The 56,062-nt window shown below is 74.2% G+C and carries 45 protein-coding genes, 3 tRNA genes and 2 pseudogenes (1 of these 50 cut by a window edge); 26 read left to right on the top strand and 24 right to left on the bottom strand.

Features of this window, described 5'->3' with window-relative positions; translation table 11 throughout:
• From LPA54_RS42850 to LPA54_RS11105, 3 genes and pseudogenes are all read right to left on the bottom strand, one after another.
• Window positions 1-185: pseudogene (locus LPA54_RS42850) on the bottom strand (hypothetical protein); the annotation flags it as partial.
• Between the two features lie 370 nt (window positions 186-555).
• Window positions 556-628 (bottom strand) — tRNA-Arg (locus LPA54_RS11110).
• A gap of 251 nt (window positions 629-879) precedes the next feature.
• Window positions 880-970, bottom strand: a tRNA-Ser gene (locus tag LPA54_RS11105).
• Window positions 971-1,174: 204 nt separating this feature from the next.
• Between LPA54_RS11105 and LPA54_RS11100 the strand changes: the two genes are divergently transcribed.
• Window positions 1,175-1,621: an SSI family serine proteinase inhibitor gene (locus tag LPA54_RS11100; protein ID WP_228976351.1), complete on the top strand. Its 447-nt coding sequence runs from the start codon at window positions 1,175-1,177 to the stop codon at window positions 1,619-1,621.
• A 157-nt stretch (window positions 1,622-1,778) separates the two neighbouring features.
• Window positions 1,779-5,921, top strand: a complete 4,143-nt coding sequence (locus LPA54_RS11095; RefSeq protein ID WP_228976349.1) for a PAS domain-containing protein — start codon at window positions 1,779-1,781, stop codon at window positions 5,919-5,921.
• 124 nt (window positions 5,922-6,045) lie between these two features.
• On the opposite strand, the gene LPA54_RS11090 is transcribed toward LPA54_RS11095, so the two are convergent.
• The 4 genes from LPA54_RS11090 to LPA54_RS11075 form a co-directional block, all read right to left on the bottom strand.
• Window positions 6,046-7,695: a long-chain fatty acid--CoA ligase gene (locus LPA54_RS11090; RefSeq protein ID WP_228976348.1), complete on the bottom strand. Its 1,650-nt coding sequence runs from the start codon at window positions 7,693-7,695 to the stop codon at window positions 6,046-6,048.
• A 191-nt stretch (window positions 7,696-7,886) separates the two neighbouring features.
• A complete protein-coding gene (locus tag LPA54_RS11085; RefSeq protein WP_228976345.1) occupies window positions 7,887-8,432 on the bottom strand; it encodes a SigE family RNA polymerase sigma factor in 546 nt (181 codons plus the stop codon).
• A gap of 182 nt (window positions 8,433-8,614) precedes the next feature.
• Window positions 8,615-9,394, bottom strand: a complete 780-nt coding sequence (locus tag LPA54_RS11080; protein ID WP_228976343.1) for a DUF817 domain-containing protein — start codon at window positions 9,392-9,394, stop codon at window positions 8,615-8,617.
• Between the two features lie 156 nt (window positions 9,395-9,550).
• The gene (locus LPA54_RS11075; protein ID WP_228976341.1) at window positions 9,551-10,144 is read right to left on the bottom strand and encodes a GNAT family N-acetyltransferase; all 594 of its coding nucleotides are present in this window, start codon (window positions 10,142-10,144) and stop codon (window positions 9,551-9,553) included.
• A 299-nt stretch (window positions 10,145-10,443) separates the two neighbouring features.
• Here LPA54_RS11075 and LPA54_RS11070 point away from each other — a divergent pair, with 299 nt between their 5' ends.
• The gene (locus LPA54_RS11070; protein WP_228976339.1) at window positions 10,444-10,875 is read left to right on the top strand and encodes a hypothetical protein; all 432 of its coding nucleotides are present in this window, start codon (window positions 10,444-10,446) and stop codon (window positions 10,873-10,875) included.
• A gap of 142 nt (window positions 10,876-11,017) precedes the next feature.
• Here the strand turns inward: LPA54_RS11070 and LPA54_RS11065 are convergent, their stop codons facing one another.
• The 4 genes from LPA54_RS11065 to LPA54_RS11050 all read right to left on the bottom strand — a co-directional run bounded on the left by LPA54_RS11065 (window position 11,018) and on the right by LPA54_RS11050 (window position 13,714).
• The gene (locus tag LPA54_RS11065; RefSeq protein ID WP_228976337.1) at window positions 11,018-11,434 is read right to left on the bottom strand and encodes a VOC family protein; all 417 of its coding nucleotides are present in this window, start codon (window positions 11,432-11,434) and stop codon (window positions 11,018-11,020) included.
• Between the two features lie 10 nt (window positions 11,435-11,444).
• Window positions 11,445-11,888: a helix-turn-helix transcriptional regulator gene (locus LPA54_RS11060; RefSeq protein ID WP_228976335.1), complete on the bottom strand. Its 444-nt coding sequence runs from the start codon at window positions 11,886-11,888 to the stop codon at window positions 11,445-11,447.
• A gap of 571 nt (window positions 11,889-12,459) precedes the next feature.
• A tRNA-Ser gene (locus tag LPA54_RS11055) sits at window positions 12,460-12,544 on the bottom strand.
• A gap of 216 nt (window positions 12,545-12,760) precedes the next feature.
• Window positions 12,761-13,714, bottom strand: a complete 954-nt coding sequence (locus LPA54_RS11050; RefSeq protein ID WP_228976333.1) for a GNAT family N-acetyltransferase — start codon at window positions 13,712-13,714, stop codon at window positions 12,761-12,763.
• A gap of 178 nt (window positions 13,715-13,892) precedes the next feature.
• Between LPA54_RS11050 and LPA54_RS11045 the strand changes: the two are divergent.
• From LPA54_RS11045 to LPA54_RS11035, 3 genes and pseudogenes are all read left to right on the top strand, one after another.
• A pseudogene (locus LPA54_RS11045) lies at window positions 13,893-14,258 on the top strand (DUF1622 domain-containing protein); the annotation flags it as partial.
• Between the two features lie 140 nt (window positions 14,259-14,398).
• Window positions 14,399-14,683: a DUF1622 domain-containing protein gene (locus LPA54_RS11040; RefSeq protein ID WP_228976330.1), complete on the top strand. Its 285-nt coding sequence runs from the start codon at window positions 14,399-14,401 to the stop codon at window positions 14,681-14,683.
• 163 nt (window positions 14,684-14,846) lie between these two features.
• Window positions 14,847-15,290: a hypothetical protein gene (locus LPA54_RS11035; protein WP_228976328.1), complete on the top strand. Its 444-nt coding sequence runs from the start codon at window positions 14,847-14,849 to the stop codon at window positions 15,288-15,290.
• Between the two features lie 161 nt (window positions 15,291-15,451).
• On the opposite strand, the gene LPA54_RS11030 is transcribed toward LPA54_RS11035, so the two are convergent.
• Window positions 15,452-17,038 carry a S1C family serine protease gene (locus tag LPA54_RS11030; protein WP_228976327.1) on the bottom strand — a complete coding sequence of 529 codons (1,587 nt, stop codon included), beginning with the start codon at window positions 17,036-17,038 and terminating at the stop codon, window positions 15,452-15,454.
• A 232-nt stretch (window positions 17,039-17,270) separates the two neighbouring features.
• On the opposite strand from LPA54_RS11030, the gene LPA54_RS11025 reads away from it, so the two are divergent.
• The 3 genes from LPA54_RS11025 to LPA54_RS11015 all read left to right on the top strand — a co-directional run bounded on the left by LPA54_RS11025 (window position 17,271) and on the right by LPA54_RS11015 (window position 19,864).
• Entirely contained in the window at window positions 17,271-18,077 is an 807-nt protein-coding gene (locus LPA54_RS11025) for a glycerophosphodiester phosphodiesterase (protein ID WP_228976325.1), read from the top strand.
• 47 nt (window positions 18,078-18,124) lie between these two features.
• Entirely contained in the window at window positions 18,125-18,823 is a 699-nt protein-coding gene (locus LPA54_RS11020; protein WP_228976323.1) for an ATP-binding protein, read from the top strand.
• Window positions 18,824-18,892: 69 nt separating this feature from the next.
• Window positions 18,893-19,864, top strand: a complete 972-nt coding sequence (locus LPA54_RS11015) for a DUF5926 family protein (protein WP_228976321.1) — start codon at window positions 18,893-18,895, stop codon at window positions 19,862-19,864.
• A gap of 218 nt (window positions 19,865-20,082) precedes the next feature.
• On the opposite strand, the gene LPA54_RS11010 is transcribed toward LPA54_RS11015, so the two are convergent.
• Entirely contained in the window at window positions 20,083-20,793 is a 711-nt protein-coding gene (locus tag LPA54_RS11010; RefSeq protein WP_228976319.1) for a hypothetical protein, read from the bottom strand.
• A 196-nt stretch (window positions 20,794-20,989) separates the two neighbouring features.
• Window positions 20,990-21,670, bottom strand: coding sequence for a bifunctional DNA primase/polymerase (locus LPA54_RS11005; protein ID WP_228976317.1), 681 nt, complete (start codon window positions 21,668-21,670; stop codon window positions 20,990-20,992).
• Between the two features lie 557 nt (window positions 21,671-22,227).
• Here LPA54_RS11005 and LPA54_RS11000 point away from each other — a divergent pair.
• On the top strand, window positions 22,228-24,063 hold the full coding sequence (locus LPA54_RS11000) for a PP2C family protein-serine/threonine phosphatase (RefSeq protein WP_228976316.1): 1,836 nt from the start codon (window positions 22,228-22,230) through the stop codon (window positions 24,061-24,063).
• Between the two features lie 189 nt (window positions 24,064-24,252).
• Entirely contained in the window at window positions 24,253-25,716 is a 1,464-nt protein-coding gene (locus tag LPA54_RS10995) for an aminopeptidase P family protein (RefSeq protein ID WP_228976315.1), read from the top strand.
• A gap of 151 nt (window positions 25,717-25,867) precedes the next feature.
• Here the strand turns inward: LPA54_RS10995 and LPA54_RS10990 are convergent, their stop codons facing one another.
• Entirely contained in the window at window positions 25,868-26,314 is a 447-nt protein-coding gene (locus LPA54_RS10990) for an ATP-binding protein (protein ID WP_228976313.1), read from the bottom strand.
• 221 nt (window positions 26,315-26,535) lie between these two features.
• On the opposite strand from LPA54_RS10990, the gene LPA54_RS10985 reads away from it, so the two are divergent.
• The 9 genes from LPA54_RS10985 to LPA54_RS10945 all read left to right on the top strand — a co-directional run bounded on the left by LPA54_RS10985 (window position 26,536) and on the right by LPA54_RS10945 (window position 36,479).
• Window positions 26,536-27,324: a hypothetical protein gene (locus tag LPA54_RS10985; protein ID WP_228976310.1), complete on the top strand. Its 789-nt coding sequence runs from the start codon at window positions 26,536-26,538 to the stop codon at window positions 27,322-27,324.
• A gap of 252 nt (window positions 27,325-27,576) precedes the next feature.
• Window positions 27,577-28,308: a YcnI family protein gene (locus LPA54_RS10980; protein ID WP_228976308.1), complete on the top strand. Its 732-nt coding sequence runs from the start codon at window positions 27,577-27,579 to the stop codon at window positions 28,306-28,308.
• Window positions 28,309-28,352: 44 nt separating this feature from the next.
• On the top strand, window positions 28,353-29,051 hold the full coding sequence (locus tag LPA54_RS10975; RefSeq protein ID WP_228976307.1) for an SCO family protein: 699 nt from the start codon (window positions 28,353-28,355) through the stop codon (window positions 29,049-29,051).
• The gene (locus LPA54_RS10970) at window positions 29,048-29,596 is read left to right on the top strand and encodes a copper chaperone PCu(A)C (RefSeq protein WP_308112833.1); all 549 of its coding nucleotides are present in this window, start codon (window positions 29,048-29,050) and stop codon (window positions 29,594-29,596) included. Before LPA54_RS10975 ends, LPA54_RS10970 begins: the two co-directional genes overlap by 4 nt.
• A 22-nt stretch (window positions 29,597-29,618) precedes the next feature.
• Window positions 29,619-31,571, top strand: a complete 1,953-nt coding sequence (locus LPA54_RS10965) for a FixH family protein (protein WP_228976305.1) — start codon at window positions 29,619-29,621, stop codon at window positions 31,569-31,571.
• An 8-nt stretch (window positions 31,572-31,579) separates the two neighbouring features.
• Window positions 31,580-32,824 carry an iron uptake transporter deferrochelatase/peroxidase subunit gene (gene efeB, locus LPA54_RS10960; RefSeq protein ID WP_228976304.1) on the top strand — a complete coding sequence of 415 codons (1,245 nt, stop codon included), beginning with the start codon at window positions 31,580-31,582 and terminating at the stop codon, window positions 32,822-32,824.
• A 35-nt stretch (window positions 32,825-32,859) separates the two neighbouring features.
• Complete coding sequence (pheA, locus tag LPA54_RS10955; protein WP_228976302.1) at window positions 32,860-33,798, top strand: prephenate dehydratase; 939 nt, start codon at window positions 32,860-32,862, stop codon at window positions 33,796-33,798.
• Window positions 33,799-34,398: 600 nt separating this feature from the next.
• Complete coding sequence (gene serS, locus LPA54_RS10950) at window positions 34,399-35,676, top strand: serine--tRNA ligase (RefSeq protein ID WP_228976300.1); 1,278 nt, start codon at window positions 34,399-34,401, stop codon at window positions 35,674-35,676.
• Window positions 35,673-36,479: an HAD family hydrolase gene (locus tag LPA54_RS10945; RefSeq protein WP_228976298.1), complete on the top strand. Its 807-nt coding sequence runs from the start codon at window positions 35,673-35,675 to the stop codon at window positions 36,477-36,479. The genes serS and LPA54_RS10945 overlap by 4 nt, the downstream gene beginning before the upstream one ends.
• A 497-nt stretch (window positions 36,480-36,976) precedes the next feature.
• Here LPA54_RS10945 and lpdA read toward each other — a convergent pair whose 3' ends face one another.
• The 5 genes from lpdA to LPA54_RS10920 form a co-directional block, all read right to left on the bottom strand.
• Window positions 36,977-38,380, bottom strand: coding sequence for a dihydrolipoyl dehydrogenase (gene lpdA, locus LPA54_RS10940; protein WP_228976296.1), 1,404 nt, complete (start codon window positions 38,378-38,380; stop codon window positions 36,977-36,979).
• Window positions 38,381-38,551: 171 nt separating this feature from the next.
• Entirely contained in the window at window positions 38,552-39,274 is a 723-nt protein-coding gene (locus LPA54_RS10935; RefSeq protein WP_228976295.1) for an ABC transporter permease, read from the bottom strand.
• Between the two features lie 15 nt (window positions 39,275-39,289).
• Complete coding sequence (locus tag LPA54_RS10930; RefSeq protein ID WP_058942038.1) at window positions 39,290-40,201, bottom strand: ABC transporter ATP-binding protein; 912 nt, start codon at window positions 40,199-40,201, stop codon at window positions 39,290-39,292.
• A gap of 49 nt (window positions 40,202-40,250) precedes the next feature.
• A complete protein-coding gene (locus LPA54_RS10925) occupies window positions 40,251-41,129 on the bottom strand; it encodes an ABC transporter permease subunit (protein WP_228976292.1) in 879 nt (292 codons plus the stop codon).
• On the bottom strand, window positions 41,126-42,094 hold the full coding sequence (locus LPA54_RS10920; protein WP_228976362.1) for an ABC transporter ATP-binding protein: 969 nt from the start codon (window positions 42,092-42,094) through the stop codon (window positions 41,126-41,128). Before LPA54_RS10920 ends, LPA54_RS10925 begins: the two co-directional genes overlap by 4 nt.
• Window positions 42,095-42,362: 268 nt before the next feature.
• Here LPA54_RS10920 and LPA54_RS10915 point away from each other — a divergent pair, with 268 nt between their 5' ends.
• From LPA54_RS10915 to LPA54_RS10890, 6 genes are all read left to right on the top strand, one after another.
• The gene (locus tag LPA54_RS10915) at window positions 42,363-43,211 is read left to right on the top strand and encodes a M24 family metallopeptidase (RefSeq protein WP_228976290.1); all 849 of its coding nucleotides are present in this window, start codon (window positions 42,363-42,365) and stop codon (window positions 43,209-43,211) included.
• Window positions 43,208-44,980 carry an SDR family oxidoreductase gene (locus LPA54_RS10910; protein ID WP_228976287.1) on the top strand — a complete coding sequence of 591 codons (1,773 nt, stop codon included), beginning with the start codon at window positions 43,208-43,210 and terminating at the stop codon, window positions 44,978-44,980. The genes LPA54_RS10915 and LPA54_RS10910 overlap by 4 nt, the downstream gene beginning before the upstream one ends.
• A gap of 80 nt (window positions 44,981-45,060) precedes the next feature.
• Window positions 45,061-46,038: a MerR family transcriptional regulator gene (locus LPA54_RS10905; protein ID WP_228976286.1), complete on the top strand. Its 978-nt coding sequence runs from the start codon at window positions 45,061-45,063 to the stop codon at window positions 46,036-46,038.
• 135 nt (window positions 46,039-46,173) lie between these two features.
• A complete protein-coding gene (locus LPA54_RS10900) occupies window positions 46,174-46,716 on the top strand; it encodes an RNA 2'-phosphotransferase (RefSeq protein ID WP_228976284.1) in 543 nt (180 codons plus the stop codon).
• A 162-nt stretch (window positions 46,717-46,878) separates the two neighbouring features.
• Window positions 46,879-47,778 carry an LLM class flavin-dependent oxidoreductase gene (locus tag LPA54_RS10895; RefSeq protein WP_228976282.1) on the top strand — a complete coding sequence of 300 codons (900 nt, stop codon included), beginning with the start codon at window positions 46,879-46,881 and terminating at the stop codon, window positions 47,776-47,778.
• 221 nt (window positions 47,779-47,999) lie between these two features.
• Complete coding sequence (locus LPA54_RS10890) at window positions 48,000-48,824, top strand: Cof-type HAD-IIB family hydrolase (RefSeq protein ID WP_228976361.1); 825 nt, start codon at window positions 48,000-48,002, stop codon at window positions 48,822-48,824.
• Between the two features lie 10 nt (window positions 48,825-48,834).
• On the opposite strand, the gene LPA54_RS10885 is transcribed toward LPA54_RS10890, so the two are convergent.
• The 4 genes from LPA54_RS10885 to LPA54_RS10865 form a co-directional block, all read right to left on the bottom strand.
• On the bottom strand, window positions 48,835-50,028 hold the full coding sequence (locus LPA54_RS10885; protein WP_228976279.1) for a peptidoglycan DD-metalloendopeptidase family protein: 1,194 nt from the start codon (window positions 50,026-50,028) through the stop codon (window positions 48,835-48,837).
• Window positions 50,029-50,289: 261 nt separating this feature from the next.
• On the bottom strand, window positions 50,290-53,955 hold the full coding sequence (cydD, locus tag LPA54_RS10875; RefSeq protein ID WP_228976277.1) for a thiol reductant ABC exporter subunit CydD: 3,666 nt from the start codon (window positions 53,953-53,955) through the stop codon (window positions 50,290-50,292).
• A 25-nt stretch (window positions 53,956-53,980) separates the two neighbouring features.
• Window positions 53,981-54,985 (bottom strand): cytochrome d ubiquinol oxidase subunit II, encoded by a 1,005-nt coding sequence (gene cydB / locus LPA54_RS10870; RefSeq protein ID WP_228976275.1) that lies wholly within the window; start codon window positions 54,983-54,985, stop codon window positions 53,981-53,983.
• Window positions 54,986-55,001: 16 nt separating this feature from the next.
• Window positions 55,002-56,062 carry the 3' portion of a cytochrome ubiquinol oxidase subunit I gene (locus tag LPA54_RS10865; RefSeq protein WP_228976273.1) on the bottom strand. The gene runs 445 nt beyond the window's last position, so the window shows 1,061 of its 1,506 coding nt (coding positions 446-1,506); the start codon falls outside the window, past its right edge — the gene reads right to left on this strand; it ends in the stop codon at window positions 55,002-55,004.

Below are 56,062 nucleotides of genomic sequence, written 5' to 3'. Positions count from 1 at the left end.
GCCGAGCAGGTGCCGGCGATCGCCGGCACCTGCTCGGCCACGGCGCCCGCGACCGTGGCGTCCTCGGCGTTCATCAGCCGCGCGATCTCCGCCGTCGGCAGCCGGTCGACGTCCGCGGGGCCCCGACCGTCTGCCGCCTGGAGGACGACCGTGTGTCGCTCCGGGGACCGGGCGGCGACTGGCACCGGTGGGTAGCGCTGGAGGGTGATCCTCTACTGACCCTCTTCCGCGTGCCTTGGCCGAAGCCAGCCAGCAGCCCAGATGGCGAGCCCATGGATCGGACGGGGCGCGGCCTGCGCCTCATTGCGCTCCGCCGGCCCCGGCCACGCTGCCGGTGCCGGTCCCGGTCCCGGAGCAAGCCGAGGCGACCTCTGCGGAGGCGGTCACGGTGTCTGAGCTGCCGGCTTGGGCGCTCTGAGGGTGGGTGCGTCACGCTCGGTGCGCTCGGTGACCGGCTCAGCGCACCCTGCGGCACTCGCGGATCGCGATGATCCGGAGGTGCACACCCCGGTAACGCAAGAGGCCCGGACTTTTGTCCGGGCCTCTCAGCTGCTGTGCACTCGGCAGGATTCGAACCTGCAACCTTCTGATCCGTAGTCAGATGCTCTATCCGTTAAGCTACGAGTGCCTGCCAGCGATCTTACTCCCTGGCTTTCCTCCCGGGCTTTTCGGCCCGGTCGGCGTTGCGGGAACAACATTACATGACCTGCGCCGGGACGCGAAATCCATTAGGCAAACCGCCCCTGAGCTGGGCAAATCACCCACCAGGAGGCGTCCGGCGGGGTGCCTGGGCGGGGGTGGTGGGGGCAGGGCGAGGCAGAGCACGGCCGGGCCGGGAACGGCGGAAGCCCCGGCCGTGGGGCCGGGGCTTCCTTGGGGCGGAGGCGGAGGGATTTGAACCCTCGATGGGCTTTAAGACCCAAACCGCATTAGCAGTGCGGCGCCATAGACCGGACTAGGCGACGCCTCCAGTGCACCCGTGCTCGCGCGTGAGGTGCGTGCAGATGATGACACAGCCCAGGGCCGCGCCACCAATCGGTGACAACGGTACTAGGCGTCCGGGGCGCAGGGCAAAGGCTTACGGTTGCGCAACGCGGCGGGGAGTGCAGCGTTAGAGGGGTGGGGCCGGGCCCCACCGGTGCCCCTCATGGTTCCCGAGCGTCCTGGAGTACGCATGCTGCGCCGTCTCGTCCTCACCTCCGCCGCCTCCCTCGCCGCCCTCGGTGTCGCCGCCCCCGCCGCCGTGGCCGCGCCGCTGTTCCCGCTGCCGCCGCTGCTCGGCGCCTCCGACTCGCTGACGATCACCGTCGAGCGGTCGGGCAACCCGACGGCGGACGGCACGTTCAAGCTGGAGTGCGACGGTGACCGGGGTACCGGCACCCACCCGCGCGCCCAGCGCGCCTGCGAACGGCTGGCGGAGCTGTCGAAGGACGGCCGCGACCCGTTCAGCCCCGTACCGCAGGACCGGATGTGCACCCAGCAGCACGGGGGCCCCGCCACGGCCCGGATCGAGGGCACCTGGCACGGCCGGCCGGTGGAGGCCGCGTTCGCCCGGACCAACGGCTGCGAGATCGCCCGCTGGGAGAACATGCAGCCGGTCCTGCCGCAGGCGCGGTCGTAACGCCACACCGCGCTCACCAGGTCGAACAGGCCGGGGGCGTACGCCGCGCGCACACAACCTCGCCCAGAGCTCCCCCTCATCCGCCGTCGCGCGTACACCCCCAGCCCTTAGACTCCCTCCCGTAAGCGGCAGTAGGTCAGTGGGAGGAAGCGTCGTCGTGAGCAGCAGGCCATCCCGAGGCGCTGCTCGCCTCGCAGCCATACTCGACGCCTTGCCGGACGGGCTCGTCCTCGTCAACACCAACGGCACGGTCGTCAACGCCAACACCATCGCCCTGGAGATGTTCGAGACGCCCGGGACGGCGCTCGTCGGCCGGGGCCTGCTGGACCTCCTCCCGTCCTTCGACTCCCGGCTCATCCCCGGCTCCATGCGGCGGCCGGAAGCAGCCGATCCGCTCGGGCGGACGAAGCCCACGCGCATGGTGGCCCGCCGGACGGACGGAGACGAGTTCCCCGTCGAGGTCACCAGCGCCGGCCTGGAGGACAGCCGCGAGGCGTACGACGCGTACGGCGGCGGCTACAGCGGCGACGAACTGCTGATGATCGTCGTCCGTGACCTGTCCGGGGCGCTGGACACCGAGGCCGAGCTCGCCCGCTCGCAGCGGCAGACCGAGATGATCCTGCGTGCCGCGTCGGAGGGCGTGGTCGGCACGGACACGGACGGCCGCATCGTCCTGGTCAACCCCGCCGCCGCGCAGATCCTCGGATGGCGCGCCAGCGATCTGGGCGGCCGCGAGCTGCACCCGCTGATGCTCCACTCCCGCGCCGACGGGGAGCCCTTCCCGTACGACGAGTCGCCGCTCGCCGACACGCTGCGGTCCGGACGCAAGCACCGTGTGCGGGGGCAGGTCGTCTGGGCGAAGGACGGGTCCTCCGTGCCGGTGGACCTGACGACCGCGCCCGTGCGCGACGGGGACCAGCTCGTCGGGGCCGTGATGACCTTCGCCGACCGGCGGCCGTACGAGCAGCTCACCGAGGAGCACGCCGCCGAGCTGGCGGCCCTCGCGGAGAAGCACGAGACGGAGGCCGCCTCGCTCGCCGAGCGGCACGCGGCGGAGGTCGCGGCGCTGGAGGAGCGGCTCGCCGAGGCCGACCGGCGGCACGAGCGGCTCACCGCGCGGCACGCCCAGCTGACGGCCGTGCTCGGCGACTCGCTGCGCGGGCCGTTGCTGGAACTGCGCCGCGAACTCGGCACGCTCGCCGCGGACCCGGCCGGGCAGCTGTGGCCCGAGGCCAACCAGATCCTGCACCACCTGGCCGCCGGGTACGCCCGGATGACCACCCTCGTCGACAACGTCCTCGGCTTCCAGCGGCTCGACGTCGGCGCGGAGGAACTGCGCAAGGAGCTGGTGCTGCTCGACGCGGTCGTCGCGAGCGGCATCGAGGGCGCGGTCGAGCTGATCGGCCCCGGGCGGGTGCAGTTCGCCGTGCACGCGCCGCCGATCGAGGCGGAGGTGGACGGCGTACGGCTGTCGACCGCGCTCGCCCACCTGGTCGCGGACGTCGCCGGAGTCGACTCCACGGGCAAGGCGCGGGTGGTGGCCGACGGCGGGTACGCCGACTCGACCATCGTGGTGGCCGCGGCGCAGCGCGGCGACGTCGTCCGCATCGAGGTGCGCGGCCCGTACGCGGGCGGCGACCCGGTCCACGAGCCGATCGTGCGCGGCGTCGTCCGCGCGCACGGCGGCGTCCTGCAGACCCATGACGTGCCCGGGACGGCCGGTGGCGCGTACGTACTGGAGGTGCCGCTCGGCGAGGGCGGCGGAGCCGTTCCCACGGTGGAGCGTGCGGACGCCGCGTCGGCCGGTGCGGAGGCGGCCGGGGACGCGTCAGGCCCGTCAGGTGCGGGCGGGTCAGCCGGGGGCGTGTCGACCGCCGGTGTGGGGGGCGGTGCCGGGGCCGTGGCCGTGCCGGAGGCCGCCGCGGCCGTCGTCCCCGCGCAGGGCACCGGCGGGATCGGGCGGCGGCGGGCGCGGCGCGCCTCGACGGACGCCTTCCTCGACAGCCCGGTACGCGCTGAGGACCCCGTGGCGGCCGGACCCACCGGACGCCGCCGTGCCGCCCCCGGGCCGGGCGCCGGGGACGGCACGGGAGAACAGCAGCTGATCCCCGCCCAGGACGCGGGCGCCGCGGAGCCGACCGGACGCCGTCGCGGGCGGCCCAGCCCCGCCGAGTCCGCCGCGCCCTCCGCCGCCCCGGCCCTCCCGCCCGCCGAGGGGTCGGTCGTCACGGCCGCCGAGTCGGCGCAGGCGCGTCCGGCCGCGCTCGGCGACACCGTCCCGCCGCAGGGCGTCGCCCCGACGGGCGAGGCCGTACCAATGGGCGGGCATCGGCCGCGGCGGGACCCCGCGGAGCAGGGCGGCGGCGTTCCGGCGCTGCCGGCCGGGCCCGTACCGGGTACCGGGGTCGCGCCGGGTACCGGGGTCGCGCCGGCCGGGCGGCGGGCGCGGCGCGCGCTCGCCGCGGGCCAGGACCGCGCGGCGGCGCCCGAGGGGGCGGCCCGTTCCGCGTTCGCCCTGCCGCCCGCCGAGGCGGACCGCGTCCAGCCGCACGCACCGGGACAGGACCAGGGGCACGCCCGGCCGCACGCACCGGGGCAGGACCGGGCGCAGGCGCAGCCGCTGCCGCCGGGGGCCCAGGCGATGCCGGGGGCGCGCACACGGCCGGGCGCACCGGTCGCACCGGTCGATGAAGGGCGTCACGACGCCGTTAGGTCGCTGCCGGGCGCCGACCACACGCCACCTCAGCCGCACCCCCTGCCGATCCCCCCGGGCGCCACCCCCGCGCCCGGCACCCCGCTCGCGCCCGCCCCCACCGCCGTCCCGCCGGGCGGAGTCGTACCCCCCGGGGGACTCGTCCCGCCGGGCGGAGTCGTTCCGCCGGACGGAGTCGTTCCGCCGGTTGGCGGCGTCGGGGTGGGTGCCGACGCGGTAGCGCCGGCCGCCGAGCCCCTCCCCGCCGGGGCCGCCGTACCGCCCGCCCCCGCGGCTCCCGCCGTACCGCCCGGGGCCCCCGCCGCGGCCGGTGACGCCGGAGCCGTACCGCAGGCCCCGACCGGGCGCCGCCGCGCCGTGGCCCCCGGCCCCGCCACCACCCCCGCCGCCGGCACTCCCGCGCCCGGTACGCCCGCCGCCGGTACGCCCGTCGCGCCCCCCGGGGACGCGACCAACTCGACCCAGGGCCGGGCGTTCAGCGTCCGCACCCTCGGCCAGGGCGTGCCGTTCGCCCAGCCTCCGGCCGCCGCGCAACCCCCGGCCGTCGCCCAGCCCCAGACGCCCGCGCAGGGGACCGGTTCCGGGCGGCGCCGCAAGCTGGCCACGCCCCCGGAGGTCGACCCGCAGCCCGCGGCGGACGCGGCCGCTCCGGTGGCGCCCCCCGCGCAGCAGCCCACGGCACCGTCGCCGGCCCCGCAGTCCCCGGCCCAGCAGCGTCTCGCCGCGCCGGCCGCGGAGGGGCGCGCGTACGAGATAGGGGCACCCGACGAGGGCGCGGCCGAGGGCCCCGAACCGCTCGACGGCCCCGGTGGCGCCGTCGAGGTCGCCAACCAGCCGCAGCCGCGCCCCGTCGACGACGAGCTGCCGCCCGAGCCGCTGGACAACCCCCGCCGCCTCCTCGTGTGGCCGGCGCCGGACGTCGCCACGCAGCAGGCGCTGAGCGACCGCGGGTACCGGCCGGTGATCGTGCACTCCCGCGAGGAGGTGGACGCGCAGATCGCGGCGTTCCCGGCGGCGCTGTTCGTCGATCCGCTGACCGGGCCGATCACGCGGACGGCCCTGCAGTCGCTGCGCCAGGCGGCCGTCGCCGCCGAGGTGCCGGTCCTGCTGGCGGCCGGACTCGGGCAGGCGACGCGGGAGGCGGCGTACGGCGCCGACCCGGCCGTACTGCTCAAGGCGCTGGCACCGCGCGACAGCGAGCAGCACCCGTCGCGGGTCCTGCTGATCGAGGAGCAGGACGAGATCGCGCAGGCGCTGGCGACGGCCCTGGAGCGGCGCGGCATGCAGGTGCAGCGGGCCGCCGCGGACACCGACGCGGTCGCGCTCGCCACCCGCCTGCGGCCGAACCTCGTCGTCATGGACCTGATGCAGGTACGGCGCAGGCGGGCCGGGATCATCGACTGGCTGCGCGCCAACGGCCACCTGAACCGCACGCCGCTGGTGGTGTACACCTCGGCGGGGCTGGACGCGGCGGAGCTGCCGAAGCTGGCGTCCGGCGAGACGGTGCTGTTCCTGGCCGAGCGGTCGACGAGCGCCGAGGTGCAGTCGCGGATCGTCGATCTCCTGGCGAAGATCGGCACCAACTGACCGGCACCGGCACGGAGCCCGGGCGAGGCGGATCGCACGCGGCGGAGGGGGGTGGGAGCCGACAGCGGCCCCCACCCCCCTCCTCGACTTTCTCAGCGCTCGCCGTCCGGCCCGCGCGGCCGGGTCAGAGCCGCGTGACGTCCAGCTCGCCCTCCGCGTACTGCTTGCGGATCACCTTCTTGTCGAACTTGCCGACGCTGGTCTTCGGCACCGCCGGGATGATCGCCCAGCGCTCGGGCAGCTGCCACCGCGCGATGCCCGCCTCCGCGAGGAAGGTCCGCAGCGCCTCGTAGTCCGTCTCCGCGCCCTCCTTGAGGACCACCGTCGCGAGCGGGCGCTCGCCCCACCGGTCGTCGGGGACGGCCACGACAGCGGCCTCGGCGACGGCCGGGTGTCCCATCAGGGCGTTCTCCAGCTCGACCGACGAGATCCACTCACCGCCCGACTTGATGACGTCCTTCGCCCGGTCGGTGAGGGTGAGGAAGCCGTCCTGGCTGATGATGCCGACGTCACCCGTCTTGAGCCAGCCGTCCGAGCTGAACTTGTCCGCCGGCCGCAGCGGTTCGCCGGACGAGCCGCCGTAGTAGGCGCCGGCGATCCACGGGCCGCGGACCTCCAGCTCGCCGGCAGACTCGCCGTCCCACGGCAGGATGTCGCCGCCCGGTCCGACGAGGCGGGCCTCGACGCCGGCCGGGAAGCGGCCCTGCGTGATCCGGTACGGCCACTCCTCCTCGGCGGTCAGCCCGGCGGGCGGGAGGGACATCGTGCCGAGGGGGGACGTCTCCGTCATGCCCCAGGCGTGGCAGAGGCGGACGCCGAGCTTGTCGTACGCCTCCATGAGGGAGGGCGGACAGGCGGCGCCGCCGATGGTGACGGAGGCCATGGACGTGAGGTCCCGCGGGTTGGCGGTGACCTCGGCGAGCAGGCCCTGCCAGATGGTCGGCACGGCGGCGGCGTGCGTCGGCCGCTCCTTCTCGATCATCTCGGCGAGCGGGGCCGGCTGGAGGAACCGGTCCGGCATCAGCATGTTCACGCCGGTCATGAAGGTGGCGTGCGGCAGGCCCCAGGCGTTGACGTGGAACTGCGGGACGACGACGAGGGTCGTGTCGCGGTCGGTCAGGCCCATGGACTCGGCCATGTTGACCTGCATCGAGTGCAGGTAGATCGAGCGGTGGGAGTAGACGACGCCCTTGGGGTCGCCCGTGGTGCCGGAGGTGTAGCACATGGCGGCGGCCTGGCGCTCGTCCAGCTCGGGCCAGTCGTAGGTGGTGGGCCGGCCGGCGATCAGTTCGTCGTAGTCGTGGACGCGGGGCGCCGCGCCCTCCAGGACGGAGCGGTCGCCGGCGCCGGAGACGACCACGTGCTCGATGGTCGGCAGGTGCGGCAGGAGCGGCGCCAGGAGGGGGAGGAGGCTGCCGTTGACCAGGACGACCTTGTCGGCCGCGTGGTTGACGATCCATATCAGCTGCTCGGCCGGGAGACGCAGGTTGAGCGTGTGCAGGACGGCGCCCATGGAGGGGATCGCGAGGTACGCCTCGACGTGCTCGCTGTTGTTCCACATGAGGGTCGCCACCCGGTCGTCGCCGGTGACGCCCAACTCGTCGCGCAGGGCGTTGGCCAGCTGCGTGGCCCGGGCACCGGCCTCGGCGAAGCTGCGCCGCTGCGGCTCCGGTCCGCCGGTCCAGGTGGTGATCTGAGACTTGCCGTGGATCGTCATCCCGTGGTGCAGGATGCGGGTCACGGTCAGCGGTACGTCCTGCATGGTGCTGAGCACGGCGTCCTCCCGATGGGCGCTCGCTTCGCGGCAGTGGTGTGGAGATTCTGCGCACATACCAAGCGGTATGTCACTACCTGAAGGTCCGCCGTTCGCCGTTTCACGTGAAACGTCCCGGACGGTCACGCGCCGCCGCCCGCGCGTCGCGCGGTGCCGCCCGTGTCGTGCCGCCGCGCGGGTACCGCTCCGCGTCACCGTACCGGCGCGAGCTCCGGGTCGTCCCGGAGTTTGCCGAGCGCGCGGGAGACCGCGCTCTTGACCGTGCCGACCGAGACTCCGAGCAGCGCCGCCGTCTGCGCCTCGCTGAGGTCCTCGTAGTACCGCAGGACGACCATGGCCCGCTGGCGGTCGGGCAGCCGCATGACCGCGCGCCACATCGCGTCGTGCAGGGCCTGCCGCTCGGCCGGGTCGGGCTCGGGCACGCCGTGCGGCTCGGGCAGCTCGTCGCACGCGAATTCGTCGACCTTGCGCTTGCGCCACTGCGACGTGCGGGTGTTGACCAGGGCGCGACGCACGTAGCCGTCGAGGGCCCGGTGGTCCTCGATGCGCTCCCAGGCGACGAACGTCTTGGTCAGCGCCGTCTGGAGCAGGTCCTCGGCGTCGCTCGGGTTCGCGGTGAGCGACCGGGCGGTGCGCAGCAGGACGGGCCCCCGAGCCCGTACGTACGAGGAGAAGGACGGGTACCCGGTGGCGGCCGTGGAGGCTCCGGCGCAGACGGGGCCAGTAGTCGCGGTCATACGGACCACGCTATGAGCGGCCGCCGCGCGGGGGATCGCCCCCAGGTCCCGAACGCGGGTCCCCCTCAGGTTGTAGGGGTGGTACGGGCCCCACCTCCTGAAGGTGGAGGGGAGGCGGCCACCTGGTCGGGGTTCCCCGGGCGGTGGCGTTACGCCGGGACGCGGGCCGCCGGTCCGTCACCTCAGGCCGCGGCGGGGTCGGCGCCGCTCCGCCGCGTCCGTTCGACCAGGACGAACGTCACGCTGATCAGGAGCGCCCACGCGCCGAACTTCGTCAGGGCGACCGGCTGCCAGCCGTTCAACTGGTGCGGGTAGCTCCAGGCGCCGACGTAGGTGGCGGCGTTCTCGGCGACCCACAGGAAGAAGCCGATCAGGACGAAGGAGAGGCCCAGCGGCATACGGTGGCTGCGCCCGCCGACGGTGTACCGGACCCACGCTCCGGCGGTGACGGCGAGGAGGCCGGCGGCGAGGACCCAGCGGGCGTCGGGGAGCCAGTGGTGGGTGAAGAAGTTGACGTACACGGCGGCCGCGACGGCGGTGGTCGCGGTGGCGCGGTACCCGGACACCCGCAGGTCGAACAGGCGCCAGGCGCGGCAGACGTAGCTGCCGACGGCGGCGTACAGGAAACCGCCGTACAGGGGCACCCCGGCGACCTTCATGATGGCCTCCTCGGGGTAGGTCCAGGAGCCGAGCTGCACCTTGACCAGCTCGAAGAGCAGCCCGATGAGGTGGCAGGCGGCGATGACGGCGGTGTCCCGGGCGGTGTCCCACCCCACCCGGCGGGCGGCGACGGCGAGCAGCACGCCGTACGCCAGGACGAGGTCGTACCGTGCGATCGGGAGCTCCGGCAGCAGCCCGGAGACCGCGATCCCGCCGACGAGCGCGAGGGCGAAGGCGCAGCAGCGGAGCTGGAGCAGCCCGAAGAGCAGGAGCTGGCGCAGGGCGTCGCGGATCGTGTCCATGGCGGGAAGGACGCACGGGGGGACGCGGCGGGTTTCGGGGCGCCGGGCGTGGGGGCGGGTCGCCCGGGACGGGCGTGGGCGCGCGGGGCGATGGGCGCGGACGCGCGGGGCGATGGGCGCGGACGTCCCGGAAGGCCGGGCGGGGGTTCGGGGCGGTCAGAGGCGGGCGGCGAGCCGCGCCTTCGCCTCCGGCCACTCGTCGGCGAGGAGGGAGAAGTACACGCTGTCGCGCCAGGTGCCGTCGGGCCGGCGGCGGTGTCGACGCAGCACGCCCTCCCGGCGGGCACCGAGCCGGGCGATGGCCGCCTGGGAGCGCTGGTTGAGGTGGTCGGTCTTCAGCTGCACGCGGCCCATGCCGAGCTCGTCGAAGGCGTGGGTGAGCAGGAGAAGCTTCGCCTCGGTGTTCACTGCGGTGCGCCAGTAGGCACGGCCGTACCAGGTCCAGCCGATCTCCAGTCGCTCGTCGTCCGCGTCGACGTCCAGGTAGCAGGTCCACCCCACGGCGCGGCCCTCGGCTCGGTGCACCACGGCGAACGGCACGTACTCACCGCGCTCGGCGGCCTCCAGCACCGCGTCGAGCTTCTCGGCGAGCTCCGCCTCGGAGCGCGGCGCGGGCCCGCCCTGCCACCGCCACACCTCCTCGTCCCGCCCCCCGGCGGCGAACAAGTCGCCCAGGTGGTCGGCTGTGAGGGGCTCCAGGCGGACGTGTCGTCCGACCAGGGTGGTGGGCGTGGGGCGCTTGGCAGACATGACGGCAACCTAGCCCACCGCTGCACTAGCTGCAAGCAATTATCGCACTAGTGCAAAATGCCTCCCACCGCCAACCCCAGCACCGGCGGCGGCGACGGCGCACCCGTCCCCTTCGCCCCCTCCCCCGCAATTCCCATCCGGAAGCAATTCGTTGATTCTTCGACTTTCATCGGAACCTCACGGGAGGCTCAAATGCATTGAGCCGCCGCGAGGACTTCGGATAACTTCACGGGGTCAAACCGCGGCCCGTCGCACATCGACCGGACGGAACTCGCGGCACGACGGAAACGGGAGGACAAATGAACAACTTCAAGCGAGCCCTCGGCGTCGGCGGGGCGGTCCTCGCCTGCGTCCTGGCGTCGGCGACCACTGCCCACGCGGCCCCGGTCAAGGGCACCGGCAAGGCGTACTACGGCTGCACCAACACGGTGTACGTGTGGAAGTCCGCAGGGAAGGTCCTGGCCTACGCGCAGCAGGACTGCAAGCAGGCGAAGATCAAGATCATGCGGCCCACGATCGCGCTCTCCGGCAACAACGGGAAACAGTTCGTGACCAACGGCAAGGCGTGCACCAAGGTCAACACCTGCCGCACCCCCACCGTGACGCTCAAGGCGAACAAGGGCTGGACGTACCGCGCGTCCAACGCGGGAACGGGCTCCTTCGCACAGGCCGGAGCGGCCGACTTCTGGTGGCCCACCAACACGGTCGCGCACGCGTCTCTGAAGGGCTGACCCGCACCGCGGACGACGCATGACGAGCGGCCGGCTCCCGAAATCCACTGGATCCCGGGAGCCGGCCGTCACGCGTGCGGAGAATTCATTCGAGAAGAGCCGCGAAGAACCAGGCCGGAGAATGCCGATTACCCGACGGAATTCACTGCTTACGCGACTGGGTGATCCGCACCATGTTCCCCGCCGGGTCGCGGAACGCGCAGTCGCGGACGCCGTAGGGCTGGTCGATCGGCTCCTGGAGCACCTCCCCACCGGCCGCCCGCACCCGCTCGAAGGTGGCGTCGCAGTCCTCCGTGGAGAAGATCACGCCTCGCAGGTGGCCCTTGGCGAGCATCTCCGCCATGGTCCGGCGGTCCGCCGGGGAGGCGTTGGGGTCGGCGAGCGGCGGCTCGAGGACGATCTCCACGCCCGGCTGCCCGGGCGAACCGACGGTCACCCACCGCATGCCCTCGAACGCGACGTCGTTGCGCACTTCCAGCCCGAGGGCGTCCCGGTAGAAGGCGAGCGCCTTGTCGTGGTCGTCGACGGCGATGAAGCACTGGGAAAGCTTGATGTCCATGCCGTCGACGCTACGAGGCGGCGGCGGATCCCGCTTCTCCGTTCCTGACCGGTCCCGGCCCACCGCTCCGCACGGGCCGCGTCCAGACCTTGGCCACGCACGCGGGAACGGCGGCGCCCGTGTCGTGCGGGCGGGCCCGGTACGCACTCGGGGACTCGCCGACCAGCTCGGTGAAGCGCGAACTGAACGACCCGAGCGAGGTGCACCCGACCGCGAAGCAGACGTCCGTCACACTCAGGTCCCCGCGCCGCAGCAGCGCCTTCGCCCGCTCGATGCGCCGGGTCATGAGGTAGCCGTAGGGCGTCTCCCCGTAGGCGGCGCGGAAGCTGCGGGAGAAGTGCCCCGGCGACATGTGGGCGCCGCGCGCCAGCGTCGGGACGTCCAGGGGCCGCGCGTACTCCCGATCCATCACGTCCCGCGCCCGACGCAACCGCACCAGGTCCTCAAGCGTCACACCCTCCACCCTCCCACGCCGCCCGCCACGACGTCCTGCGGTTCCCGGCCTGACGGGTCGGCCACCCCGGAACGTCCGCGCGGCGTAGCAGCACCCCCTGACCGACTCGCCTGGTCAGGGGGCTGCCGCCTGGCGGTGGGTGGGGCACTTCCTCCACGCTCGGAACGCCCGTCTTGCCCGTCCGCGCCTCGTGGCTTCGCCGTGAAGGCGAGCCCGCAGCAGTGGCACGGACTGCCGAGGCGTGGGGCCACGGCGGACGGGATGGGAGCTCGGGTGAGTGGTGGGTTGCGGGCGGGGGCGCACAGGCGAGCCGCTCGGAAGCGCACCCACCGCTCAGATCAGCGGGCGCGAGGGACGACGACGCGTTCGCCATCACGCAACCCTGCCAGGCGGCTCCGGATGACGGGAGGGGCTTCCCGGGCAGGAGCACGAGGTGCAGGACGGTCGCGGGACTTCGTGCCCCACTCGTGCCCGATCGAGCGGGGAACACCGGGAGACGACGGGCGCTCCCGGGTAGCGGCAGCACAGCGGCCCCTGACCGTTCTAGCTGGTCAGGGGCCGCCAACCTGCGCGGTGGGTGTGGGATTTGAACCCACGGTGACTCGCGCCACGACGGTTTTCAAGACCGTTCCCTTAGGCCGCTCGGGCAACCCACCCAGCCACTGCCCGCCCGGGGCAGAGCGGGTACAGCGTACCGGCCCCCGGTCGGTCGCGGGGCGAGCCGGCCGGAGGGTGGCCGAAGCGGGGCGCGCCGACACCGTCGGTGCTCAGGAGATCACCTCGCCGAACGCATGACCGGTGGACACGCAGCACGATGCCCGGACGACCACTCCGCACAGCGCCCGCGGTCGTCGCGGCCCCGGCCGGGTGGCTCACGGGGCCGCCGTTCCCCCGGGCACCGGGCCGGTGGCGGCGGTCGGGCGCGCGGCGGCCTGTCCGTCTCCCGGCCGTCCGGGCGCCTGCGGTCGTACGGCGAAGTCGTACACCGTCCACTCCGTGAGGGGGACGTAGCCGATGCGCTGGTAGAGGGCGTTGCTGGTGGGGTTGGCGGGGTCCGCGAAGAGGACGACGTCCGTCGCGCCCGCGGCCAGCGCGGCCCGGCTCACCTCGACCGTCACGGCGGCCGCGTAGCCGCGGCCCCGGACGTGGGCCGGGGTGTAGACGGGGTCCACCCGGACCATGCCGCCGACCATCGCCGTCGAGCCGGCCATGGAGACCGGGGTGCCGCCCGGGGTCTCCCAGTACGTGAACCGCTTGTCGGCGAAGCGGGAGCCGGGCCAGGAGCCGGCGTCCACGGCGGGCACTTCCCCGACGGCCTCGCAGAACTCGCCGCACCAGCGCACCACGTGCTCGTGGTCCCGCTCGCCCGCAACGCGCCCCGCCCCCTCGGGGCGCCGCTCCGGTGGGGTGAGCGCGCCGAGGCGGTACAGCCGGATCCGCTTGCCGAGCGTCGGTACCGCGCCCGTGTGCCGCTGCCACGCCTCCGCGAAGGCGGTGGCGGTGTCGTGGTCCGCGCTGACGTAGGGGAGGGAGAGCCCCAGGCCGGCGAGCCGGCCGGCCAGGGCGTCGGCCTCCTCGGCGGTGAGCGGGGTGGGGCTCAGGCCGCGGGACGGCAGGCGGTGGAAGGTGGCGCGGACCTCCCCCGCCCGCTCCGACCGGCCGAAGAGGGCGGCCGGGGCGCCGTGCGCGTCCGCCCCGCCCGACCGCAGCTTCTCGGTCACCGTCAGCGGCATGGTGTGCAGGGCGGGCCGTGAGCGCAGGAAGTCCCCGGCTCGGGCGAGGAAGTCGTCGACGTCGTCGGTGAGGTGCCAGTCGTCCGTTCGCATGCTCCATGGTTTCGCACGCCGGCACGCGCGTGCCCGCACGATCCGGTTGGCGGGAGCGGGACTTGGCGGCTGTCCGCTGCGCCGACCGGCCGCCTCGCCCGGCCTCTTGGGCCGTACGGGTGGAGGTGTCGGGCGCGTCGAGGTGGGGGGAGCAGGACCGGGGGGTACGCCGGGGGCTATGACTCTTTCCCTCGACCTGTTGCCCGAGGAGGACCTGCGTGAGGCGATCGGACTGCTGGTGCGGCTGGTCGAGTCGGCCGGTGCGCTGATCATCTTCGTCGGCGCCGCGTGGGCCTTCGCGCAGTTCGTCCTCGGCATGGCGCGCGACCGGGCCCGGACCGGGGCGTTCAACCGGATCCGGCTGCGGCTCGGGCGGTTCCTCGTGCTGGGGCTGGAGTTCCAGCTCGCCGGTGACGTGCTGCGGACCGCGGTCGCGCCGAGCTTCGCCGAGATCGGGCAGTTGGCCGCCATCGCCGCGATCAGGACCGCCCTCAACTACTTCCTGGGGCGGGAGATCGCCCAGGAGCGGGATGAGATCGAACGCGCGGGCGGCGAGGGCGCGGAGGCGGTCGAGGGCGGCCGAACGGCGCCCGCCGGGGCCGGCGGTGGCGCCGGTACGGGGCCCGCCGCGGACGGTGACGGCGGTACGGGCCCCGGGACCGGCGGCGGTCGCCCGGCCGCGCCGTGACGGCGCTGCTGCTCCAGGCGTCCGTCCTCTGCGCGGCCATGGGCCTGCTCGCCTGCCCCCTCGCCTACCGCGCGACCGGGCGGGTGAGGCCGACTCTCGCGGTGCTCCTGGACTTCCTCACCGCCGCGGGGCTGCTCCGCCTCGCCGCCTCGCCCGGGTGGGAGGGCATCGCCACGGCCGCCGCCGTCATCGCCCTGCGCAAGGTCGTCTCCGGCGCGCTCGGCCGGGGAGCCGGCCCGTCGGCCGCCGGACCCCGCCACGGCGGTCACCCGCGCGGGTGAGACGCCCGGCCACCAGAGGGGCGCGCGCGGCGCCCGCTGCCTGCGGGGCGGGCCGCGCGCCCCCGGGGACGGCAGGCGGGCGGCGGCGTCCGTCCCGACGGCGCGCCCCTACCCTCACGCGTGTCCGCACCGCCCGCTGCCAGCAGACGCCCCGGAGGGTCCCATGACCGTTCCCCTGGCCCGTGTCACCCGCAGGGTCCTCGTCGACGGCCGGACGGAGGGGCCCGGCGAGCACGCGGTGTCGTTCCTCGCCGCCGGCGGCTGCGCGGTCCTGTCGGCGCTCGTCTACCTGGGCACGATGACGTACACGCTCTCCCACCACCGGCACTGGGACGTGCCGGCCGCCCTCTTCGTCTCCGTCTCGTTCGCTCTGATCGCGCTGCTGTCGACCGTGCCGCACCTGGTCGGCGAGGCCACCGTGAGCACGGTCGGCGCCTTCCCGCGCGCGCTGATGTGGGGCACCGGCGTCACGCTGGCCGTGCTGCAGGTCGTCGCCGCCGTCATGGGCGACGCGCGGTTCTCGCTGTGCGCCCTCATCGGGACCGTCACCGTGCTGGCCGTCGCCTGCTTCGGCGAGATGGCGGCCTACGCGCTGGCCGAGGCGTGACCGCTGCCCGCGCCGAGCCACCGGAGGGCTGAGGCACCGGAGGGGCTGAGGCGCCGACGCGCGCGAGGCCCCGAAGCGCGCGAGGCCCCGAAGGGCTGTGATGCCGAAAGGGCTGAGGGAGGGCCACGGCAGCGGCCCTCCCTCGTGTGCGGTGGGGGAGGTCAGTCGCCCTTGCGTTCGCCGAGGGTGATCTGGACCTGCTTCTCCTGGCCGCCGCGCTTGTAGGTCACCGTCACGGTGTCCCCCGGCTTGTGCGTCCAGATCTCGCTGATCAGCGTCGGGCCGCTGTCGATGATCCGGTTGCCGAAGCGTGTGATGACGTCCCCGGGGCGCAGCCCGGCCTTGGCCGCCGGGCCGTTCGGCGTGATGGCCGCCGTACCGCCCGTGCCCTGGTCGACGATGGTCGCGCCCTCGCCCTTCTCCGTCATGTTCACGGTCGCGCCGATCATCGGGTAGACCGGCTCGCCCGTCTTGATCAGCTGCTCGGCGACGTTCTTCGCCTGGTTCACCGGGATGGCGAAGCCCAGGCCGACGGAGCCCGCCTGCGACTGTCCGAGGCCGCCGGAACCCGGCGACTGGATCGCCGAGTTGATGCCGATGACGGCGCCGCGGGCGTCCAGCAGCGGGCCGCCGGAGTTGCCCGGGTTGATCGACGCGTCGGTCTGCAGGGCGCTCATGTACGAGTTCTTGCCGCCCGAGCCGTCGCTGGAGGCGACCGGGCGGTTCTTCGCGCTGATGATGCCGGTCGTCACCGTGTTGGAGAGGCCGAACGGGGCGCCGATCGCGATCGTCGCGTCGCCGACGGCGACCTTCTCGGAGTCACCGAGCGGGAGCGGCGTCAGCTCGGAGGGGGCGTTGCGGAGCTTGAGCACCGCGACGTCGTACCCCTGGGCGCGTCCGACGACCTCGGCGTCGTACTTCTTGCCGTCGGCGAACGTCGCCGTGACCGCGCCGCCCTCCGCCGCCGACGCCACCACGTGGTTGTTGGTGACGATGTGGCCTTCCTTGTCGTAGACGAAGCCGGTGCCCGTACCGCCCTCGCCCTCCGCGCCGCCCGACTTGGCCTCGATCGTGACGACGCTCGGCAGGGCCTTGGCGGCGATGGCCGCGACGGTGCCGGGGTCGCGCTTGAAGTCGGCGGGGGTGTCGCCGGCGGAGATGGTCGTCGAGGCGGAGGTGTCGTTGCGCTCGGCCGCCCAGTAGCCGAAGCCGCCGCCCACGCCGCCGGCGACGAGCGCCGCGACGAGGACCGCGGCGAGCAGACCGCCGGAACGTTTGCGCGGGGACGGCGGGACGGGCGGGAGGCCGGGGGGCGTACCCCATCCGCCGCCGTAGCCGCCGCCTGCCGGGTCCTGCCCGCCGCCCGCCTGGACGGCGGTCGGGTGGCCGTGCGCGCCGTTCGGCGCCGGGCCGCCGCCGTGCCCCGCCGGCTGCTCGTGGCCGTGGGCCGCGGCGTACGCCGGCGCGGGCGCCGTGGGCGGCGGGGCGGGCGCGGCGTACGCCGGGGCGGGCGCGGTGTGCGGCGGGTACGCGGGCGGCGCCGCCGGGGGCGGCGGGGCCACGGGCCCGCCCGGAGCCGCCGTCGGAGCCGGAGCCGCCGCCTCCGTGGGCGCGGTGGCCTCCGTGGGCGCGGTGGCCGGGGCCTCCGTGGCGGGGGCTGCGGGCCGCTGCGGGGCGTCCTCGGGAGCGGGCGCGGACGGGGCGTCGGGGGCGGACGGGACCGCGGTGCCCTCGTTCTCGGTGCTCACAGCTCGTTCTCCTCGGTGTCCACGTCGTCATCCACGTCGTCGTACGGCACGAGCCCGCCGTGCAGTGTCCGTGTGCGCACTCAGCTTTTCCTACCGCTCGTCAGGCCACTGTAAGCGGGAGCTGTGCGTCCGCCACCGCTCCCTTATCCCCGACAAATGGGGCGTGCCCCACCGCGGCCGAAGTACACCGGCCGGTGTCGGCCGGACGGGCGAACGGTGGCACCATGTCGCGGTGACCCACGCACGACAGCACAGCATCCGAGTCGTCGCCCACCGGGGTGCGTCCGAGGAGGCGCCCGAGCACACCCTCGCCGCGTACGTGAAGGCCATCGACGACGGGGCGGACGCCCTGGAGTGCGACGTGCGGCTCACAGCCGACGGGCACCTCGTCTGCGTGCACGACCGCCGCGTGAACCGCACCTCCAACGGGCGCGGCGCGGTCTCCGCCCTGGAACTGGCCGACCTCGCCGCACTGGACTTCGGCTCCTGGAAGGACCGGTACGAGAGCCCCGACTGGGGTGACCCCGAGTACACCTCCGTCCTCACCCTCGAACGGCTGCTGGAGCTGGTCGCGGACGCGGGTCGCCCCGTAGGGCTGGCGATCGAGACGAAGCACCCCACCCGCTGGGCGGGCCAGGTGGAGGAGCGGCTCGTCCGGCAGCTGCGCCGGTTCGGCCTCGCGGACCCGGCCACCCCGGAAGAGTCGGCCGTGCGGATCATGAGCTTCTCCGCCCGCTCGCTGCACCGCGTGGCGGCGGCCGTCCCGACGGTCCCGACCGTGTACCTCACGCAGTTCGTCTCGCCCCGGATGCGGGACGGGCGGCTGCCCGCCGGCTCGCGGATCGCCGGCCCCTCGATCCGCATCCTGCGCGGCAACCCCACGTTCGTCGAGCGGGTCCACCGGGCCGGCCACGAGGTCCACGTGTGGACGGTCGACGACCCCGACGACGTCGACCTGTGCGTACGCCTCGGCGTGGACGCCATCATCACCAACCGCCCCAAACAAGTCCTGGCACAGCTGGGGCGCACGCCCCTGTAGTCACGGCGTGTGCTCCGGCGCGTTCGCACCGTGGCGGTCCGTGTCGAATGCGTCACTGGATGCGGACTGGCCGGTTTCCGGTCCAGGCCATTGGGGCATCCACTCGATGGCGTGGGGCGAAGGAGGTCTCGGGGGTGGCGTTGGTGGTGGCACGGGAAGTGCCGACGTCGTCGAGCATGGCCGTACCCCACGGCCCTGCGGGCGTGGGCGAGGCGAGGCACCGGATGCGGGAGCAGCTGCGGCGCAGCGGCGTCTCGGAGCCGGTCGTCGACGACGCCGTACTGATCCTCTCCGAACTGCTCAGCAACTCCTGCCGGCACGGCAGGCCGCTGGGCGCGGCCGACGCCGGCGAGGGAGCGGTCCGCGCCTCCTGGCGCGTCGACGACCGCGGCGCCCTGACGGTCGAGGTCACGGACGGCGGCGGGCCGACCCGCCCGATGCCGTCGACGCCGTCGGTCACCGCCCGGGGCGGCCGCGGACTCAACATCATCGACGCGCTCTCCCACGAGTGGGGCGTCCGGGACGGCGCCGCGGGCGAGGTGACGGTGTGGGCCCTCGTCGCGGGATCGGCGCCGAGGCCGGACGGTGTCGCTACGCGCGTCAACGGCCACCGCCGCGGCTCCTCGCCGCTCGCGGGCGCGGGCGCGGGTGGCGTGCGCGGGGCGCGGGCCGCCCGGACGGGCGCGGCCGCGGTGCCGCTCGTGGGCGATCTCGGCTTCCTCGACGTGTACGGGGACGCCGACTGAGGCCCGGGGTCCTCCCGTACGGCTAGGCTCGCCGCCGACACAGGACCGCGTTCCACGGGAGACCCACGCATGGCCAAGAAGCGCCCCCAGAAGAAGGCCGCCGGCGCACCGCAGGTGACGAACGGTGAGGTGCCGGTCGTCGGTGCCCGGGAGCCCTGCCCGTGCGGTTCGGGCCGCCGCTACAAGGCCTGCCACGGCCGGGCCGCCGCCCACGCGGCCACCGAACTCGTCCAGCGCCCGTTCGAGGGGCTGCCCGGCGAGTGCGACTGGGTCGCGCTGCGCGAGCTGGTCCCCGCCGCGACCGCGCCGCTGCACCTGAAGGGCGGGCTGCCGGACGGCGTGCCCTCGGTGAAGCTCGCGACCGTCCTGCCGATGGCCTGGCCGGCGCTGCGCCGCGACGACGGCTCCGTGCTGCTGGCGCTGCAGAACGACACGTCCTCCGGCGACCTCGCCCGCGACCTGGCGGACACCCTCCAGCGCGCCCTGGAGGCCGAGCCGGGCACGCCCGTCGCCGCCCGCCGCGTGCCGGCGGAGGGGCCGCGCCTGCAGGACCTGCTCGACGCGGAGGCGGGCTTCGAGCCGACCGTCCACACGGGGTTCGAGTTCTGGGTGCCCGAGTCCGCGGACAGCGCCTCGCCCGAGGTCGCCGCCTCCCTGGAGCGGGCCAACGCCGCCGCCATCCCGACGGTGAAGCTGCCGGGCGTCCAGGCCGCGTACTGGTGCGAGACGCCGGACAAGAACCACCTGCGGTGGGTCATGCCCCACCCGGAGGAGGAACTGCTCGACGCGCTCGCCCGGCTGCACGCCGCGGGCACGTCCTCGCTCGGCGAGGACACCCGCCTCGTCGGTTCGTTCCGGGCGCACGGTCTGGTCGTCCCCGTCTGGGACCTGCCGACCGGCATGTCCGCGGCGGACTGCGAGAAGCCGGCCGCCGCGTTCGCGGAGCGCCTCGCGGACGCGCTGGCCTCGGACGCGCCGCTGACGGCGGAGGAGCGGCGGGCGCGCGGCGGGCTCACCAACCGTCAGGTCACGCTCAGCTGAACGAGTGAGGCGGGGCCGGTCCGCGCGTCCGGCCGGATCTTTACCGGGCCCTTACCGACCGGTAAATCGCTGTCCGAATAAGCGAGATCGAATTTGCGAACCGCCGATCTCTTGTTACCGTTCTAGGAGCCCGGTCGCTGGTGCATCCCCCGTCGCCAGCGACCGGGTTCTTGCTTTTTCCCGGAATCCGACCTTCCGGTTCGTTTCCGCCCGTCGGCTCAGCCGAGCCGCGACGGCGGGCGCACGCTCCCGGACCGCAGGAGCAGCGGGCTCTCCGCGTCCCCGCCCGCCGCGAACTCCGCCACCGCCGTGTACTCCTCCGCGTCACCGCGCCCCTCCTGACGTGGGGTTTCGCAGGTGCCGGGCTCGTCGCCCGCCGGGACCGCGCAATGCGTCCGCACCGTGCGGCCGGCCGGACCCATGAGGCTGAGGACGGCGTGCAGCTCCTCGCCCCTGGTGTTGCGGTAGTAGGTCCGCGCCCATGTCGCCTCGCCGTCGGTGACCACACAAGTCTGCGCCTCGACCCTGTGCGGGGAGACGAGAGCCGGGCCGCACCGCGTGACGCGTCCCGCGCCCGACACCTCCGACGGGTCGTCGGTTTCGGTCATCCGCGCGTCCGGTGGGCCTTTCCGGTCGGATCCGCCGGACGCCTCGGACGGGTCTGACGCGTCGGACGTGCCCGCAGCGCCGTACGCGCCGGTTCCGTCCGGGTCGGACGCCGCGCCGGACGTGTCCGAGCCGGAGGCGGGGCGCGCAGGGGCGTGCGTCGGGCGCTGGGCGGGGGCCGGGGCCACCACCACCGGGCCGGACCCGCCGCCGGCGACGAGCCCCGCCTCGCGGGGGCCGCCGGCCGGTCCGGCCGCCGCCACGAGCGGCAGCAGCGTGGCGGCGAGCACGACGGCGCCGAGCCCGATCATGCGGAGGTTCATGGGGTGTCCCACCTGACCCGTGGGGCCTGTCGGGTGTCTGACGGTGGGGCGACGATAGCGGGGCCGGGCGCGCGCCTTCCGGGCCGCGCGCCCGTTTCCCGTACAAGTCGGCCGGGCTTCACACCCGTACGAGTGACCCCTCGGCGGCCCCTCCGGTGGCACCCCCGCGGTGTCCCGACGGGCGGCCCCGGGGGCGTCAGTACCGGAGCCGGCTGCCGCCGTCCGGCGCGCCCGTGCTCGCCTCGACGAGGGCGTCGAGGACCGCCTCGACATCCGGCAGCCACGGCGCGGACCCGGCGAGCGGCGGCCGCTCCCAGCGCACGGCGCCCGTACCGGTCTCCGACGGCGGCAGCACCACGTAGCCGCCGTCGCCGTGGAAGCGGAGCGAACTGGGCACGCAGTCCTTCGCGTACAGCAGCTCGCCGAGCCGCTCCAGGGAGTAGGGGGCCACCAGCAGTGACCAGCGGGTGGGGGTCGCCATCACGGGACCGATGCGCAGGCCGCCCCGGTCCAGCACCGCCAGGGCGCGGGCGGCGGCGAGGGCGGGGAGGCTGATCGCGCAGGGGGCGCGACCGCCCGTGGCCAGGACGACGGGGGCGTCCGGCCGGTTGGTCCACCACCAGCGGACCATCCGCGGGTCGGTGGAGGCCGCGAGGAGGCCGGGATCGAAGGGGTGCGCGCCGGGGACGACGCAGTCGGGATCGGGGCAGGCGCAGCCGCGCTGCCGGTCGCCGCGGCCATCCGTCGCCTTGAGCCCCACGCCGGGGAGGACGGGCCACTGCCACTCGGTGGCGCAGCGGAGTGCCGCGTCGAGGTGGGCTTGACCCTTCCTGCGCCCGAACCGGAGCCTGCGTCGCCTACCGAGGATCTCGCGCATGAGCGCTCGTTCCTTTCCGTTGAACGCCGAGGTCCACATCACAACAACATGTGTGCGTTACTTCACTGTGCGTACGAGCCGACACGCTGCCGCCTGGGCCGCCGGCAGGGGCGCCGCGCGGCCGGACGAGCGCCGCTTGCGGGGCCGGCCTCAGCCGATTCCGTGGATCGCGTGGCGAGGGGTGGCGCGAGCAGGGCGCTTTTCCGTATCACCGGTGCGGTCCCGCCGAGACGGCACCGCCGAACCGGCACCGCTTGCGTGCCGCCGCGCCGTCCCGCTGATCCTCTCCCCGCCAGGCACACGCGAGGCCGGGGCGCGCCCTCGGTGGTGAGGACGCCGGGACTCCCCGACGCGTTCCGGGCCTGCCCCAACTTCCCCTGGCCTCCACCGATTACGTACCCCGCACGCTCGGAATGACGCCGTAGCCCGAGCCGGCTGGGTGTCGCCTCGGGTGGTGCCCCTTGTCGAACGCGCTCAGTCGACCGCAAAACCTGCCCATCGGGGCTATTTTTTGGCCAAGTTCAGCATCGCACAGACACCACGCGTCCCGCAGGACAATGCTGGACATCCCCTCACGTGTACGTGTACATGTGGATGCACTGATAGCGGCGCAGCATGACATGCGGATTGACATGGGGGTTTGCGATGCTATTGAGCAAAGAAGAGCAGCCGGAAAGCCGGCTTCCATGAGCGCCCCTCACCTGCCGAAAGTGGCCGGAATCGATCCAGCGGTTCCCCATCCTGCGCACACTGCAACGCCTCTCGCGGGCATTCCCGCCGCGGCCCCCGCACCCGGCACGCCGATCCAGGACCGGCTGGCGGGCTGGGTGTCCGACCTGACGACCCTCCACGAACTGACCGAGCGCCTCGCCCGGACGCGCACCCTCGACGGGGCGCTGCGCGAACTCCTGCGGGCCGGCGCCGCGCTTGTCGGGGCCCGTCGCGGCATGGCCGTCCTCGAACCCGCCGACGGGCACGGCCCCGCCACCACCATCGGCCTCGGGCTCGCCCACGCCGACCTCGGCACCATCGAGACCGTGCCGCGCGGCGCCACCTCGTACGGGCGCCTCCTCGACGGCCTGCCCGGCGGGCCGCCCCCGCCCCCCGACCGGCGCCCCGCCCCGGACCCCGCGGCTCCGGTCCCGGGCGGCCCCGTGCCCGCCGTGCCCGGCCCCCTCGCCGCCCCCGACCTCGCTCCCCCGGGCCCCGCCTCCCCCGCTGCCGCCTCCCCGGACCTCGCCGGCGGCGGCCTTTCCGCCGGTGACGTCACGGCCGGTGACGCCGCTGCCGGTGGGCTCGGTGCCGGCGGGCTGGTTGCCGGCGGGCTGGTTGCCGGTGGGCTCGGTGCCGGTGGGCTGGGTGCCGGTGGGCTCGACGGTCCGGACCTCGCCGCCCGCGACATCGCCGCTCCGGACCTCCTCGGCGACGAGCAGTTGGACCCGCGCCACCGCGAGGTCGCCGCCCGCCTCGGCTTCGCCGCCAGCTACGCGCTGCCGCTCGACGCCGACGGCACCGGCCGCCTCGGCGCCGCCGTCTGGCTGTACGACGAGCCGGCCGAACCCGACGCGCGCCGCCGCCACCTCGTCGGGCTCTACGGTCGGTACGCCTCCGAGCACCTGGCCCGACTGCTCGAACTGGAGCGGACACGCGCCGAGATCGCCACCCTCACGGACGAGTTGCTGCCCACCCGGATGCCGCGCGTGCCGGGCGTGCGCCTCGCCGCACGGCACGTCCCCGGCGCGCGCGGCGGCGGCGACTGGTACGACGCCCTGCCGCTGCCGGAGGGTGCCCTGGGTCTGGCCGTCGGCTCCGTCTCGGGGTCGGGTCCGAGCGCCCTGGCCGCCATGGGGCGCTTGCGGGCCTCCCTGCGCGCGTACGCGGTCATGGAGGGCGAGGACCCCGTCGCCGTCCTGTCCGACCTGGAACTGCTGCTGCGCCTCACGGAACCGGCGCGGTCCGCGACGGCGCTCTTCGCCTTCGCCGAGCCCGCCCGGCGGAAGGTCGTGCTGGCCGGGGCCGGCCACGCGCCGCCGCTGGTCGTGGGCGACCGCCGCACGGAGTTCGTCGAGACGTCGCTGTCGGCGCCGCTGGGGATGCTCGCCTGCTGGGAGGCGCCCAGCGTCGACCTCGTGGTCGAGCCCGGGGAGACCGTGCTGCTGTACACGGACGGGCTGCTACGGCGGATCGGCGGCCCGGTGGACCGTGCCTTCGCCCGGCTGCACGCCGCCGCGGCCGGTGTGCCGAGGGTCGACCGCACCGATCCCGGGGCGGTCGCCGACCACGTGCTGCGGCTGGTGCTCGCCGATCCAGCCCCCAACGCGCCGGGCGGCGGCCCGGCGGACGGCAGGGAGGGCGACGAGGACGTCGTGATGCTCGCCGCCCGCTTCGACTAGAGGGTGTGTCTCGCGGCCGGGGCGGGACCCCCGCACGGAGCGGGGACGCGGACCTTTCGGTCAGGTACCGGCGGACCGCTTCTTCGCCCCTGGGCCTCCTTACGCACGCCCGTACGATGGTGGACGTGACCCCGGACCCCCAAGGTCCGGGTCAGGGGGTTCAGTGTCGTACCTGAAGGAGGCGGACCCGTGGCCGATGAGCTCACTCCGGAAACCCCGGAGAGCGACGAAGAGGCGATGCAGCAGCGCAAGAACGGCCTGTACCCGGGCGTCTCCGACGAGCTCGCCGAGAACATGAAGGCCGGCTGGGCCGACACCGAGCTGCGGGACCTGCAGCCCGTCGCGCAGGCCGCGCACACGGCCGCCCGCCGCGCCGCCCTCTCGGCCCGCTTCCCCGGCGAGCGCCTGGTGGTCCCCGCGGGCAACCTGAAGACGCGCGCGAACGACACGGAGTACAGCTTCCGCGCCGCCACCGAGTACGCCTACCTCACCGGCAACCAGACCGAGGACGGCGTCCTCGTGCTGGAGCCGAAGGCCGACGGTGAGGGCCACGAGGCGACGCTGTACCTGCTGCCCCGCTCCGACCGGGAGAACGGCGAGTTCTGGCTCTCCGGCCAGGGCGAGCTGTGGGTGGGCCGCCGCCACTCGCTGAGCGAGGCCGCCACCCTGTACGGCATCCCCACCGACGACGTGCGTGAGCTGGCCGGCAAGCTGCGCGACGCCACCGGTCCCGTCCGTGTCGTGCGCGGCTACGACGCCGGTATCGAGAAGGCCCTCACCGACAAGGTCACCGCCGAACGGGACGAGGAGCTGCGCGTCTTCCTCTCGGAGGCGCGGCTCGTCAAGGACGACTTCGAGATCGCCGAGCTGGAGAAGGCGTGCGCCTCCACCGCGCGCGGCTTCGAGGACGTCGTCAAGGTCCTGGACAAGGCCGAGGCGACCTCCGAGCGGTACATCGAGGGCACGTTCTTCCTGCGCGCCCGCGTCGAGGGCAACGACGTCGGCTACGGCTCCATCTGCGCCGCCGGCCCGCACGCCTGCACCCTCCACTGGGTGCGCAACGACGGCCCGGTCCGCCCCGGCGACCTGCTCCTGCTGGACGCGGGCGTGGAGACCACCGAGCTGTACACCGCGGACGTGACGCGGACGCTGCCCATTTCCGGCACGTTCACCGACATCCAGCGGAAGATCTACGACGCCGTGTACGAGGCGCAGGAGGCGGGCATCGCGGCGGTCAAGCCGGGCGCCGCGTTCCGCGACTTCCACGACGCCGCGCAGCGCGTCCTCGCCGAGAAGCTCGTCGAGTGGGGCCTGCTGGAGGGCCCGGTCGAGCGCGTCCTGGAGCTTGGGCTCCAGCGCCGCTGGACCCTGCACGGCACCGGTCACATGCTCGGCATGGACGTCCACGACTGCGCCGCCGCGCGGACCGAGGCGTACGTCGCGGGCACGCTGGAGCCGGGCATGTGCCTGACGGTCGAGCCGGGCCTGTACTTCCAGACGGACGACCTCACCGTCCCGGAGGAGTACCGGGGCATCGGCGTCCGGATCGAGGACGACATCCTGGTCACCGAGGACGGCAACCGGAACCTCTCGGACTCCCTGCCGCGCACCTCCACCGAGGTCGAGGCGTGGATGGCGGGCCTGAAGGGCTGAGCCGGCCGTTCCCACCGACGACAGCGTCCCCCCGCCGGAGCACCGGTGGGGGGACGCTCGTGTTTCACGTGAAACATCGCCGGGGGAGGCGGCTGTCCGGGCCGGGACCCGGCCGCGCTGTCGCCGTTTCACGTGAAACGGCGACCGGGCCTCAGGAGGTCAGGGCCAAAGGTGCGCCCGCGCGCCACTTCACGATCTTGTCGAAGGAGACGACGGCCCCGCCCCGCCCGGCCCTGTTGCCGAAGTGGACGTGGTCGGCCAGCTCCTCGATCAGACGCAGTCCCCGCCCGCCTTCGGCGTCGACCGGCGCCGGATCGGGCGCCACCGCACGCACCGGACCGGTCGGGAAACCGGGTCCCGAGTCGGACACCTCGATGCAGCACCTCTCCCCGTCCAGATAGGCGGTCACCCGGAACTCCGCCGAGCCCTCCCCGGCGTGTTCCACGGCGTTCGCGCAGGCCTCCCCGAGGGCGAGCGACAGGTCGTAGGAGGTGTCCGGGTCGACGCCCGCGGTCTCCATCGTGCCGAGGAGGAGGCGACGGGCGAGCGGGACGCTCGCAGCCTCGCGCCGCAAATGGAGGGACCACCAGATGCTCATGCTGAAGCCTCCCGGCCGCGGCTCGACATGTCGTTACGTATTGCCCTGTATTCGCTCGGTAAGCATGGAGTTGACGCCGGCTACCTCGTTCAGCGGATGCGGGTGCCCCGGACGCCGGTGTACGGGGCGTCGGCAGGTGCCTTTCGGGATTCCGGCGCCAAAGGCGACGTACCGGACCTGCCGTAGGGACCGCGGGGGCGTGGTGGGATGATGGCCGGGCCATGTCTGCCCCCCTTGGTCCACGGCTGCTGAGGGCCGCGGTGTTCACCGCGGTCTGCCTCGTGCTGTCCGCGCTGGGCCACTCGCTCGCCGCGTGCGAGCCCGTGCCGTGGTGGACGTTCCTCGTCGGCTTCGCCGTGATTCTCGTGCTGTGTCTGCCGTTCACCGGGCGCCGGCGCTCGCTGCCGGCGATCACGGCGGCCCTGGCGGGCGGGCAGCTCGGCCTGCACACCCTCTTCGGGGTCGGACAGGAGCACGTGGCGCCCGCCGCTTCCGGAGGCCCCGCCGGAGACGCGCTGATCCGCGCCGCGGCCCGGCTGATGTGCGGCGGGAGCACCAGTGGGCTCACCCCGGGCGAGGCGCATCGGATCGTGACGACCGCGGGCCTCGACCCGGCGACCGCCGCGGCCGCCGCCGGTCCGGCGACCACCGCCGTCCCGGTCGAGACGCCGATGCTGCCGAACCTGTCGATGGTCCTCGGGCATCTGCTCGCCGCCGTCGTGACCGGCTGGCTGCTGCGCCGCGGGGAGCTGGCGCTGCTGCGGCTGGGCCGGCTGGCCGAGCTGTCGGCGCGGGGCGCGGTCGAGGCGGCCGAGGAAGCGCTCGTACGGGCTCTGCGCGCGGCGCTGGTCCTCGTGCGCGTCCTGCTCGCCGGGGTGCGGTCGCTGCTGGCGGAGGCGCTGCTCGGCGCACACGCCCGGGAGGACGTGCCGCCGCCCGCGGCAGCCGGGGCCCTCCAGCACTCCGTGATCAGGCGCGGGCCGCCGGTCGCGCTCATGCTCGCGGCCTGACCCCCGCGGTCCGGCATCCCGCCACCCCCGCGGCCCCACCGGCGTATCCGTGCGCCGACACATCCGACTGCTCTTCCGGTCCCCGTCCGGCGCCCGCGCGCGTCCCGCACACCACCGTGCGGCGGCCCCCGCCCGGCCGTCCGGAGCGGTCGGCCCGTGCCGGTACACGGACCTCACCGTGGTGGTGTCGCCGTGCCCCGCGCACGCACGTCCGCGCGCCGGCGCCCCGCCCCTGCACTGGAGTGTTCCCACATGAACGTCACCCGTCCGTCCTCGCGCCTCGCCCTCGTCTCGGGCGTCGCCGTCTCCTCCGTCCTCCTGCTCTCCTCCGCCGCCCACGCCCACGTGACCGTCCAGCCTCAGGGCGCGGCCGCGAAGGGCGGGTACGCCACGGTCAACTTCAAGGTCCCCAACGAGCGGGACGGCGCCTCCACCGTGAAGCTGGAGGTCACCCTCCCGAAGGACCACCCCCTCGCCTCCGTGATGCCGCAGCCCGTGCCCGGCTGGACCGTCGCGGTCGAGAAGGCGAAGCTGGCCACCCCGCTCGACCTCCACGGCAAGAAGATCACCGAAGCCCCGTCCAAGATCACCTGGACGGCGAGCGGCTCGAAGATCGGTCCCGGCCAGTTCCAGCAGTTCCCCGTGTCGCTCGGCCGGCTCCCCGAGACCACCGACCGGCTCGTCTTCAAGGCCCTCCAGACGTACGACAACAAGGAGGTCGTGCGCTGGATCGAGGAGCCCGAGGAGGGCAAGGCCGAGCCCGACTCGCCCGCGCCCGTGCTGGAGCTCACCGCCGCCGGGGCCGGGCACGGCGCCGCCGGAGCCAAGCCCGCGGACGACGAGGACGGCTCCCGGGCCGTCGCCTCCGACGACGAGGACACGGACACCACGGCCCGGGTCCTCGGCGTCGTCGGCATCCTGGTCGGAGCCGCCGGCGTCGCCTTCGGCGCCCTCGCGGGCCGCCGCCGCTCCGCCTCCGCATGAGCCACGCCCCCCTCCCGCCCCTGACTGATCTGAGAGACAACGTGATGCGCAACGTCCTCCGCGCCGCGCGGCCCCGTCCGGCGGCCCGGCGCACCCGGCTGGCAGCCGCCGCCCTCGCCGCCGCGTCGGTGCTGACCCTGTCCGCCTGCGGTACCGGCTCCACCTCCGGCGACAGCCCCGTCACCGACGTGTCGGTGGCCCCCGACGCCGACAAGCCCGGCACGATCCTCGACCGGCCCTTCGACAAGCCCGACCTGGTCCTCACGGACACCACCGGCAAGCCGTACGACCTGCGCGCCCGCACCAAGGGCAAGCCGACCCTGGTCTACTTCGGCTACACGCACTGCCCGGACGTCTGCCCGCTGACCATGAGCAACCTCGCCACCGCCATGAAGGAACTGCCCAAGGCGGAGCGGGACAAGCTCGAGGTCGTCTTCGTCACCACCGACCCGGAGCGCGACACCCCGGCCGAGCTCGCCAAGTGGCTGCCCGCCGCGGGCGACCCGAGCTTCGTCGGGCTCAGCGGTCCCTTCCCGACCATCCAGGCCGGCGCCCGGCAGCTCGGCATCGGCATCGACCCGCCGTCCAAGGACAAGGACGGGAAGATCGTCTCCATGCACGGCGCCCAGGTGATGGCGTTCTCGCCGAAGAACGACCGCGGTTACGTCGTCTACGGCGAGAGCACCACCGTCGAGGAGTACGCCAAGGACCTGCCGAAGCTCATCCGTGGGGAGAACCCGTGACCCGCCGCACCACCACCGCCCTCTCCGCCGCCCTCGCCCTGGTCACCGGCCTCGCCCTGGCGGGCTGCTCATCCGCCGGCGCCGCGGACGGCGAGCCGCGGGTGGAGGTCGCCGGGGCGTTCATCCCCGAACCGGTCAACGCCGACATGGCAGGCGGCTTCCTCACGGTCACCAACACCGGTGACACCGGGGACACCCTCACCTCCGTCACCAGCGACCTCTCCGACGACGTGCAGATGCACGAGACGAAGAACCAGAAGATGCGGCAGGTCACCTCCTTCGACGTGCCCGCCCACGGTGAACTCCGGCTGGAGCGCGGCGGCAGCCACCTGATGTTCATGGAGCTGAAGCGCACTCCCAAGAAGGGCGACACGGTCCGCCTCCGACTGAACTTCAAGGAGTCCGGCGCGATCGACGTCCGGGTCCCGGTCGAGGACCGGACCCACAACCCGGCGACCGGGCGGCACGACGGCCACGCCGCGACCGACGGGCACGGCGGGCACGGCTCGCCGCAGCCGTCGGACCACGACGGCATGCGGCACTGAACGACGAGGAAACAACCCCCACATGACCGCCGACGATCCCCGCCCCCACTCCCCCAGCCGGCGCCCGCGCCGGCTGGGGGCCCTGCTGCTGCTCACGGCGGCGCTGCTCGGCACCGCGCTGTGCGGCGCGGCGTCCGCGCACTCCACCCTGACCGGCAGCGACCCGCAGGACGGTGCGGTGGTCGCCACCGCACCGCAGCGGGTCACGCTCACCTTCTCCGAGCAGGTCGCCCTCGGCGACGACAGCATCCGCGTCCTCGAACCCAGCGGGAAGCGGGCGGACACCGGTGAGCTCCAGGACCTGTGCAGCGGATCGCTCGTCCGGTACGGCGTGGACCTCCGCGACGGGCTCCCCAAGGGCACGTACACCGTCGCCTGGCGGGCCGTGTCGGCGGACAGCCACCCGATCTCGGGGGCGTTCAGCTTCTCCATCGGCGCGCCGTCCGCGACCGCGGTCGTCCTGCCGGAGCAGCGGACGGGCGGCGGTGCCGTGGGCGTGCTCTACGACGCCGGCCGGTACGCGTCGTACGCGGGGTTCGTCGTGCTCCTGGGCGGGGCGGCGTTCGTGCTGGCGTGCTGGCCGCGGGGGGCCGGCGTGCGGCCGGTGCAGCGGCTCGTGGCGTACGGCTGGGTGACGCTCACCGCGGCCACCCTCGCCCTGCTCCTGCTGCGCGGGCCGTACACCGGCTCCGGCGAACTGGGGGACGCGTTCGACGCGGGTGTGCTCCAAGGCGTCCTGGCCACCAAGACCGGTGCCGCGCTCACCTCCCGGCTGCTGCTCGCGGGGGCGGCGGCGCTGTTCGTCGCCGTCCTGTTCGGTCCGTACGCGCGGCGCGAGGGGCCGGGCGACCGGCAGGACCTGGTCTACGGGCTGGGCGTCGGCGGGACGGTCGTCGCGGCGGGGCTCGCCGGTACGTGGGCGCTGTCGGAGCACGCGTCGACGGGCGTCCAGCCGTGGCTCGCCATGCCGCTGGACGTGCTGCACCTGCTGGCCGTCGCGGGCTGGCTGGGCGGCCTCGCCGCGCTGCTCGTCGCGCTGTACCGGGCGCCGTCGATCGAGCGCGCCGCGGTGCTGCGGTACTCGCGGCTGGCGTTCGGCGCCGTGCTGGTGCTGGTCGGGACGGGGCTGTACCAGTCGTGGCGGCAGGTGGGCTCCTGGACGGCGCTGACCGGTACGGCGTACGGGCGGCTGCTGCTCGCCAAGGTCGCGCTGATCGTCGTGCTGCTGGGCGCCGGCTGGGTGTCGCGGCGCTGGACCCGCCGGCTCGCCGGGACACTTCCGGCGGAGGCGTCAACGGCGCCGGAGGCGTCGGAGCGGCCGGAGGCGTCGGAGCGGCCGGAGGCGTCGGAGACGGCGGAGCCGGCCGTGGAGGGGGCCGCGTCCGGGCCGGTGCACGACCCCGTGCGGGCCGCGCAGCTCGCCCGGCAGCGGGCCGCCGTGGCGGTGGCGCGCGAGCGGCGCGTCCGGGACGCGGACCCCGCGCGGGCCGGGCTGCGCCGCTCGGTCCTCGCCGAGGCGTCCGTCGTCGTCGTCCTCCTCGGTGTGACGACCGTGCTCACCGCGACCGAGCCGGGGCGGACGCAGGAGCGGGCCGACCGGGCGCAGGCGGCCTCCGCCACGGCCGTGCCGGACCGTCCCGTCGACGTGAGCCTGCCGTTCGACACCGGCGGCCCGAACGGCAAGGGCACCGTCCGGCTGAACCTCGACCCCGGCAGGTCCGGGGGCAACGCGCTGCGCGTGGCCGTCGACGGGCCGGACGGCCGGCCGCGGGACGTGGCCGAACTGAAGGTGTCGTTCACGCTCGACGCGCAGGACATCGGGCCGCTGCCCGTCCCCCTCGACCGGGACGCCCCGGGCCGCTGGACGGCGCGCTCGGCACAGCTGCCGATGCCGGGCGACTGGCGGGTGCGGGTGACCGTGCGCACCTCAGACATCGATCAGACCACCATCGACAAGAACGTGAAGATCGGTTGACCTTGGACATGAGCGACAACCTGGAGATTTCGAGGCGGCGGCTGCTCGGCACCGTGGGCGCCGCGGGTGCGACGGGGCTCGCGGTCGGCGCGGCCGGTGGCGCCGTCGGCCACGCGGTGCTCGGCGGCGGTTCCGGTACGACGGGCCCGGCGCTGACGACCGTCGGTTCGACGCGCGTGCCGTTCCGGGGGGCCCACCAGGCGGGCATCCTCCAGCCGCTGCAAGCGCGCGGCCACCTCGTCGCGTTCGACCTGGCGCCGGGCGCCGGGCGCAAGGAGGCCGTCGCCCTGCTGCGGCGCTGGTCGCGGGCGGCCGAGCTGCTGATGGCGGGGGAGCCGGTGGGCCCGGGCGACGGCAGTGTCGCGCGGGACGCGGGACCCTGCTCCCTGACGGTCACGTTCGGCTTCGGGCGGTCGTTCTTCGACCGTACGGGGCTGGTGGCGCGGCGGCCGGAGGAGCTGGAGCCGCTGCCGGCGTTCTCGTCCGACCGGCTGGACCCCAAGCGGTCCGACGGCGACCTGTGGGTGCAGATCGGCGCCGACGACGCGCTCGTCGCGTTCCACGCGCTGCGCACGGTCCAGCAGGAGGCGGGCGCCGCGGCGAGGGTGCGCTGGCAGATGAACGGCTTCAACCGCTCGCCGGGCGCGACGGCGCAGCCCATGACCGCCCGCAACCTGATGGGGCAGGTCGACGGCACGGGCAACCCCAAGCCCACCGACCCGGGCTTCGACCGGCACGTCTTCGTCGCCGCCGGCGGGGCCCAGCCCTGGATGACGGGCGGGTCGTACGCGGTGGTCCGGCGCATCCGGATGCTGCTCGACGACTGGGACGCCCTGCCGCTGAAGCACCAGGAGGCCGTCATAGGCCGCCGGAAGTCCGACGGCGCCCCCCTCACCGGCGGCACCGAGACGACAGAACCGGACCTGGACAGGCTGGGCGCGGACGGCAAGCCGGTGATCCCGGCCGACGCGCACGCGCGCATCTCGGCGCCCGAGCAGAACGGGGGCGCGACGATGCTGCGCCGCCCGTTCTCGTTCCACGACGGGATCGGCCCGGACGGGACGCCGGACGCCGGACTGCTGTTCGTCTGCTGGCAGGCGGACCCGAGGCGGGCGTTCGTCCCGGTCCAGCGGAAACTCGACCGGGGCGACGCCCTGTCGGCGTTCATCCGGCACGAGGCGAGCGCGCTGTTCGCCGTGCCGGGCGGTCCGGCGGACGGCGAGTACGTGGGTCAGCGGCTGTTCGAGGCATGAGCCGCGCGGGGTCGGCGCGCATTAGGGTGACCGGTATGTCGGCCACGCGATTCACGTATCTCGGTCCCGAGGGCACTTTCACGGAGGCGGCCCTGCGCACGCTGCCGGAAGCCGCGACGCGGGAGCTGGTGCCGATGGTGTCGGTGCCCGCCGCCCTGGACGCCGTGCGCAACGGCGAGGCGGCCGCCGCCCTCGTACCGATCGAGAACTCGGTGGAGGGCGGGGTCACCGCGACCCTCGACGAGCTGGCCTCCGGCGAGCCGCTGATGATCTACCGCGAGGTGCTGCTGCCGATCGCCTTCGCGCTGCTGGTGCGGCCGGGCACGGCCCTGACCGACGTCAAGACGGTGACGGGGCACCCCGTGGCGCAGCCGCAGGTGCGGAACTGGCTGCGCCGCCATCTGCCGGAGGCGGTGTGGGAGTCGGCCGCGTCCAACGCCGACGGGGCCCGCCTGGTGCAGGAGGGCAGGCACGACGCGGCGTTCGCGGGCGCGTTCGCCGCGGCGACGTACGGGCTGGAGGCGCTGGTCGAGGACATCCACGACGCGGCGAACGCCGAGACGCGGTTCGTGCTGGTGGGTCGGCCGGCGAGACCCTCCGCGCCGACGGGCGCGGACAAGACGTCGATGGTGCTGTGGCTGCGGGACGACCATCCCGGCGCCCTGCTGGAGCTGCTCCAGGAGTTCGCGGTACGCGGCGTCAACCTGATGCTGATCCAGTCGCGGCCCACGGGCGCGGGCATCGGCAACTACTGCTTCGCCGTCGACGCCGAGGGGCACGTCGCGGACCGGCGGATGGGTGAGGCGCTGATGGGGCTGAAGCGGATCTGCCCGAAGGTGCGGTTCCTCGGTTCGTATCCGCGGGCGGGCGTCTCCGCCGCGGACGTGCGCGCGCTGCGCCCCGGTACGACCGACTCCGATTTCACGGCGGCGGCGGACTGGCTGACGCGGTGCATGGACGGCCGCGAGGGCTGAGGCCCGGCGGGACGCAGAGGCGGCTCGAGGCCGGACCGTACGAGTCCGGACCGTACGGGCGGGGCCGGCGCCGGGCGAGGCCCCGGGGGGGGGCGCCCTCGCAGGGCTTGGGCGACCCCGGCCACAGACGGCGAGTTATCCACAGGAAGGGCTCTCAACCTGGGGACAAGTCGACATCCGAGGAGAGGCCCACCCCTCCGCGATCCGGACAAGGTCGATAAATCGGTGTAGTCACCTCACCGATGTCCACAGGTGACTTTGTCGACCCCGTCACCCCAATTCCCATGTTCACCCCATTAGGGCGAGGAATTCCCACCCGAATGAGTGTCCAGTGCAGGTTTGAGCGTGGAAACCGCTACCGGGCACCCCACTTCCCGATTGATCAATTCAGAAGTCCACATCTCTTCCCCACAGCCTGTGGATAACATTTCCCGCCGCATCGGCTCTGTGGACAAGTGACGCGCGTGGACTCCGCATTGATGCCGATTCCCTGACACTCCCCCCATCATCAACAACTCCGGCAATCAGGACAAAGTGACACGCGTGGGGCCACGTGATATGCGGTGGGGTCCGGTCCGCGCACACCGGTAGCCTGGAGGGGTGATTGACCTTCGCCTGCTCCGTGAGGACCCCGACCGTGTTCGCGCCTCCCAGCGCGCCCGTGGAGAGGACGTCGACCTCGTCGACGCCCTTCTCTCCGCCGATGAGCGGCGCAGGTCGTCCGGCGTCCGCTTCGACGAGCTCCGCTCCGAACAGAAGTCGCTCGGCAAGCTGATCCCCAAGGCGTCGCCGGAGGAGAAGGCCGAGCTGCTCAAGCGCGCCGAGCAGCTGAAGGCCGACGTCAAGGCCGCCGACGCGGAGCAGCACGAGGCCGACGAGGAGACCCGTCGCCTGCTGCTCCGGCTCGGCAACATCGTCCACGCGGACGTCCCGGTCGGCGGCGAGGAGGACTTCGTCGTCCTGGAGACGCACGGCACGGTCCGCGACTTCGCCGCCGAGGGCTTCGAGCCCAAGGACCACCTGGAGCTCGGCGAGGGGCTGGCCGCCATCGACGTCGAGCGCGGCGCGAAGGTGTCGGGCTCCCGCTTCTACTACCTGACCGGCGTCGGCGCGCTCCTGGAGCTCGCCCTCGTCAACGCGGCCATCGCGCAGGCCACCGAGGCCGGGTTCGTCCCGATGCTCACGCCGACGCTCGTGCGCCCGCGCGCCATGGAGGGCACCGGCTTCCTCGGCCAGGCGGCGGAGAACGTCTACCACCTGGAGAAGGACGACTACTACCTGGTCGGGACGTCCGAGGTGCCGCTCGCCGCGTACCACATGGACGAGATCATCGACGCCGACAAGCTGCCGCTGCGGTACGCCGGTTTCTCCCCCTGCTACCGGCGCGAGGCCGGCACGTACGGCAAGGACACCCGCGGCATCTTCCGCGTCCACCAGTTCGACAAGGTCGAGATGTTCTCGTACGTCGCGCCGGAGGAGGCCGAGGCCGAGCACAAGCGGCTCCTGGAGTGGGAGAAGCAGTGGCTGACCTCGCTGGAGCTGCCGTTCCAGGTGATCGACGTGGCCACCGGCGACCTCGGCGCGTCCGCCTCGCGCAAGTACGACTGCGAGGCGTGGATCCCGACGCAGGGCAAGTACCGCGAGCTGACGTCCGCGTCGAACTGCGACAGCTTCCAGGCCCGCCGCCTCTCCGTCCGCATGCGCGACGGCAAGAAGGTGCAGCCGCTGTCGACGCTGAACGGCACGCTGTGCGCGGTGCCGCGCACCATCGTGGCCATCCTGGAGAACCACCAGCTGGCCGACGGCTCCGTGCGCGTGCCCGAGGTGCTCAGGCCGTACCTCGGCGGCCGGGAGCTGCTGGAGCCCGTGGCCAAGTGAGCGCCTTCCCCTACCGGCTCGTCGCGACCGATCTCGACGGGACGCTGCTGCGCTCCGACGGCTCGGTGTCGCAGCGCACCCGCGACGCGCTCGCCGCCGCCACGGCGGCGGGCGCCGCGCACATCGTGGTCACCGGCCGGTCCGTTCCCTGGACCCGGCACATCCTCGACGACCTCGGCTACGAGGGGCTCGCGGTCTGCGGCCAGGGCGCGCAGGTCTACCACGCGGGCGAGCACCGGCTGCTGACCTCGGTGACGCTGGACCGGCAGCTCGCGGGGCTCGCCCTGTCGAAGCTGGAGGCCGAGGTGGGCCCGCTGGCGCTCGCCGCCAGCCGTGACGGCCTGGACGGCGAGGTGCTCGTCGGCCGCGGCTACCGGGTCCAGGAGGGCCCGCTGCCGTACCTGCCGCTGGAGGACCCCGCGGACCTGTGGTCCGCCCCGCTGAACAAGATGTACGTGCAGCACCCCGACCTCGACGACGACGCGCTCGCCACGGTGGCGCGCCAGGTGGTCGGCGGACTGGTGGACGTGGTCATGGCCGGCCCGGGGATAGTGGAGCTCCTGCCGCTGGGCCTCAGCAAGGCGACCGGGCTGTCCCTGGCCGCCCGCCGCCTGGGGATGAAGGCCGCGGACACGATCGCGTTCGGCGACATGCCCAACGACATCCCGATGTTCGCGTGGGCCGCGCACGGCGTGGCCATGGCCAACGCCCACGAGACGCTGAAGGCCGTCGCCCACGAGATCACTCGGGGCCACGACGACGACGGCATCGCCGTGGTCCTGGAGAGACTGCTCGGCGCCTGACCCCCGGCGCGGCGTGCCGCCCCACCGCCCGGGTCCGGTCCGCGCCGCCCCGCGGCCCACTCGGCGACGGGCGGCACGCGCGGGCGCGCGGCCGGCCGGGGCGGCCCCGTGCGGCCCGCACCCGGGAAGGCGCGCCCGCGCCCGGGGAGGGCGGCGCCCGCACCCGGGAGGGGCGGCCCGCGCGTCACGCGCGCTCGAAGCGGCCGCCCCGGGCAGCGCCCCGTACCGGCCGCGGCGCACCGGGCGGAGCCCCGTACCGGCCGTTCGCGGCGTACCGACGGTTGACGGCGTGCCGGGTACGGCCGCTCCGCGGCCCGGCGGGCACTGCCCCGCGAGGTGAGCCCGACGGGTCCGGACTCTCCTCCGTCGCCGACGCGCCACACCCCCGTCCCGGTGCCCCGTCGGCGGGAGCACCGCCGACCGGCGCGGCGTGGGGCAGCACGCCGCGCCGACCACTGTGCCGGGGAGCGCCCCGCCCTCGCGAGCGGTTTTCCGCGTCAGAAATTGATCATGTGGCCGGCGAGGCCGTGCACGGCCTCCTTCACCGCCTCGCCCAGCGTCGGGTGGGCGTGGACGTTGCGCGCGACCTCGTGGACGGTCAGGTCCCACTGCTGGGCCAGCGTCAGCTCGGGCAGCAGCTCGGTGACGTCCGGTCCGATCAGGTGGGCGCCGATGATCTCGCCGTACCTGGCGTCGCTGATGAGCTTCACGAAGCCCGTCGAGTCGCCCAGGCCGTGCGCCTTGCCGTTCGCGGTGAACGGGAACTTGGCGACCTTGACGTCGAAGCCCTTCTCGCGGGCCTGCTCCTCGGTCCAGCCGAAGCTGGCGATCTGCGGCTGGCAGTACGTGGCGCGCGGGATCATCGGGTAGTCGAGCTCCATCGTCTCGGCGCCCGCGATGGTCTCCGCCGCCACGACGCCCATCGACTCGGCCGTGTGCGCGAGCATCAGCTTCGCCGTCACGTCGCCGATGGCGTAGATGTGCGGCACCGAGGTGCGGCACCGGCCGTCGACGTCGATGGCGCCCCGCTCGGTGAGCCGGACGCCGGTGGCCTCCAGGCCGAAGCCCGAGACGTTCGGCGCGAAGCCGATCGCCTGGAGGACCTTGTCGGCCTCAAGCACCTGCTGCGCGCCGTCCTTGCCGGTGACGGTGACGCGGACCCGCGGACCCGACTCGTCGATCGACTCCACCCGCGTGGACGTCATGACGTCGATGCCGAGCTTGCGGTACTGCTTGGCGAGCTCCGCCGAGACGTCCTTGTCCTCCAGGGGCGCCATCCGGTCGAGGAACTCGACGATCGTCACCTTCACGCCGTAGTTGTGCAGCACGTAGGCGAACTCGACGCCGATCGCTCCGGCGCCCGCGATCACCACGGACTGCGGGAGGTCCTCGGCGAGGATCTGCTCCTCGTAGGTGACGACGCGGTCGCTGCGGCGCGTACCGGGGAGCAGCCGGGGCGTGGCGCCGGTCGCGATGATGCAGTGGTCGAAGGAGACCGTGGCCGTCGAGCCGTCGGCCTGGGCCACCTGCAGGGTGTTGGCGTCGACGAACGTCCCGCGGCCGGTGAACTCGGTGATCCCGTTCTTCTTCATCAGGTAGTGGACGCCCTTCACCCGGCCGTCCGCGACGCGGCGGCTGCGCCGGAACGCCTCGCCGTAGTCGAAGGAGACCTGGCCGTCGACCTTGATGCCGAAGGTCTTCGCCTCGTGGGTGAAGATGTGCGCCAGCTCGGCGTTGCGCAGCAGGGCCTTCGTGGGGATGCAGCCCACGTTCAGGCAGACGCCGCCCCAGTACTTCTCCTCCACGACCGCGACCCGCTTGCCCAGCTGGGCCGCGCGGATGGCGGCGACGTAGCCGCCGGGTCCGGCTCCGAGCACGACGACGTCGAAGCGGTCTGACATGGCTTCTCCCCAAGGTGTGAGTGCAGGTCGTACGCCGGGCGGGTCGCGCCCGGGGCCCACAGTAATCCCGTGCGGGCACCGCCGCTGCGACGCCCGTCTCCCTGTGGAAAACCCCGACCGCGACCCTCGGTGGCGCCCGCTTCTCGGCGCTGCCCGCTCCTTGAGCGGTGCCTACTCCTCGCCCGCCAGGGTCAGGGTGCGCAGCTTGTGCCCGGCGAACCAGGTGGCCGCGACGGTGACGCCGGCCAGGAGCGCCGCGGCGACCGGCAGGGCCACGTCGGAGGAGACGAGCCCCTCCCCGCGGGTGACCTTCTCAGCGACGGCCAGCGCCCACTGCTGGACGCTCAGGGTCCGCGCCCCGGAGATCACGCTGCCGAAGAGCGACTCCCACACCAGGGCGTAGACGAGGCCGATGACGACGGCGTGCCGGCTGACCGTGCCGAGCAGCAGGAACAGGGCGCTGTACGCGATCGACGCGACCAGCGCGGCGACCGTGTAGGCGACGGCGACCTGCTGGCCGTTGCCGTTGAGGACGAACCCGGCGACGAGGGTGGGGAGGGCCGAGAAGACCATGGTCACGGCGATGGCGACGGTCAGCTTGGTGAGGATGATCGTGGGCCGCTTCACCGGCTTGGACAGCAGGTACACGATCGAGCCGTCGTCGATCTCCGGGCCGATCGCGCCGGTGCCGGCGATGACGGCGATGAGCGGCACCATCGTGGCGAGCGCGAAACCGCCGAGGAGGTCGGCGGCGATCTGGTCGTCCGCGCCGTTGAAGACGCGTACGGCGACCGCGATGGCCAGCAGGAGGACGGGCAGCACGAAGAGGATCGCTGCCCGGCGGCGGCCGAGGAGGCCGCGGTAGGTGAGCCGGGCGACAGTGGGGTGGTACATGGTCGAGGGCTCCCTTCAGGCCGCGACGAGGTACGAGAAGACCGACTCGAGGGACTCGTCCGAGGGCGAGACCGTCAGCAGCCGGATGGAGTGCGCGCGGGCGACCTTCGGCAGCAGCTCCGTGAACCGGCCGAAGTCGACGGCCTGGATCCGCAGGGCGCCCTCGCGGACGTCCACCTCGATGCCGGCCGTCGACGGGTCGGCGATGAGCGCGGCCGCCAGGGCCCGGTCGTCGCTGGAGCGGACCAGGTAGCGGTGCGGGCGGTCGGTCATCAGGCGGCGGATGCGGCGGAAGTCGCCGCTCGCCGCGTGCCGTCCGGCGACGATGACCTCGATGTGCGAGGCGAGCTGCTCGACCTCCTCCAGGATGTGCGAGGAGAACAGGACGGTGCGGCCCGCCGCGCCCATCCGCCGCAGCAGGTCCATCAGCTGCATGCGCTGGCGCGGGTCCATGCCGTTGAACGGCTCGTCGAGGAGGAGCACCGACGGGTCGTGCACCAGCGCGGACGCCATCTTCACCCGCTGCCGCATGCCCTTGCTGTACGTGGAGATCCGCCGGTCCTGCGCGTACTCCATCTCGACGGTCGCGAGGGCGCGCTGCGCCTCCGCGGCGCCGAGGCCGTGCAGTTCGGCGTTGGCGAGGACGAAGTCGCGGCCGGTGAGGAAGTCGTACATGGCCTCCCGCTCCGGCACGACGCCGATGTGTCGGTAGACGGACTCGTTCCGCCAGATCGCCTGGCCGTCGAGGGTCACCGAGCCGGTGGAGGGGGCGAGGAAGCCGCCCATCATGTTGATGAGGGTGGACTTGCCGGCGCCGTTGGGGCCGAGGAGGCCGGTCACGCCGGGGCCGATGGTCATGGTGACGTCGTTGACGGCGACGACGTTGCCGAACCAGCGCGACGCGTGGTCGATGGTGAGAGTGCTCATGGGCGCGGCCCATTCCTTCGGACGGTGGTGGAGGGCGACGGGAGGGCGGTCACAGGCCGGCCTTCCGGTAGCGGAGCATCAGGCCGGCGTACGAACCGGCGATGAGCCCGAGGACGACCAGCAGGTAGACCACGCCGGCGCCGGTGCCGGGTCCGGCGTCACCGGGGAACGACGTCGTGGCGCCGAGGAAGGCGGTCTGCACGCCGTCGATGAGCGTGATCGGCGAGAACAGGCCGAGCCAGGTCACCGCGCCGGTGTTGTCCGTGCCCCAGGCGACGGCCTGGACGGTGGTGACGGCGCCGTACGAGATGAAGAGCACGGCGATGACCGCGGCGACGCCGAAGCCGCGGCGGGGCGTCAGCGCGGCCAGCAGGAGTCCGATGCCGCCGAAGAGGAGCGACAGCAGTGCCACGGAGGCCACCCCCTGGGCGAAGCCCTCGGTCTGCTCGGAGAAGTCCATCTTGGCCAGCAGGGCGCCCGCGTAGAGGAGGACCAGCGGGAGCGCGGTGAGGACGAAGAGCGCCGACGCCATCGCCCCGTACTTGGCGAGGACGTAGTCGACCCGCTCGATGGGGCGGGAGAAGTACAGCGGGATGGTCCGGAAGCGCAGGTCCCGCGAGACCGACTGGGGCGCCTGGGAGGCCACGAACAGCGCGATGACCAGCTGCATGATGATCGCGTAGCGGGTGTAGTCCACCCCGAGGGTGCTGGACTTGGCGACCACGGCGACCGCGACGATGATCAGCGCGGGTACGCACATGACGCCCAGCAGGATCATCGGCAGCACCTTGGACTTGGCGCTGCGACCCAGTCCGTAGGCGCCCCGCAGGGACTGCGCGAACAGGGACCTGCGCGCGTAGGCGCGGCCGAGGCGGGGCCCGTCGTACTTGCGGTACCCGATGTTGTGGATCTGCGTCTCGGTACTCATCGGGGCTGGACCTCCTGCGGCCGGTCGGCCGCGGCGTCGGGGCGGAACACCTCGGCGATGTGGTGGCGGCGCTGCTCCATGCGGACGAGGCCGAGCCCCAGGTCGGCGACGGTGTCGCGGACGATGTCGTAGGTCTCCTCGCCGGCCGCCTCCAGCAGCAGGACGTGGCCCGCGCCGGGCAGGCCCTCCTCCACGCGCGCGTGGAGCGTGACCCCGGCGGCGGTGAGGGCGGCGCGCAGCGCGGCCGTCCCGTCGGGGTGGGTGTCGGAGTCGGTGACCTCGACGGCGACGGTGGTCGTGATCTGGGTGAAGTCGCTGGTGGAGCTGGAGCGCAGCAGGCGGCCGCCGTCGATGACGACGACGTGGTCGCAGGTGCGCTCGAGTTCGCCGAGCAGGTGCGAGGTGACCAGCACCGAGATGCCGAAGTCCGTCCACACGCGGCGGATCAGGCCCAGCATGTCGTCGCGGCCGACCGGGTCGAGGCCGTTGGTCGGTTCGTCGAGGAGGACCAGCTGAGGGTCGTGGACGAGCGCCTGCGCGAGCTTCACACGCTGCTTCATGCCGGTCGAGTAGCCGCCCATGGGGCGGTAGCGCTCCTCGTACAGGCCGACGTGGCGGAGCGTGTCGGCGGTGCGCTCGCGGGCCGCGGTCGGCGGCAGCCCGGACATGCGGGCCATGTGCACGACGAACTCGGTCGCCGACACGTCCGGCGGCAGGCAGTCGTGCTCGGGCATGTAGCCGACCCGCTCGCGGATGGCGGGGCCGCTCGTCGCCACGTCCAGCCCCAGCACCCGGGCGCGGCCCTCGGTGGCGGGGGACAGGCCGAGCAGGATCTTGATCATTGTCGACTTGCCGGCTCCGTTGGCACCCACGAGTCCGGTCACACCGGGCCCGATGTCCAGGGAGAGCCGGTCGAGAGCGGTCACCCGGGGGAACCGCTTGCTGAGGCTTTCGGTGGCGATCACAGTCACGTTCCGACAGTAGGGGCGGGGAACCGCACCGCACGTCAGTCCAGGCGGCTGGATCCGTCTCCGACTCCAGGCGTACTCGCCCGTACGGGAGGGGTGTGCCGAGCGGGGTTGTCCACAGGCGGCCCCCGCCCCCTTGACGTCGCCGCCGGCCATTGTCACATTCAGCGGTGTCAGGTTGGTCGGGTGGTCGGGTCGGGTGTGCGTCGGGTCGCGGGCGGGTGCGCCGCGGCCGGTGACGGGCGCCGGCGGACGGGCGGGTGGCATGACGGCGAGGGCGGCGGCACCGGCGGCGAGCGAGCTGCGGGGGTTCAGGGAGGCGCAGCGCCTGGCGTACGCGTGCGCCGAGGCGGTGGCGGCGCGGCTCAGGCCGGGCGTCACCGAGCGGGAGGCGGCGCGGATGCAGCGGGAGTGGCTGCGCGCCCGGGGCGTGCGGGACTGGTTCCACCTGCCATTCGCCTGGTTCGGCGACCGCACGGCCTTCACCGGTTTCCGCATACCGCTGCAGTTCTTCCCCACCGACCGGCGGCTGGAGCCGGGGATGCCGTTCGTCCTCGACCTGGCACCGGTCCACCGGGGGTACCCGGCGGACGTCGGCTACTCCGGCTGCCTCGGGCCGAACCCCCCGCACGACAGGCTCCTCGCCGACCTGCGGGAGCACCGCGAGCTGATCCCGCGCGAGGTGCGGGAGCGCCGTCCGCTGCGCCGGATCCACGAGGACGTGGACCGCCTCATGGTCCGCCAGGGGTACGCCAACCGGCACCGCGCCTACCCGTTCGGGGTGGTCGCGCACAAGGTGGGCCGGGTCCGGGAGCGGCGGTGGTCCCCCACCCTGTTCGGGTTCGGCACGCGGGCGCTGAAGGGGCTGGCGTCCGACGCGCTGCACGGCCACCGGGAGGGCTGGTCGCCGCTGTGGTCGCCGTACCGGTTCTCCGACCACCCGCCGCGGCCCGGGCTGTGGGCGGTCGAGCCGCACCTCGGGTTCCGGGGTACGGGAGCGAAGTTCGAGGAGCTGCTGGTCGTGACGGACTCCCGGGACCCGCGGGAGAGCGCGTTCCGGCTCGACGACGACCTGCCGCACGTCCGCCGATGGGCCGAGGAGGCCACCGCATGAGTCTGCTGAGGGGCGCCCGCGAGCGCTGGATCCGTACGGGCGGCGTCGAATTGTGCGTCGCCGAACTGGGCGAGCCCGACCGGCCCGTGGTCGTCCTCGTCCACGGCTACCCCGACTCCAAGGAGGTCTGGTCGGAGGTCGCGCCGCGTCTGGCGGAGCGGTTCCACGTCGTGCTGTACGACGTGCGCGGCCACGGCAGGTCGACGGCCCCGGTGCCGCTGCGCGGCGGTTTCACGCTGGAGAAGCTGACGGACGACTTCCTCGCGGTCGCGGACGCGGTCAGCCCGGACCGGCCGGTGCACCTCGTCGGCCACGACTGGGGCTCCGTGCAGGGGTGGGAGTTCGCGACGCTCGCCCGTACCGAGGGCCGGATCGCCTCGTTCACCTCGATCTCCGGTCCGTCCCTCGACCACTTCGGCCACTGGATCAAACGGCGCGCGACCCGGCCGACCCCGCGCCGTGTCGGCCAGCTCCTCGGGCAGGGCGCCAAGTCCTGGTACGTGTACCTGCTGCACACGCCGGTGGTGCCGGAGCTCGCCTGGCGCGGGCCGCTGGGCCGGCGGTGGCCGGACCTGCTGCGCCGGGTGGAGAAGGTGCCGGCCGACGGCTACCCGACCGCGTCGCTGCCGTCGGACGCGGCGCACGGCGCGTGGCTCTACCGGGACAACGTCCGCCCCCGCCTGCGGCGCCCGCGCACCGACGCGTACGCGCACGTCCCGGTGCAGCTGATCGTCCCGACCGGGGACGCCTTCCTGTCGGAGCGGCTCTACGACGAGCTGCCCCGGTGGGCCCCGCGGTTGACGCGGCGCACGCTGCCGGCGAAGCACTGGGTGCCCCGGACGCGCCCCGACCGGCTCGCCGCCTGGATCACCGACTTCGTGACCGCGCACGACGAGCGGGACGCCGCGGTGGCGCCCGTGCCGCCACCGCCCCGGCGCCGGTACGCCGACCGGTTCGCCGGGCAGCTGGTGCTCGTGACGGGTGCGGCGAGCGGTATCGGCCGGGCCACGGCGTTCGCGTTCGCCGAGACGGGGGCGCGGGTGGTCGCCGTCGACCGGGACGCCGAGGGCGCGGCGCGCACCGCGGAGCTGGCCCGCCTGGTCGGCGCGCCCGACGCGTGGGCCGAGGCGGTGGACGTGTCCGACGAACCGGCGATGGAGAAGCTCGCCGCGGAGGTCGCCGCCGAGTACGGCACGGTCGACGTCCTGGTCAACAACGCCGGCATCGGCATGTCGGGCCCCTTCCTCGAGACGACCGCCGAGGACTGGAAGAAGGTCCTGGACGTCAACCTGTGGGGCGTGATCCACGGCTGCCGGATCTTCGGCGGGCAGATGGCCGCGCGCGGGCAGGGCGGCCACATCGTGAACACCGCGTCGGCCGCCGCTTTCCAGCCCTCCCGGGTCCTCCCCGCGTACTGCACCTCCAAGGCCGCGGTGCTGATGCTCAGCGAGTGCCTGCGCGCGGAGCTGGCCGGGCGGGGCATCGGCGTCTCGGCGGTCTGCCCCGGTTTCGTGCACACCGGCATCACGGCGACGGCGCGGTTCGCGGGCGTGTCGGACCGGGAGCAGGAGCGGCTGCGCCGGCGCGCGTCCCGGCTGTACGGGCTGCGCGGCTATCCGCCGGAGAAGGTCGCCGACGCCGTCCTGCGGGCGGTCGCGGAGAACCGCGCGGTGGTGCCGGTGACCCCGGAGGCCCGGGTCGCCCGCGTCCTGTCCCGGTTGTCGCCGGGTGTGCTGCGCGCCCTCGCGAGGCTGTCGCCGCCGCTGTGAGCGGCCCGGCGGGGCGGCCGTACCATCCCAGGCGGAGGGCCCGGGGCGGTGCGGAGACCCGGGACGGTGAGGAGCGAGTGGTGTCCGAGCAGCCGGCCGGCGGGGCAGCGGCGGTCGAGTACCGGATCGAGGACCTGGCGCACCTGAGTGGTGCCACGGTCCGGACGATCCGCGCCTACCAGGACCGGGGGCTGCTGCCCCGGCCCGAGCGGCGCGGCAGGGCGAACGTCTACGGCGACGCCCACCTGGCCCGGCTGCGGCAGATCGCGGACCTGCTCGACCGGCGCTACACCCTGGCGTCGATCAAGGAGCTGCTGGAGGCCTGGGACACCGGGCGCGGCCTCGGTGGTGTGCTCGGCCTCGTCGCCGAGGTGAACGGCCCCTGGACGGACGAGCAGGCCGACCGTGTCACCCGCGCCGAGCTGGACGCGGCCTTCGGCGGCACGCCCGACGAGCGGGCCGTCGAGGAGGCCGTGGCGCTGGGCGTGCTGGAACGGGTGCCGGGGAGGGACGACGAGTTCCTGGTCCCCAGCCCGCAGGAGCTGGCCGTGGCGGTCGAACTGTACGGGGCGGGCGTGCCGCTCCTGGCCATCGCCGAGCACCTGCGGGAGCTGAGGGCCCAGGTGGAGCACATCGCCCACCGGTTCCTGGAGTTCACCACGGAGCATGTCTTCGCCCGCTACCTCGGCCACCTTCCCCCGAAGGACGCCGACGCGGCCGAGGCGGCGGCCCTGGTGCGCCGGCTGCGCCCGCTCGCCCAGCAGACGGTCGACGCCGAGCTGGCCCGGGCGATGCGGACCCTCGCGACCCGCCACCTCCGGCAGCACCTGTCCCCGGACGCTCCGCCGGAGCGGGACGACGAGCCGCGTACCGTCGCCCTGCCCGCCGCCACGGTCCGGGCCGTGGACCGGCTGGTGGGCACGGCCGCCGCGCCGTCCTTCATCGCCGCCGCGGCCGAACGCGAGGTCCAGGCCCGCACCATGGACGCGCTCACCGCACGGTCACAGCCGTCACAGGACCTCGCCGACGGGGAACGCGGCCGCCGGGAAAGGTCGTGAGAAGGGGTGGGAGTGGTGCCCGTTGTCCACAGAATCGCCGAAAGCCCCTGTGGATAACACCAGTTGGTTGTGGACCAAACCTGTCCGTCGGTTTTTTGGTGGCACCGGGGGAGTGATCCCTGCCACCCTGCCGCCATGGACGCGCGACGCACCGTGAAGGTGTCGAAGTACCTCTCCCGGCACCTGCGGCACGAGCCGGAGCGGATCGGCCTCGCCCTCGACCCCCACGGCTGGGTCCCCGTCGACGACCTCCTGCACGCGCTGGCCCGGCACGGTGTGCCCCTCAGCCGCGCCGAGCTGGAGCACGTCGTCGCCTCCAGCGACAAGCAGCGCTTCGCCCTCGACGGCGACCGCATCCGCGCCAACCAGGGCCACACCGTCGACGTGGACCTCGCCCTGCCGCCCGCCGAACCGCCGGCGTACCTCTACCACGGCACGGTGGCCGCGCACCTGGACGCCATCCGGGCCGAGGGCCTGCGCCCCATGGCCCGCCACCACGTCCACCTCTCACCGGACCGCGAGACCGCCCGCCGGGTCGGGGCCAGGCGCGGCAGGCCCGTCGTCCTGGCGGTCGACGCGGCGGCCATGCGCCGCGAGGGCCACGTGTTCCGCGTCAGCGCGAACGGCGTCTGGCTCACCGACGCGGTACCGCCCCGTTTCCTGCGGTTCCAGCAGTGACGCTGAGCCACCGGGCGCGCCGCTCGGCCCGCTCCGCCCGGCGTCGCACCCACCGGGCGGCCCGCGGCAGCCTCACGTCCGCGCCCGGGCGCGGCGGTACGGCCGGCGGGGGCCCGCTCGACCGTCGCGGTCGCTGCCGCCGGGACGCGTATCGTCGGTGACATGCGTCTGAGCACGGTGATCCTTCCCATCCACCGGTGGAGCGAGGGAGAGAAGATCTGGCGGCGGGCCGAGGAACTGGGCTTCCACGCCGCCTACACGTACGACCACCTGTCGTGGCGGAGCTTCCGCGACGGGCCGTGGTTCGGTGCGCTGCCGACGCTGACGGCGGCAGCGGTGGTGACGGAGCGTATGCGCCTGGGGACCCTGGTGACCTCGCCGAACTTCCGCCATCCGGTCACCCTCGCCAAGGAGTTGATCTCCCTGGACGACATCTCCGGCGGCCGGGTCACCCTCGGCATCGGCGCGGGCGGCAACGGCTTCGACGCCACGGCCCTGGGCCAGGAGGCGTGGACGCCGCGGGAGCGCGCGGACCGGTTCGCCGAGTTCGTGCCGCTGCTCGACCGGCTCCTCACCGAGGGGGCCGTCACCCACCGGGGCGACCACTACGCGGCGGTCGAGGCGCGCAACGTACCCGGCTGCGTGCAGCGGCCCCGGCTGCCCTTCGCCGTCGCGGCGACCGGTCCGCGCGGGATGCGGCTCGCCGCCCGGTACGGCCAGGCATGGGTGACCACCGGCGACCCGAAGCTGTTCGAGGCGGGCACGCCCGAGCAGTCGCGGGCGGCGCTGAGGGGTCAGCTCGACCGGCTGGCCGAGGCGTGCGCCGCCGCCGGACGGGACGCCGCCGAACCGGACAGGATCCTCCTGACCGGCTTCACCCCGGACCGGGCGCGTCCACTGGAGTCCCTGGACGCGTTCGTGGACTTCGCCGGGCGCCACGCGGAGCTCGGGTTCGACGAGATCGTCGTGCACACGCCGGTACCCGACTCGGACTTCGCCGCCGACGAGGCCGTCTTCGAGCAGATCGCCACCGAGGCTCCGGCCCAGCTGAACGGCTGCTGAGCGGCTGAACGGCCTGCGGCGCTCGCGCGCCCGGGCACGTGGCGTCGGGGACCGAGCCGAGCGGTCCGCACCCGGGCTTTCCGGGCCTTTCCGACCCGCACACGGGTACGGCCGGGATGGCTCAGATGCGCACGCTTTCGCACGTCCGTGCACCCGGGAGCCGTCCGGTGCGGGACAATGGGCGGGTGACCTCACCGACGACCTTCCCCGGCAGCCGACCGATGTCGCGGCGGCGTCCGCGCCTGATCGCCACCGACCTCGACGGGACGCTCCTGCGCGACGACAAGACCGTCTCCGACCGGACGGTCGCCGCGCTGGCTGCCGCCGAGGACGCCGGGATCGAGGTCTTCTTCGTCACCGGGCGGCCCGCCCGCTGGATGGACGTCGTCAGCGCCCATGTCCACGGCCACGGGCTCGCCATCTGCTCCAACGGCGCGGCCGTCGTCGACCTGCACGCCGGGCGGCGGATGGTCGAGGTGCGGTCCCTGGACCGTGCGACGGCGCGCGACGTCGTCACGACCCTCCGCCGGGAGGCCCCCGGTACGGCCTTCGCCCTGGAGTTCACCGACGGCATCCGCCACGAGGCGGAGTACCCGCCGCTCCACTTCGACGCGTCCGTCGCCGTCGGACCGGCCGAGGAACTGCTCCACGAGGACGAGCCCGGGGCGGGGGCGCCGCTGCTGAAGCTGCTCGCGCTCCACCCCGACCTCACGCCCGACGGCTTCCTCGCCCTGGCCCGCACCGCCGCCGGGCACCGGGCCACCATCACCCGCTCCAGCCCGACCGCGCTGCTGGAGGTGAGCGGCCTCGGGGTCTCCAAGGCCAGCACGCTCGCCCTGTGCTGCGCCGAGCGGGGCATCTCGTCGGACGAGGTGGTCGCGTTCGGCGACATGCCGAACGACATCGAGATGCTCACCTGGGCGGGTACGTCGTACGCGATGGGCAACGCCCACCCGGACGTCGTCGCCGCCGCCTCCGGCCGGACCGTCGCCAACGAGGACGACGGCGTCGCCGCCGTCATCGAGACGCTCCTCGCCGCCCCCTGACGGCGGGGCGCTACCGCGCGCCGCCGGCCAGGACGACCCCGCGTTCGCGCAGCCAGCGCACCGGGTCCACACCCGAGCCCAGGTGCGGGGTGAGCCTCACCTCGAAGTGCAGGTGCGGCCCCGTCGAGTTGCCCGTCGTCCCCGCCAGGCCGATGCGTTCCCCGGGGGTGACGGCCCGCCCGCGCGGCACGGCGGCGGACGCGAGGTGCGCGTACTGCGAGTACCAGCCCCCGGCGTGCCGGACGACGACCTCGATGCCGAAGGCTCCGCCGCAGGCGACCGAGTGGACCCGCCCCGCCCCGACCGCCCGTACCGGCGTGCCGATGTCCACGGCGAAGTCCTGCCCGGTGTGGCGGTGCGCCCAGTGCCGGCCCGTACCGGCGAAGGGGGCCGACAGGGTGTAGCCGTCCTCCTCCGACACCGGCGCCACCCACGAACCGCCGCCCCGCTCCGCGCCGCCGGCCTCAGGCTCCGCCTCCGCCTCCGGATCGACGGCGGCGGGGCCGTCCGGATCAGCGGGGCGGTCCGGCGCGGGCGTCGAGCCCGTACCCCGGCACCTTCCGGCCGCCACGCTCCGGTCGGCCTCCGCCTGGAGCCGCCACCGCGCCCGCTCCAGACGCGCCACCAGGTCCCGCCGCAGCTCCGCGAGCCGGTCCCGCCGCTCCTCCAGCTCCCGCCACGCCGCCCGCGCCCGGTCCGCCGCGGCCGCCAGCCGCCGTTCGGCCCGTGCGGTACGGGTGAGGAGCCGGTCCACGACCGCGTCCGCCTGGCGCTCGACCCGCTCCGCGCGCAGGGCGTCCTCCGGGTCGTCGGCGAGGAGCAGCCGCGCCGTCACCGCGACGGAGCCGCCCGTCCGGTACTGGGCCCTGGCCACCTCGCCGACCCGGCGGTTCAGGGCGGCGAGTTCACGTCGCGTACGGGCCAGCTCCGCCTGGAGGTCCCCGGCCCTGACCTGCTGGGCCGCGGCGCCGCGCCGCCCGCGCTCGTACGCGGCGGTGATCCGGGCCGCCTCGTCGAACAGTCGCGCCACCTCGGCGCCCGGCGACGGCCCGTCGAGCCGGACGGGACCGCCTGCGCCGCTCGCCCCGGTGGGGAGCGCCGCGGCGGGGGAGGGGTGCGCGAGCAGGACGACGAAGGCGAGCAGGGTGACCAGCACGGCGGGCACCGGCCCGAGCAGTGGCCGCCGACCGTGGGGAGGGGGCATCCCGGGATCGTCACCCTTCCGCCGCGCCTTCCCCGGCATCTCCCCGCCCCGGTCGGCGCCGTACCGCCGACCGGCCTACAGCCGTACGTCCGTCCGGCCCATCCCCGTGGCACCCATACCCTCCTTGCCACCGACCGGCCGCCCCCGCAGGCCCACCCGTACCGCCGGCCGGCCGGCTGTCCGGCCTACCGGCCTACCGGCCTCGAACAGCCCGGCCCCGCCACCGGACCGCCGCCGACCGCCGCCGCCTTCCGCCGCTCGTCACCGGCCGCGTGGCCCGGGGGATGGGCCGCCGGCGGTGTGGCGGAGGCCGTCCGCCGCGTGCTCCCGGTCGCGCATCCGCCGCAGCGGTCCGTCGACGGCGACCAGCCGCGCGTACGGGCCCCGCTGCACGACCCGCCCGCCCGCCAGGACGACGACCTCGTCGACCGCGTCGAGCCCGTGCAGGCGGTGCGTGATGAGGACCGTGGTGCGGCCGCGCGTCGCCCGCAGCAGGTCGTCGGTGAGGGCGTCGGCCGTGGCCAGGTCGAGGTGCTCGGCGGGCTCGTCGAGGACGAGGACCGGGAAGTCGGCCAGGATGGCCCGGGCGAGGGCCAGTCGCTGCCGCTGGCCGCCGGAGAGCCGCGCGCCGTGCTCCCCGACCAGGGTGTCCAGGCCGTCCGGCAGGGACTCCACCCACTCCGACAGCCGGGCCTCGGCGAGGGCGCGCCGCAGTTCCTCGTCGTCGGCGCCGGTCCGGGCGAGCCGGAGGTTCTCCCGGATGGTGCTGTCGAACAGGTGGGCGTCCTGGGCGCAGAGCCCGACGAAGCGGCGTACGTCGTCCCCGTCGAGCGCCGACGCGTCGGTACCGCCGATGCGGTAAGTGCCGGCGCCGGTCCCCACGAACCGCAGCAGCACCTGCGCCAGGGTCGTCTTGCCGGCTCCGGAGGCTCCGACGACGGCGACACGCCGCCCCTCCTCCAGACGCAGGTCGAACGCGGTGAGGGCGTCCCGGTCCTGTCCCGGATGGCGTGCCGCGACCCCGCGCAGCTCCAGCGGGAAGGGGCTCGCGGGCGGCGGCGCGGGCCGCTCCGGCTCCACGACGGGCACCGGCGCGTCGAGCACCTCGAAGACCCGCTCGGCGCTGCGCCGCACGCGCTGCCGGTACTGCACGGCCAAGGGCATGCCCGTCACCGCCTCGAACGCGGCGAGCGGGATGAGCACGACGACGGCGAGCGCCACACCGTCGAGCCGCCCGTCGTGGACGGCGCGGACGCCGACGAGCGCGGCGGCGGCCACGGTCAGACCCGTGGTGAGGGCGATGAGCCCGCCGCCGAGCGCCGTCGCGGCGGACTGCCGGGCGGCGATCCGGGTGAGCGTCCCGTCGGCCTCACGCGTGCGCTCGACGCGGTCGCGGAGCGCGCCCGCCACCGTCAGCTCGGCGCAGCCGCGCAGCAGGTCGACGGTCCGGGTGGCCAACAGTCCGCGTGCCGGTGCGAGCCGCCGTTCGGCGCGGCGGGCGACGGCGCCGCCCAGCACCGGGACGGCGACGCCGGCGACGAGGAACCCCACGGCGAGCACGGCCCCCGCCCCGGGCAGCAGCCACGCGGTGAACCCGACGGCACCGGCGCCGACCAGGACGGCCGTACCGGCGGGCAGCAGCCAGCGCAGCCAGTAGTCCTGGAGGGCGTCGACGTCCGAGACGAGCCGCGACAGCAGGTCGCCGCGCCGGGCCCGGCGCAGCCCGGCGGGGGCGATGCGCTCCAGGCGCCGGTAGGCGGCGACGCGGAGGTCGGCGAGCATGCGCAGCACGGCGTCGTGGGACACCAGCCGCTCGGCGTACCGGAAGACGGCCCGGCCGGTACCGAAGGCGCGGGTGGCCGTGACGGCGACCATCAGGTGCAGGATCGGCGGCTGTTCGGAGGCCCGGGAGATGAGCCAGCCGGAGACCGCCATGAGGCCGACGGCCGAGCCGAGGGCGAGACTGCCGAGGAGCAGCGCCAAGGCGAGACGGCCCCGCAGCTCCCCCGCCATCGCCCGGATCCGCGCCGGCACCCGCCGGCCACCCGGCGGGGCGGCGGGAGCGGTGGTGTCGGAGGGGGTGGCGACGGGGGCCGCTTCGGGGCGGGGTGCGGCCTGGCCCCCGAAGAGACCGCCCACGACCCCGAACGCGTCGTCGACCATGTCCGCGCCCACGTCCCGCACACCGGCGGCCGACGGCCCTCCGGGGCGGGGCACCGCCCCGCCGGCGGTGCCCGAGCCGGTGTCGGCGGGCTCCGGTACGGCCGAAGCCGTCGCCGACCGGCCGTCCGCCGCCCCGGGCCGCAGCGCGACCACCCGGTCGGCGACGGCGAGGAGCGCCGGCCGGTGCACGACCAGCAGGACCGTCCGGCCCGCCGCCAGCCGGCTCACCGCCCGGACCACTGCCTCCTCCGTGGCGCCGTCCAGCGCGGCGGTCGGCTCGTCGAGCAGCACCACCGGCCGGTCGGCCAGGAACGCCCGGGCCAGGGCGAGCCGCTGCCGCTGCCCGGCCGACAGCCCGGCGCCGTCCTCGCCGAGCACCGTGCCGACGCCGTCAGGCAGTTCGCCGACGAAGTCGGCGCCCGCTTCGCGCAGCGCGGCCCGTACGGCGTCGTCGTCCGCGTCCGGCCTGGCCAGTCGGACGTTGTCGGCGACGGTTCCGGCGAAGAGGTACGGGCGCTGCGGCACCCAGGCGACGCGCTCGCGCCACCGCTCGGTGTCCAGCTCGGCGAGGTCGACGCCGCCGATCCGCACGCTCCCCGAGGCCGGCGCGGTGAAGCCCAGCACCACGTCCACCAGGGTGGACTTGCCGGTGCCGCTCGGCCCGACGAGGGCCACCGTCTCGCCCGGTTCGACGACGAGCGAGGCGCGGTCCAGCGAGGGTGCGGACCGTCCCTCGTGCCGTACGGTCACCCCGTCGACCGCGATCCGGACCGGCCCCTCGGGCAGGACGGCCGTACCGCCCGCCCGCAGGGGCGTCTCCAGGACCGCGAAGACCTCCTCGGCGGCGGACAGCCCTTCCGCCGCCGCGTGGTACTGGGTACCGACCTGGCGCAGCGGCAGGTACGCCTCCGGCGCCAGGATCAGGATGACCAGGCCGGTGTACAGGTCGAGCGTGCCGTGGACCAGGCGCATGCCGATCCCCACGGCGACCAGGGCCACCGAGAGGGTGGCGAGCAGCTCCAGGGCGAAGGACGACAGGAAGGCGATCCGCAGCGTGCGCAGTGTGGCCTGGCGGTACTGCGAGGTGATCGTGCGGATCGACTCGGCCTGGGCCTTGGCCCGGCCGAAGACCTTCAGGGTCGGCAGTCCGGCCACCACGTCGAGGAAGTGGCCCGACAGCCGCGACAGCAGGCGCCACTGCCGGTCCATGCGGGCCTGGGTGGCCCAGCCGATGAGGATCATGAAGAGCGGGATCAGCGGCAGGGTCACCACGATGATGGCGGCCGACACCCAGTCCTCGGTGACGATGCGCGCCAGGACCGCGACGGGAACGACCACGGCCAAGCCGAGTTGTGGCAGGTACCGGGCGAAGTAGTCGTCCAGCGCGTCCACGCCGCGCGTGGCCAGCGCCACGAGCGACCCGGTCCGCTGGCCGCTCAGCCAGCCGGGGCCGAGGGCGGCCGCCCGCTCGAGCAACCGGCCCCGCAGCTCCGACTTGACGGCGGCGCCGGCCCGGTGGGCGGCCAGCTCCGTCAGCCACGCCACGAGCCCGCGGCCGGCGGCGACCGCCGCCAGCAGCACCAGGGGCAGGGTGAGGTCGCGGACGTCCGCCCCCCGCTGGAACGCCCCGACGACGACCTCGGCGATGAGCATCGCCTGGGCGACCACCAGCGCCGCCCCGACCAACCCGAGGAGCACCACCGCGACGAGGAAGAAGCGGGTGGCCCGGGCGTACCGGAGCAGACGCGGATCGATCGGTTTCACGTGAAACATCCCCTGCCAGTGGCGCCTAGTGCGTCGCGTCGGCGATGTGCTGGGTGCCGATGCGCTTGCGGAACACCCAGTACGTCCAGCCCTGGTAGAGCAGGACGAGCGGCGTGGCGATGGCCGCGCACCAGGTCATGATCTTCAACGTGTACGGGCTGGACGCCGAGTTCCCGACGGTCAGGCTCCAGTCCGGGTCGAGCGAGGACGGCATGAGGTTCGGAAAGAGCGTCAGGAACAGCATGGCGAACGCGGCGGCGATCGTGACCCCCGAGAGGGCGAACGACCAGCCTTCCCGTCCGGCCCGGATCGCGCCGACCGCCCCGACGAGGGCGGCCAGGGCGACGGCCGCCGCGACCATGCTGGTGCCGTCCCCTCGCGTGGACTGGGTCCAGAGCAGGAAACCGGCGGAGAGGGCGGTGGTGGCGAGGCCGAGTGCCAGCGCCAGCCTGCCGGCGCGGATCCGGATGTCGCCCACGGTCTTCAGCGCGGTGAACACCGCCCCGTGGAAGGTGAACAGCGTCAGCGTGACCGCCCCGCCGAGCAGGGCGAAGGGGTTGAGCAGGTCGAGGAGCGAACCGACGTACTCCTTCGACGCGTCGATCTCGACGCCCCGCACGATGTTGGCGAAGGCGACGCCCCACAGGAAGGCCGGCACGAGGGAGGTCCAGAAGATGGCCTGTTCCCAGTTGTGCTGCCAGCGCTCCTCCGGCCGCTTGGCCCGGTACTCGAAGGCGACGCCCCGCACGATCAGGCAGAGCAGGATGACGAGCAGCGGCAGGTAGAACCCGGAGAACAGGGTGGCGTACCAGTCGGGGAAGGCGGCGAAGGTGGCACCGGCCGCGGTGAGCAGCCATACCTCGTTGCCGTCCCAGACGGGGCCGATGGTGTTGATGAGGACGCGCTTCTCGGTCCGGTCGCGGGCGAGCAGCTTGGTCAGGACGCCGACGCCGAAGTCGAAGCCCTCCAGGAAGAAGTAGCCGATCCACAGGACGGCTATGAGTACGAACCAGACGGTGGGCAGTTCCATGCCTCGCTCCCCTTCCTCAGTACGAGAAGGCCATGGGCCGGTCGGCGTCGCGGTCGTGGCCGCCGATCCTGGTGGGCGGGTTGAGGTCGGCCTCGGTGAGTTCCGGGGGGCCGGCCTTGACGTACTTCACGAGCAGCCTGACCTCGACGACGGCGAGCACCGCGTAGAGGAGCGTGAAGGCGGTCATCGAGATGAGGACCTCGACCTGGGAGGTGCCGGGGGAGACCGCGTCGCTGGTGCGCAGCACGCCGTAGACGGCCCACGGCTGACGGCCGGTCTCGGTGAAGATCCAGCCCCAGGAGCTGGCGATCAGGGGGAAGCCCAGGGTCCACAGGGCGGTCAGCCAGTACAGCCGGGTCAGCTTGTGGCTCAGGGGCTTGCGGAAGAGCACGAGGTGGGGCACCTCGTCCTCGCCGACGCGCAGGGGCGCCGGCAGCAGGAACTTCCGGCGGGTCAGCCACAGCCCCAGCAGGCCGAGGCCGAAGGAGGCCATGCCGAACCCGATCATCCAGCGGAAGGACCAGTAGGCGACGGGGATGTTGGGCCGGTAGTCACCGGGCCCGTACTTCTCCTGCGCGGCCTTGTTGGTGTCGTTGATGCCGGGCACGTGGGAGGTGAGGTCGCCGTTGGCGAGGAAGGAGAGCAGGCCGGGGACCTCGATGGCGACCTTGTTGTGGCCCTCGTCGACGTCACCGTAGGCGAAGAGCGAGAAGGGGGCGGGTCCCTCGCCGTCCCACAGTGCCTCGGCGGCGGCCATCTTCATGGGCTGCTGCTTGAACATGACCTTGCCGAGCAGGTCGCCGCTGACCGCGGTCAGCAGGCCCGCGACCACCACGGTGACCAGGCCGAGCCGCAGCGAGGTCTTCATCACCTGCACGTGCTTCCTGCGGGCCAGGTGGAAGGCGGCGATGCCGACCATGAAGGCGCCACCGGTGAGGAAGGCGGCGGTCATGGTGTGGAAGACCTGAGTAACGGTGGTGTTCTGGCTCAGGACGGCCCAGAAGTCGGTGAGCTCCGCCCGCCCGGACACCTTGTCGATCGCGTACCCGACCGGGTGCTGCATCCAGGAGTTGGCGG

This window comes from Streptomyces sp. DH12 (assembly GCF_020873895.1).
GTDB lineage: Bacteria > Actinomycetota > Actinomycetes > Streptomycetales > Streptomycetaceae > Streptomyces.
Note: the sequence above shows the minus strand (reverse complement) of the source record. Positions and strands in the feature narration are given on the sequence as shown.

Coding starts and splice junctions, on each gene's coding strand:
- LPA54_RS10900 (WP_228976284.1), top strand. CDS start 46,174: ATGGACGCGCGACGCACCGTGAAGGTGTCGAAGTACCTCTCCCGGCAC.
- LPA54_RS11050 (WP_228976333.1), bottom strand. CDS start 13,714: ATGCGAACGGACGACTGGCACCTCACCGACGACGTCGACGACTTCCTC.
- LPA54_RS11075 (WP_228976341.1), bottom strand. CDS start 10,144: ATGTCTGCCAAGCGCCCCACGCCCACCACCCTGGTCGGACGACACGTC.
- LPA54_RS11100 (WP_228976351.1), top strand. CDS start 1,175: ATGCTGCGCCGTCTCGTCCTCACCTCCGCCGCCTCCCTCGCCGCCCTC.
- LPA54_RS11065 (WP_228976337.1), bottom strand. CDS start 11,434: ATGGACATCAAGCTTTCCCAGTGCTTCATCGCCGTCGACGACCACGAC.
- LPA54_RS10930 (WP_058942038.1), bottom strand. CDS start 40,201: ATGAGCACTCTCACCATCGACCACGCGTCGCGCTGGTTCGGCAACGTC.
- LPA54_RS10910 (WP_228976287.1), top strand. CDS start 43,208: ATGAGTCTGCTGAGGGGCGCCCGCGAGCGCTGGATCCGTACGGGCGGC.
- LPA54_RS11080 (WP_228976343.1), bottom strand. CDS start 9,394: ATGGACACGATCCGCGACGCCCTGCGCCAGCTCCTGCTCTTCGGGCTG.
- LPA54_RS10935 (WP_228976295.1), bottom strand. CDS start 39,274: ATGTACCACCCCACTGTCGCCCGGCTCACCTACCGCGGCCTCCTCGGC.
- LPA54_RS11085 (WP_228976345.1), bottom strand. CDS start 8,432: ATGACCGCGACTACTGGCCCCGTCTGCGCCGGAGCCTCCACGGCCGCC.
- LPA54_RS10985 (WP_228976310.1), top strand. CDS start 26,536: ATGTCTGCCCCCCTTGGTCCACGGCTGCTGAGGGCCGCGGTGTTCACC.
- LPA54_RS10925 (WP_228976292.1), bottom strand. CDS start 41,129: ATGAGTACCGAGACGCAGATCCACAACATCGGGTACCGCAAGTACGAC.
- LPA54_RS10980 (WP_228976308.1), top strand. CDS start 27,577: ATGAACGTCACCCGTCCGTCCTCGCGCCTCGCCCTCGTCTCGGGCGTC.
- LPA54_RS10895 (WP_228976282.1), top strand. CDS start 46,879: ATGCGTCTGAGCACGGTGATCCTTCCCATCCACCGGTGGAGCGAGGGA.
- LPA54_RS11000 (WP_228976316.1), top strand. CDS start 22,228: ATGCTGGACATCCCCTCACGTGTACGTGTACATGTGGATGCACTGATA.
- LPA54_RS11015 (WP_228976321.1), top strand. CDS start 18,893: ATGGCCAAGAAGCGCCCCCAGAAGAAGGCCGCCGGCGCACCGCAGGTG.
- pheA (WP_228976302.1), top strand. CDS start 32,860: ATGTCGGCCACGCGATTCACGTATCTCGGTCCCGAGGGCACTTTCACG.
- LPA54_RS11010 (WP_228976319.1), bottom strand. CDS start 20,793: ATGAACCTCCGCATGATCGGGCTCGGCGCCGTCGTGCTCGCCGCCACG.
- LPA54_RS11070 (WP_228976339.1), top strand. CDS start 10,444: ATGAACAACTTCAAGCGAGCCCTCGGCGTCGGCGGGGCGGTCCTCGCC.
- LPA54_RS11020 (WP_228976323.1), top strand. CDS start 18,125: ATGCGTCACTGGATGCGGACTGGCCGGTTTCCGGTCCAGGCCATTGGG.
- LPA54_RS10890 (WP_228976361.1), top strand. CDS start 48,000: ATGTCGCGGCGGCGTCCGCGCCTGATCGCCACCGACCTCGACGGGACG.
- LPA54_RS10885 (WP_228976279.1), bottom strand. CDS start 50,028: ATGCCCCCTCCCCACGGTCGGCGGCCACTGCTCGGGCCGGTGCCCGCC.
- LPA54_RS11005 (WP_228976317.1), bottom strand. CDS start 21,670: ATGCGCGAGATCCTCGGTAGGCGACGCAGGCTCCGGTTCGGGCGCAGG.
- cydB (WP_228976275.1), bottom strand. CDS start 54,985: ATGGAACTGCCCACCGTCTGGTTCGTACTCATAGCCGTCCTGTGGATC.
- LPA54_RS10975 (WP_228976307.1), top strand. CDS start 28,353: ATGCGCAACGTCCTCCGCGCCGCGCGGCCCCGTCCGGCGGCCCGGCGC.
- LPA54_RS10990 (WP_228976313.1), bottom strand. CDS start 26,314: ATGAGCATCTGGTGGTCCCTCCATTTGCGGCGCGAGGCTGCGAGCGTC.
- LPA54_RS10915 (WP_228976290.1), top strand. CDS start 42,363: ATGACGGCGAGGGCGGCGGCACCGGCGGCGAGCGAGCTGCGGGGGTTC.
- lpdA (WP_228976296.1), bottom strand. CDS start 38,380: ATGTCAGACCGCTTCGACGTCGTCGTGCTCGGAGCCGGACCCGGCGGC.
- efeB (WP_228976304.1), top strand. CDS start 31,580: ATGAGCGACAACCTGGAGATTTCGAGGCGGCGGCTGCTCGGCACCGTG.
- LPA54_RS11035 (WP_228976328.1), top strand. CDS start 14,847: ATGACCGTTCCCCTGGCCCGTGTCACCCGCAGGGTCCTCGTCGACGGC.
- LPA54_RS10965 (WP_228976305.1), top strand. CDS start 29,619: ATGACCGCCGACGATCCCCGCCCCCACTCCCCCAGCCGGCGCCCGCGC.